Genomic DNA, 50,773 nt, shown 5'->3' on the forward strand with positions numbered 1-50,773 from the left:
GCCACGCCCGGCGGTGACGCCGCCGGCGCTCGGCGCGGCCGCCCTACCAGGCGGAGCGCAGCGGCCACACCGTGAGCCGCTCGACGTGCATCCCGCCCTCCTCGGCGAAGGTGCCCAGGCCCGTGTCGGCCGGGTCGGGGAAGATCTGGTCGGTCAGACACACCGCGCCGTCGCCCGCGTACACCTCCACCGACGAGCGGTCCACGATCAGCCGCAGCCGCAGCACGCCGTCGGTGAGCGCGAAGGGGGCACGGTGCACGGCGGGGAACTCCGGCGCGAAGCCGACATCGCCGGACGCCGTGCGGTCCACGTACAGCTCGCCGTCTCCGGAGTCGTAGCCGATACGCGTCCGGTGCCCGCCCCCGGTCCGCACCTCCAGGCCGCACCGCCGCGCCCCGTCCGGCCGCAGCACCGCTTCGATCTCGTACGTCTGGCCTGCGTCCCGCAGCAGCCGGGTGGCGCCCGCCCGCACCCGGCGGCCGGCGATCCGCAGCGCCGGGCTGCGGCGCAGCGTGGCCAGCTCGGCGACCGGCTGCTGGACGAGTTCGGCGCCGCCGTCCGGCGCGGCCCGCAGGCCCAGTTCGCGGGGGAAGCCCATCGCGCTGCGCCACGGGCTGGTCGGGATCTTCTCGCCGTACAGCCAGTTGTTCATCCAGGCGACCAGGACGCGGCGGCCGCCCGGTGCGTCGTTGTACGTGACGCCCGCGTACGCGTCGGCGCCGTGGTCCAGCCAGCGCGGCGCGTCGTGCGGGTCGGCGGTGAAGCGGGTGCCGTCGAAGTCGCCGGTGAAGTACTGCCCGGCCGAACCGCCCGCCGGGCCACCGGGGTTGAGGTTGACGATCAGCACCCACTTGCGGCGTGCCGGGTCGTCGCCCACGGGCAGCTCGAAGAGGTCAGGGCACTCCCACACGCCGCCGGTCGCCGCGCTCGGCCCGAAGTCGCTGCGGTGCGTCCAGGACTTGAGGTCGGGTGAGGTGTAGACGCTGATGCGGTGCTCGGCGGAGAGCGCGAGGACCATCACCCAGCGGGCGGTCGGCGCGTGCCAGAAGACCTTGGGATCACGGAAGTTGTCCGAGCCGATGTCGAGGACGGGATTGCCCGCGTACCGCTTCCAGGTTGCCCCGTCGTCGATGCTGTAGGCGAGCGACTGCCGCTGCCCGCCGGTCGCCTTGACCATGCTGGTGTAGATCGCGACGAGCGGCGGATTCGCCGCGGTGCCCAGGCCGCTGGTGTTGTCGCGGTCGAAGACGGCGCTGCCGGAGAACACCATCTCCTCGTCCGTCTGCGGGATGGCGACCGGCTGCTCCTCCCAGTGCAGGAGGTCGGTGCTGACGGCGTGGCCCCAGGACATGTTGCCCCAGGTCGCGCCCGAGGGGTTGTACTGGAAGAAGAGGTGGTACTTGCCGTTGTGGTGGATCAGCCCGTTGGGGTCGTTCATCCAGTTCTCGGCGGGGGAGAAGTGCACCTGCGGGCGGTAGGTCTCGTCGTACGCGCGCGGCGCGGCGGCCGTCGCCGGGGCGGTGGACCAGGCGCTCAGCGCGCCGGTGCCGGCGAGGGCGAGCGCACCGGCGAGGACGGTGCGGCGGGCGGGGTGGCGGTGCGGGGTGTCGGGCATGGGAGTGCCTCCGGTAGGGCAGCGCGGCCAACTGGCCTGCATGCGGGGCAGGGAATGGCGGGTGAGTCCCGCGCGTCCACGGCTCCCGACGAACCGGACGGCTGGGGTGACACGTTCGTACGCGGCCGCCGCCGACATGGCGACCGCGGCAGACTGTAGAAGGCGCGCCCGCGGTTGTCCAGGGGGCTTGGGGGGTCTTAAGGGGCTTGGGGGCCTCTGACGATCAGCGGGGCGGGTCGGCGGGGCACCCGCACGACGTGCGATGCACCAGCGTCGGCTCCAGCAGCACGGTCCGCTTCGCGCCGCCCGGGTCCGCGATCCGGTCGATGAGCATCCGTACGGACTTGGCGCCGATCTCCTCGACCGGCTGGGCGATGGCCGTCAGCTGCGGCTGCAGCAGATCGGCCCACTCGAAGTCGTCGAAGACGCTCAGGGCGATGTCCTGCGGCGCCTTCAGGCCCAGCCGGGACAGCGCCCGCAGCACGCCGAGCGTCATGTGGTTGTTGCCCACCACCAGCGCGGTCGGCGCGTCCTTGCCGCGCAGCAGCCGCTCGGTGACCTGCTGCGCCATGTACGCGTGGCTGTGCCCGGCCACCACCAGCTCCTTGGCCGGGTCCAGGCCCTGCCGCTTCATGCCGCGCTGCCAGCCGCGCACCCGCTCCGAGCTGGTACGGATGCCGCGCCGCCCGGCGACCATGCCGATCCGGGTGTGGCCGAGGTCGGCGAGGTGGTCGACGAGGCGGGCGGTGGACTCCACGTTCGCCGTGCCGATCTGGTCGAAGGCGGCGGAGGCGCAGCGGTCGATCAGGACGGTGGGCAGGCCGGTGTCGGTGAGGTACCGCAGCGCGGCACTGCGGGGGCCGGCCGCGGTCGCCAGCAGCAGCCCGTCGACGCGGCGCTGGTGGAGGTTCTGCACGACCCGCAGCTCCTCAGCCGGGTCGTCGTGGGTGTCGGCTATCAGCAGCGTGTAGCCCGCGGCGCGGGCGGTGGCGTCGATCGCCGAGACCATGTCCGCGAAGTGGAAATTGGTGACCGCCGACACCGCGAGGCCGAGCGTCTTGGTGCTGGAGGTCACCAGCGAGCGGGCGATGGTGTTGGGGATGTAGCCCGTGCTGCGCATGGCGGCGTGGACCTGGTCGCGGGTCTCCTCCTTGACGAACCGGGTCCCGTTGATCACGTGGGACACGGTCGAGACCGAGACCCCGGCCCGACGTGCCACGTCGGCCATGGTCGCCATGCGTGCCTCCTCCGGTCTGCCGTCCCCGTGATCGTACGTGAAGCGGTCTCCGAGAAAAGCGCTTGCGCAAACGCTTGCGCGAAATCGTTCGAGCGGTCACGATGCCGTACCGGGCGGTCGCATCCCGACCGGACGCCCCGGCACCCAGCGTCGCGTGCCGAGGTTTCCGTGGCCGCCCCCTCCGGCTGCCGTGCGACGCGGCACCGGCTCCCGCCGCCCGTCCCGCCGACGGACGCCAGGCGGCGGGAGCACCGCACGCCCCGGTCCGCCGGACGACCGGACCGGGACGTGCGGGCGCAACCGGTACCAGCTGACCCCGCGTCAGCCCACCTGAAGGAGAGCTGCCTTGGCCCGCACCGACACCGTCCTCCCACCCGAACCGGGCGCACCGCCGCGCAAGCGCGGACGGGCCGCGGTCATCGGCGCGTCCGCCGTCGCCGCGCTCGGCGGCTTCCTCTTCGGCTACGACACCGGGATCATCTCCTCGGCCCTGCTGTACATCGCCCCGGAATTCCACCTCAGCTCCGGCATGCAGCAGGTCACCGTGGCCTCCCTGCTGCTCGGCGCGATCGTCGGCGTACTGGTCAGCGGCGCGGTCACCGACGCCGTCGGCCGTCGCCGCACGCTGCTCAGCGCCGCCGGCATCTTCACCGTCGGCGCCCTGGGCTGCGCCGCCGCACCCAACGACGCCGTACTGATCGGCGCCCGCTTCGTCCTCGGCCTCGCCATCGGCACCGCCTCGCTCGCCGTGCCCGCCTACATCGCCGAGATCGCGCCCAAGGAGAGCCGCGGCAAGCTGGTCTCGCTCAACCAGCTGATGATCACCGTCGGCATCTTCGTCTCCTACCTCGTCGGCTACGCCTTCGACGACTCGCACGGCTGGCGCTGGATGCTCGGCCTCGGCGCCGTGCCGTCCCTGCTGATGTTCGCCGGCGTACTGCGGCTCTCCGAGAGCCCGCGCTGGCTGCTCACCCACGGACGCCCCGACGAGGCCCGCGCCGTGCTGTGCCGCACCCGTACCGCCGAGGAGGCCGAGCGCGAGGTCCGCGAGATCGAGGCGCTGGCCGCCCAGGAGTCGAAGATCGGCTACCGCGACCTGCTGCGCCCCGCCATGCGCCCGGCCGTCATGCTCGGCGTCGTCGTCGCCGCCACGAACCAGCTCGTCGGCGTCAACGCGGTGATCTACTACGCGCCCACCATGCTCAAGCAGGCCGGTTTCGCCAGCTCCGCCGCGATCCTCTCCTCGCTCGGCATCGGCCTGGTCAACATGGTCCTCACCGGCATCGCGCTGCTCCTCGTCGACCGGGTCGGCCGCCGCCCGCTGCTGCTCGGCGGCACCGGCGTCGTCGTCCTCGCCCTCGCGCTGCTCGGCGCGCTCTACCTCTTCGGCGGCGGACAGCCCGCGAACAGCGGCCTGCTGGTCGCCGGACTCTGTCTCTACATCGGCGCCTTCGCGCCCAGCCTGGGCCTGGCGATCTGGCTCATCAACAGCGAGATCTTCCCCACCGCGGCCCGCGGCAAGGCGTCCTCCTTCGGCAACGTCACGCACTGGGGCCTGGACTTCGCCATCTCGCTCACCGTGCTCACCACCATCCAGGCCCTCACCCCGACCGGCCTCTTCTGGCTCTACGCGGTCTTCGGCCTCCTCGGCGTCGGCTACCTGTACCGGAAGCTGCCCGAGACCAAGGGCCGCAGCCTGGAGGACATCTCGGCCTCCCTGCGCGGCGAGCGCGCAGCGGCCTGATCACACCGCCGCGCGCGGCGACTGCGGGCACTCCGCCCACAAGTCGCCGCGCGCGGCGAACACGTTGGTCGTTGACCCTTCCCACTCCTTACCCACAAGGTGAGTAGGAGCCTGTGGCCGATCCGCGGCCAGGGGCGGGGCCATGTGGCCCCACCGTCCATCCGCACCGCTTCCGTGGGAGAGCTGTCGTATGAGCCACCTTTCCGAGCATCTGCGCCAGGCCACACCCGTCGTCGCCGAGCGCGGCGAGGGCGTCCACCTTTTCGGTACGGACGGCCGCCGCTATCTGGACTTCACCGCCGGCATCGGCGTCACCAGCACCGGCCACTGCCACCCCCGCGTGGTCGCCGCCGCCCAGGAACAGGTGGCCACCCTGATCCACGGCCAGTACACGACCGTCATGCACCAGCCGCTCCAGAAGCTGGTCGCACGGCTCGGCGACGTACTGCCCCAAGGGCTCGACAGCCTCTTCTTCGCCAACTCCGGGAGCGAGGCCGTGGAAGCCGCGATGCGGCTCGCCCGGCAGGCCACGGGGCGGCCCAACATCGTCGTCTGTCAGGGCGGTTTCCACGGCCGCACGGTCGCCGCCGCCTCCCTCACCACCTCCGGCACGAAGGTCCGCACGGGCTTCGGCCCGCTGATGAGCGGCGTGCACGTCGCGCCCTTCCCGAACGCGTACTACTACGGCCGCCACTACGGCTGGGACGAGGAGGCCACCACCCGTTTCGCGCTGCGCGAGTTCGACCACCTCCTGCAGACCGTCACCGACCCCTCCGACACCGCCGCGATCATGGTGGAGCCGGTGCTCGGCGAGGGCGGCTACGTCCCCGCCAACAGCGCCTACCTGCAGGGCCTGCGGGAGCGCGCCGACCGGCACGGCATCCTGCTGATCCTGGACGAGGTGCAGACCGGCGTCGGGCGCACCGGCCGCTTCTGGGGCCACGACCACTTCGGCGTACGGCCCGACATCGTCATCACCGCCAAGGGCCTGGCCAGCGGCTTCCCGCTGTCCGGCATCGCCGCCCCCGAGGCGGTGATGGCCAAGGCCCGGCCCGGCTCGCAGGGTGGCACGTACGGCGGCAACGCGGTCGCCTGCGCCGCGGCCCTCGCCACCCTCGACGTGGTCGAGGACGAGGGGCTGGTCGGCAACGCCGCCACGATGGGCGCCCGGCTGCGCAGCGGCCTGGAGGACGTCGCCGCCAAGCACCCCGCCATCGGCGACGTACGGGGGCTCGGCCTGATGCTCGCGAACGAGTTCACCACCGAGGACGGCGAACCGGACCCGAAGACCGCGACCCGCGTCCAGCAGGCCGCCGTCGAGGAGGGGCTGCTGCTCCTGACGTGCGGCCCCTGGGGCAACGTCGTCCGGCTGATCCCGCCGCTGATCGTGACCGAGCAGCAGATCGACGAGGGGCTGCGGGCCTGGTCCGCCGCCGTCCAGGCGGGCTGCGCCGACCGCTGAGGCGCCGCCCGGACCGGCCGGCCCCGCACGGCAGGGGGCCGGCCGCCCGTACCCGTTCCGCGTACCGATCCGCCGGGAGGCACCGCTCATGACCACGACCACCAGCACCCAGCCGTCGGGCTCCCCGGACGCACCGCGCTCCGGCATCCGCGTCGTCGACGCCGTCCCCAAGCAGCTCTTCATCGACGGCCGGTGGCAGGACGCGGCCGGCGGCCGCACGCTCCCCGTGGACGACCCCGCCACCGGCCGCGAGCTGTGCCAGGTCGCCGACGCCGCGGCCGGGGACGGCCGGCGCGCCCTGGACGCCGCGGTCGCCGCGCAGAAGGACTGGGCGGCCACGGCCCCGCGCGCCCGCAGCGAGATCCTGCGCCGCGCCTACGAGCTCCTCATCGAGCGCAAGGAGGACCTCGCCCTCCTGATGACCCTGGAGATGGGCAAGCCGCTGGCCGAGGCGCGCGGCGAGGTCGGCTACGCGGCGGAGTTCTTCCGCTGGTTCTCCGAGGAGGCCGTCCGCATCGACGGCGGCATGTCGCGCACGCCAGACGGCGCCAACCGCGTCCTGGTGATGCGCCAGCCGGTCGGCCCGTGTCTGCTCATCACCCCCTGGAACTTCCCGCTGGCGATGGGCACCCGCAAGATCGGCCCGGCGGTCGCGGCCGGCTGCACGATGATCCTCAAGCCGGCCCCGCAGACCCCGCTCTCCAGCCTGGCGCTGGCCGCGATCCTCACCGAGGCGGGCCTGCCGCCCGGCGTCCTGAACGTCGTCACCACCACCGACGCGGCTGGTGTCGTCGAGCCCCTGCTGCGCAGCGGCGACATCCGCAAGCTGTCCTTCACGGGCTCCACCCAGGTCGGCCGCATCCTCCTGGCCCAGTGCGCGGACACCGTCGTGCGGACCTCCATGGAGCTGGGCGGGAACGCGCCGTTCCTCGTCTTCGCCGACGCCGACCTGGACAAGGCGGTGGACGGCGCGATGGTCGCCAAGATGCGCAACATGGGCGAGGCGTGCACCGCGGCCAACCGCTTCTTCGTGCACCGCTCGGTGGCCGACGCCTTCGCCACCCGGCTGGCCGAGCGGATGGGCGCCCTCACCGTCGGCCCCGGTACGCAGGACGGCACCGATGTCGGCCCGCTGATCGACGCGGCCGGCCGGAACAAGGCCGCCGACCTCGTCCAGGACGCCGTACAGCGCGGCGCCAAGGCCCTGATCGGCGGTGAGGCACCGGACGGCGCGGGCTATTTCTACCCGCCCACCGTCCTCACCGACGTGCACCCCGACTCGGCGCTGATGTCCACCGAGATCTTCGGCCCGGTCGCCGCGATCCTCACCTTCGACGACGAGGACGAGGCGGTCGGCGCCGCCAACGACACAGAATGGGGACTGGTCGGCTATCTCTTCACGGAGAACCTGGACCGCGCGCTGCGGGTCGGTGAACGCCTGGAGACCGGCATGGTCGGCGTCAACACCGGGCTGGTCTCCAACCCGGCCGCGCCCTTCGGCGGCATCAAGCAGTCGGGGCTGGGCCGCGAGGGCGGCCGGGCCGGCATCGAGGAGTTCCTGGAGATCAAATACCTGGCCATTCCGGCCGGCCCGGGCTGACCGGCCACCGCTGCTCCGTTCGGTCTGATGTGCTACTGCAATCAGGCGGTCCCGGTTTCGGCAGGGTGGCGAACGGGTCGTGGCCGGTGATTCTCCCAGAGAACAAGCCACCTCCTCATGGGAGAAAACATGTCCATCCGTACCGCCCTCGTGGCGACCGCCCTGGCCGCCGCGACGGTCCTCGGCGGCGCCGCCACCGCCGTGGCCGACTCCGAAGCGGAAGGCTCGGCCTACGGCAGCCCGGGCGTCCTCTCGGGCAACGTCATCCAGGTGCCGGTGCACGTTCCGATCAACGTGTGCGGGAACAGCATCAACGTCATCGCACTGCTGAACCCCGCGTCGGCCACCTGCGTGAACGACGGCCACGGCCATCACCACCACGACAACCACCACTGGAACCACTGAGCGGTCGCCGAACCGCGCCGCACCCGCCGCCGGGCCCCTGGGTCCGGCGGCGGGTGCCGTGGTGAACGAGGCGTCTCGGTGGTGTGTCGGTCAGGGCAGGATCTCGACGTACCCCTCGGTTCCGTGCACGCGGATCCGCTGCCCGTCCCGGATCAGCCGGGTCGCTTGCTCCACGCCCACGACAGCCGGCAAGCCGTACTCCCGGGCGATCACCGCGCCATGGGTCATCAGACCGCCCACCTCCGTCACCAGGCCCGCGATCCCGACGAACAGCGGCGACCAGCTGGGGTCCGTGAAGGTCGTGACCAGGATGTCGCCCGCCTCGAGATCGGCCTTCGCCATGTCGAGAATGACGCGGGCCCTTCCCTCGACGGTCCCGGCGGAGACCGGCAGGCCGATCAGGGCGCCGGCCGGCGCGTCGTCGCGCCGGTACGCCCCGGTGACGGCCTCGCCGTCCGAGGTGAGCACCCGGGGCGGGGTGAGCGCCTGGTACGACCGGAAGGCGTCCTTGCGCTGCTGGATGAGCCGGCCGTCCACCTGGTTCGCGCGCACGGCGTCGTGGCACTCCTGGAACGTGAGGTAGAAGATGTCCTCCTGCTCGGGAAGCACGCCTGTCTGCACGAGGCGCTCGGCCTCCGCCAGCAGGGCCTGCTTGTAGACGAAGTAGCGGCTGACGATGTTGTACTTCGGGTACTCCCGGTAGCCGATGAAGGTCCGGACCCGGTCGATCATCCGCTTGGTCTCGTCGGCCTTCCGGTCCCCGTCCGGCAGGGCCCGCAAGCGTGCCAGCACGTCCTGTTCCTTCTGCCGCGCCTTCTGCCGCCCCTGCTCGAAGCGCCGCTCGGCGGCGCCCGGCTCGGAGTTCCTGACATTGTCGAGGATCACGGGCACGAGCGTGGTGGGGCGCTCGCGCCACCGCGGCCTCGTGATGTCGATCTCGCCGGCACAGCGCATGCCGTACCGGTCGAGGTAGCCCTCGATGGCGTCGCGGGCTTCGGTCCCGCCCGGGAGCTTCGCCAGCTCGTCCAGGAAGGCGTTCTCCTCGGCGTACTCGGCGTCCTCGACGCCCCGCAGGAACGCCACCACCTCCGGATGCGGGCGGATCACATCCGCGACGTCGAGCAGCGCCAGCCCCATCTCCGAGGTGACATTGCCGGGGGCGGACAGCGTGAGCGTGTCAGCCGCGTTCTTCTCGCCCAGCCACTCCCGCAGCTTGTCGTTGAGCCACCACGTGGCCTCCATCCCCGCCATGATCGCCTGCATGCTCAGCGGATCACTGAGGATCCGCTTGTGCTCCTCGAAGGCCTCCAGCAGGAAGTCGAACAGCGCCGGCCCGGTCTTCGTCCGGATGTCGCGCTCCAGGGCGGCGAGGGAGGCCCGGCTGCGCTCGATCAGCTCGGTGACGAGGGCCGGATCGGTCTCGACCGGGGCGGACGCGCCGCCGGTGGGGGCACCTCCCCGGCCCCCCGGGCCCGGGGGAGGCCCGCCGGGAGCCGCGTCCGGGAGCGACGGGACGAAATCGTCGCGGGCGAGGACAGTTTCCAGCGCGTCCCTGACCAGCGGGTCGCCTTTCCCCATGATGTCCAGCAGGGCGGTGCGGCTCGCGGGCGATGCCAGGCGCCGGGTGACGTCGACGAACAGCCTCCCGCCGGCCTCGTGCATCGGCACCATGGCCGTCAGCTGCCACATGGAGAACCCCAGAGGCCGCATGGGGTCGGTCATCATCTGCTGGTGACCGACGGAGACGTAGACGTGATTCTCCTGGCCGTCGGCCTCGGGAATGGGGAACAGCGTCGTGATCGGCCGGCTCTGGACGATCTGGAAGTCGTCGTCGACCAGGCACCATTCGATGTCCTGCGGGCGGCCGAAGTGCGCTTCGATCCGCCGCCCGAGCCGCACGAGCCGCACGACCTGCGCATCCGTCAGCGCCGGCTGCTCCTGCCGCCGCGCGTCGATCGCCACTTCCTGCGTACCGCCGGCCGGCAGGGCGCGGACGGCACGCTGCTTGGCGGCGATCGTCCTGGCGACGACCTGGCCGTCGCGCACCGTGAAGACGTCCGGGTTCACCAGGCCGGAGACCAGAGCCTCACCGAGGCCGAAGCCGGCGTCCACGGTGGCGACCTTCCGGTTGCCCGTGACGGGGTCTGCCGTGAACAAAATGCCGGCCGCATGGGGGAGGACCATCCGCTGCACGACCACGGCCATGTGGACCGTACGGTGGTCGATGCCGTTCCGCCCGCGGTAGGTCACGGCCCGCTCGGTGAACAGCGAGGCCCAGCACCGGCTGACGTGCTGGAGGATCGCCGCCGGCCCCACGACGTTGAGGTACGTGTCCTGCTGGCCGGCGAAGGAGGCCGTCGGCAGGTCCTCCGCCGTCGCGCTGGACCGGACGGCGTAGGCGGCTTGCTCGCCGTGTCGGGCGAGCGCGCGGGTGATCGCCGCCGCGAGATCCTCCGGGATGGCGATTTCCTCGATGGTCCGGCGAATCTGCGCGCTGAGCGTGCGGATCGCCTCCCGGTCGCCCTCGTCCCCCTCGCCGGCAAAGCGAGTCACGCGCGACAGCTGATCGAGCCGATCGCCGATCGACGGCGCCTCCGCCATGATCCGCCGGAAGGCGTCCGTCGTCACACAGAAGCCGTCCGGCACGCGGATGCCGTCGATCCGCGACAGCCCGCCCAGGTGCGCGCCCTTGCCGCCGACGACCGCGACCTGCGTCTCGTCGACGTCCTGAAGATCCAGTACGTACTGCTCCAGCACTGCTCATGCCCCGTTTCCGCAGGTTGTGGCCTCGGCCGACGATTCTGCGGCACGCCCCGGGTCTTGCCGCAAGCCCCCCAGTGCGCTATAGCTTAAGAGTGGCAAGGAGAGCGCTCTCCTTGCCTTTTGCTCTACCGCCCTCGAACGCGGTGGCTCGCCACACCGAACCATGCGGCCGAGCCCCGAACGGTCAGCAGGACGAAGACCGCGACGCATCCGACGACGGCGAGAGCCGACGTCAGGTAGACGGCGGTGTACGCCCACTGGGGATACAGCTCGTCGACCCCCGGGAACATGTCCCGGTACCGTCCCCCGCCGCCCATGCTCTCCCTGAGCCGTTCCGAGCTGGCTGCGAGCTGTTCCAGCGTGGCTTGTGTCGTCATGGTCACGAAGGCCCGGGCAGTGGCCAGCGGCGCGAGCAGCCCGACGACGACGAGCGTGACGACGCGGGCGCGCGGCCGGGGCAGCCGGAGCGCGAGCGCCAGGCCGGCCAGCGTCGCGGCCATGGCCCCCAGCGCCACGACCACGATGGCGGTCGGCCCCACGGCGCTCCTGGGAAGGCTGGGGAATGCCACTCCGACGCCGTACTTGGCGGTCTGCTCCCGAACGGTCCGCATGTAGTCGTCGAGGTGTCCCAGGATCGCCTGGTACGTCAGGACCTCCACGACGGCACCCACGACCGCGAGGACGGCCAGACACATCAGTACGGCCATGGCCGCCGTGACGGCGGCCGGCCGGCGGACGCGCGGGAGCGGTGACTGAGGCTGGGGCTGTTGGGGCTGATAACCGTACGGCGAGGACGGATAGCCGTACGGCGAAGGCGGGTAGCTGGGCGGCTGGGGCAAGTGACCGGACGGGGGCGGCACCTGGCCGACCGCCGGGGGAGGCGGTGGCTGCACGGGCGCGGGCACGGGCAGGGGCTGCGGATGCTGCCGGGCCGGACGGGATTCGCGGAAGTACCCGTGGGAGGCGGGCAGCGCCAGCAGGGTGAGCGAGGCGACCGTCAGCACCAGCATCCCGCTGGTCACGACGCGGGTCATGCCGCCGTACCACGGCACGGAGTCAGTGGCGCTCACCGCCAGGAGCGCGATGTCGAAGCAGCCGGACAGTCCGCCGACCACCCACGTCAGTACCCGGGCCGGTTGCCTGCCCCGCCCGTCGAGGAACGCCAGCAGCGCGCAGCCGGCCCCGAACACGATGGTGAGCAGGGCGAACGTGACCAGCCCCGCCGCGGCGAGCGTGCCCGCCGACTCGTCGCCCGCCCGCTCGCTCCGGTAGTGGCTGAACTCGGGAGCGGCGAAGAGCGTGCCGATCGCGGACACCAGGGCCAGCGCCGCCACCCCGGCGAACAGATAGCTCGCCGCGAACACGGTGCCCGGAGGCGTCGGCCGCGGTCCCTGTCTCATTGTGGTCACCGGTCAGGCCCCCGTCGGATCGCTCGCCCGACGGCGGCGCAGCAGCACGGCGCCCGCCACGAGCCATGCCGCGAGGGGCAGGGCCGCGAGCGCGTAGAACAGCGGCTTCGACGTCGCCGGTGTGGGTTCGGCGTAGGCCTCGGGCAAGGGTCTGGAGGTGGTCAGGCCGCCGAGCCACACCTCGCGTTTCGTCCCGCTCGGTGCGTACAGCGCGTCGCGCGCCGAAGTCGCCAGCCGGGGGTGGTCCTTGGCGAACGCGGCGGCGCTCAGCTTGTTCTGCGCGATGCGGGTGAAGTCCACGCCGCCGTAGACGTAGGTCCGGGTGTAGACGGTGTTGCCTTTGGTGGTGGTGTGCTTGACCTTGAACTCGCCGTTCTTGTACGAGCGGACGTAGCGGTCGAAGACCTCGCGGGGCGTCCAGTTCTTCCGGGAGGCCCAGCGGCTGATGTCGCCCTTGCCGATCACGTCGGAGTACGCGGTGTGCTTGGTGGCGCCGCGCTTGCGGAACCACTCCGCGGCGACCCGGCTGGCGTAGACCCGGCGCAGGTCGGCGTACTCGGGCGCGTGGTTCACCGCGTGCTGGACCCGCGGCAGGATCGTCGTGCGGTACAGGTCCTCGTTGTGCCGGGTGGCCGCGTCGTCCCGCTGGACGCACGTCGCGGCGCCCTGGGCCTTGACGACGTCCGACTCCATCTTCACCCGCAGGGGCGCGTCCAGGATGTACAGCTCGTTGCCGTTGTCGCGGACGGTGGCCCTGCCGGGGACGATCCACTGCCGCATGGACAGGCAACTGGCGTCACCCCGCAGGGAGTTCCAGAACTTCCGGCCGCCGGCGGTGTCGGGATGGATGAACTTCGCGACCGACTTCTTCATCGCGAGGTCGGCCTCCAGCAGCACCCGTCCGGCGTCCGTCTTCCCGAACTCGGCGTCGATGATCCGGTCGGGTTCGTCGGGATTGAGGTTCACGGTGAAGGCGGACGGTGGCAGCGCCAGCCAGACGAAGAACGCGTCGGAGGCGAGCCGGGCCGCGCGCCGGCCGCCGAAGGACCGCTCGTCGGTGGTCAGCTTGTCGGCCTTGAAGCCGTACTGCACGCCGGAGCCGTTGTGGTACGTGTCGGACACGTAGCGCAGCTCCAGTGTGGAGAAGTCGACGCCGCCGAGATCGCGTCGGCCCATCGCCGGGGCGTCACCGTTCTCGGCGAGATCCTCGGCGTGCCAGTCCTCGGTCAGCCCGGCCCGGATCGCGTCCTCCAGCGAGTCGGCCGAACCCTCCAGCGCCTCGGTCATCGAACTGTCGGCCGGCAGCTGTCCGGGGGCGGCCAGCACGTCCGGCGCGGCCGCGTCACCGGCCGGCCCGCCGCGTGGCCCGCCGGACGGGCCTTGCGGGGTCGGGACGCCGCCTCCGCCCTGGGCGGGGGGTGGCGTGCCGCCGGCGCCGGGGGTGGGTTGCGGGGTGCCACCCGAGGACCCAGGCGTCACCCGCTGTCCGAGCGCGGGGAAGTACCGGACGTCCGACCGAACACCGAACCGCGCCGCCAGCTCCTTGATCATCTCGACCGACTCCGCGGTGGGCCGCTCGCCGAACACGGTGATCAGGCGGCAGCCGGTCGCCTTGGCGATCTTCATCAGATCCTCGAACTGCTTCCGGCCCTCGTCGGTGAAGACATCCGCGCCGGACTTCATCTCCACGATGACCTTGAGCTTCTCGAAATCCGCGGCGTCGAGCGGGCGGTCGTCCTTGTGCAGCCCCAGGCCCCTGAGCTTCGGCAGCAGCTTTCTGGGCACCCTCTTGCCGTACTTCCAGGCGCCCCGCTGGTCCAGCCCTTCCTTCTGGAGGTACTCCCGCTTGACCAGCGGCTCGAACCCATCGCCCTTGTGCTTGCTGTTGAACGCATTGATGTAGCCGGCGCGCCACTGCTTCCAGTCCGGAACCGCGGTGCCCTCTTTCTGCACCTTCCAGTGGGCGAACATGAACTTCTTGGTGCCCCAGACGTACTTGCCGGGGGCGTCGAGGCTGTTCAGTACCCGGTCGGACGGCTCATCGATGTCGCTCAGTACGCCGGGCTCCCGGAAGACCTCCTTCTCGAAGATCTTCCGGAACTTCTGCCACGTCATGCCGCCCTTGTTGTACATCTTCCACCGGGCGAACATGTGCTGCCAGGTGCCCCAGTCGTAGTCGTCCTTGCCCCCGATCGGGCGCAGGTCCGCCTCTTTGGGCTCGGGGATCGCCTTGAGGTCGTCGGCGTTCGTGTACTGATAGACGCCCCTCACGTACGTGTCGGCATTCCACTCCACGCCCGGGAGCGGGATGTCCGGAGCGGCGACGGCCGGCGTGGACGGGGCCACGAGAGCGATCAGGCTCAACGCGGTGGCCGGCGTGAAGGTACGGATTCTGAGGAGCGCTAAAGGCGTCGACACCCCGTTATTGTCTGGACTCGGTCAATAAGGGTCAAGGAGTCGCCCCGGGTGCGGAAAAGGGCGGGCGGAAGCTCGTACACCGGCGGAAATGCGGGCGTTTGCCGTACGGCGGGTGGTGGTACCCCTGTGGCGCACGCCCGGCGGCCCGCCGGGCCCGGACGCCCGGCGCCCCCGCCGGGCCGGCAGAAGACCGTCGAAGGAGACAGTGCCGTGGCCTCGAAAGCCGACTCGCAGCTCACCTATACGGTCCCGGGCATGAGTACCTCCGAGGGTTCGGAGGTCATCCAGCTGCTGCGGATGCGGCTGCACGCGCTCAACGACCTCGCCCTCACGCTCAAGCACGTCCACTGGAACGTGGTCGGCCCGCACTTCATCGCCGTGCACGAAATGCTCGACCCGCAGGTCGACGCCGTACGCGACATGATCGACACCACCGCCGAGCGCATCTCGACGCTGGGCGGCGAGCCCGCCGGTACGCCCGGCGTCATGGTCGCCGAGCGCACCTGGGAGGACTACGCCATCGGGCGGGCCGAGTCGATCGAGCACCTGGGCGCGCTGGACGTGGTGTACACGGGCATCATCGAGGACCACCGCGAGGCGGTGCGCGCCACCGACGAGCCCGACCCGATCACCCAGGACATGCTCATCGAGCAGCTGCGCAGCCTGGAGCTGTTCCAGTGGTTCATCCGGGCGCACCTGGAGAACTCCGGCGGCAAGCTGAGCACGGCCCGGCAGACCAGCGAGACGGACGCGGCGCGGGCGGCGGGCCGACAGGCTCGCCAGCAGCCCTGACGCTCCGCGAACCGGACGGGAGAGAGACCGTCTGAATCGTTTTTGCGCCGCGCCCGGCGAAGTGTTGCCGGGCGCGGCGCTTTGTGTGGACGCCCCCTTGACGCTTTCTGCTTCGGCGGCCTAACTTGGGCGCACTGAAACGATTCAAAAAGTTTCGCCACCGTACACCGCCGAGGTGATCCATGCGCACGCCCGACCCGTCCGCCGTGAAAGCCGCCCTGAAGGCCCAGGTGATCGAGACCCCGTCCTGGGGTTACGGCAACTCCGGCACCCGCTTCAAGGTGTTCGCGCAGCCCGGCGTCCCCCGCGACCCCTACGAGAAGCTGGACGACGCCGCGCGGGTGCACGAGTTCACCGGCGTCGCCCCCGTGGTCTCGCTGCACATCCCGTGGGACACCGTCGAGGACTACGGGAAGCTCGCCGAGTACGCGGCCGAGCGCGGCCTGACGCTCGGCGCGGTCAACTCCAACACCTTCCAGGACGAGGACTACAAGCTCGGGTCCGTCACCCACCCCGACCCGGCCGTCCGCCGCAAGGCCACCGACCACCTCCTCGCCTGCGTCGACATCATGGACGCGACCGGGTCCCGGGACCTGAAGCTGTGGTTCGCCGACGGCACCAACTACCCGGGCCAGGACGACATCGCCGCCCGCCAGGACCGGCTGGCCGAGGCGCTGGCCGAGGTGTACGGGCGGCTCGGCGACGACCAGCGGATGCTGCTGGAGTACAAGTTCTTCGAGCCGGCCTTCTACACCACCGACGTGCCCGACTGGGGCACCTCGTACGCGCACTGCCTGAAGCTCGGCCCGAAGGCGAAGGTCGTCGTCGACACCGGGCACCACGCGCCGGGCACCAACATCGAGTTCATCGTCGCCTTCCTGCTGCGCGAGAAGAAGCTCGGCGCCTTTGACTTCAACTCCCGCTTCTACGCGGACGACGACCTCATGGTGGGCGCGGCCGACCCGTTCCAGCTCTTCCGGATCATGCACGAAGTGATCAAGAACGGCGGGCTGGAGGCCGCGAACGAGGTCAACTTCATGCTCGACCAGTGCCACAACATCGAGGCGAAGATCCCGGCCGTCATCCGCTCCGTCATGAACGTGCAGGAGGCCACCGCCAAGGCGCTGCTCGTGGACACGGGGGCGCTGCAGGCAGCGCAGCGTTCCGGCGACGTGCTCGCCGCGAATGGCGTCCTGATGGACGCGTACAACACGGATGTGCGGCCGTTGCTCGCGGAGGTGCGGGAGGAGATGGGGCTGCGCCCGGACCCGGTCGCCGCGTATCGCGCCTGCGGGTGGCAGGAGCGGATTGCCGCGGAGCGGGTGGGCGGCACGCAGGCCGGGTGGGGCGCCTGAGAGGCTGCCGCGCTCTGTTCAACGGCGACTGCCGGTCGGCTGTGGCTGGTCGCGCAGTTCCCCGCGCCCCTGACGGGGCGCCACCTCAGACTCCCATCGTGAAGGACTGAAACACTCATGGCATCCCACCCCGAAGTCGACGCCCTGCTGGAGCGCGCTCACCGCCTCGGTGCCGATCCGCGTAATACCAACTACGCGGGCGGCAACGCCTCCGCCAAGGGGGTCGCCACCGACCCCGTCACCGGTCGGCCCACCGAGCTGATGTGGGTCAAGGGCTCCGGGGGCGACCTCGGCACGCTCAAGGAATCCGGTCTGGCCGTGCTCCGCCTGGACCGGCTGCGCGCGTTGACCGAGGTGTACCCGGGCGTGGAGCGCGAGGACGAGATGGTCGCCGCGTTCGACTACTGCCTGCACGGCAAGGGCGGCGCGGCGCCGTCGATCGACACCGCGATGCACGGTCTGGTCGACGCCGCGCACGTCGACCACCTGCACCCCGACTCCGGCATCGCGCTGGCCTGCGCCGCCGACGGCGAGAAGCTGACCGCCGCGTGCTTCGGCGAGCAGGTCGCCTGGGTGCCGTGGCGGCGCCCCGGCTTCCAGCTCGGCCTGGACATCGCCGCGATCAAGGAGGCCAACCCGCAGGCCGTCGGCGTCGTCCTCGGCGGCCACGGCATCACCGCCTGGGGCGCCACCTCCGAGGAGTGCGAGCGCAACGCCCTGTGGATGATCCGTACGGCCGAGACGTTCCTCGCCGAGCAGGGCAAGGCGGAGCCCTTCGGGCCGGTCGTCGAGGGGTACCAGGCGCTGCCCGAGGACGCGCGCAAGGAGCGGGCCGCCGCCCTTGCCCCGGTGATCCGCGGCCTGGCTTCGGCCGACAAGCCGCAGGTCGGCCACTTCACCGACACCGAACCGGTACTGGACTTCCTCGCCCGCGCCGAACACCCCCGGCTCGCCGCCCTCGGCACCTCCTGCCCCGACCACTTCCTGCGTACCAAGGTCCGCCCGCTCGTCCTGGACCTGCCGCCCGCCGCCCCGCTGGACGAGGCGATCGCGCGGCTGAAGGAGCTGCACGAGGAGTACCGGGCGGAGTACCGCGCCTATTACGAGCGGCACGCCACCCCCGACTCCCCGCCGCTGCGCGGCGCCGACCCGGCGATCGTGCTGGTCCCCGGCGTCGGCATGTTCAGCTACGGCAAGGACAAGCAGACCGCGCGGGTGGCGGGCGAGTTCTACCTCAACGCGATCAATGTGATGCGCGGCGCCGAGGCGGTGTCGACGTATGCGCCGATCGCGGAGGCGGAGAAGTTCCGGATCGAGTACTGGGAACTGGAGGAGGCCAAGCTCCGGCGGATGCCGGCGCCCAAGCCGCTGGCCACTCGGGTCGCGCTGGTCACCGGCGCCGGTTCGGGCATCGGAAAGGCCATCGCGCACCGGCTGGCCGCCGAGGGCGCGTGCGTCGTGGTCGCCGACCTGAATGAGGAGAGCGCGGCCGCGGTGGCCGAGGAGCTGGGCGGCGCCGACAAGGCCGTCGCGGTGACGGTCGATGTCACGGACGAGGATCAGATTGCCGCCGCCTTCAAGGCCGCCGCGCTCGCCTTCGGGGGCGTCGACCTGGTCGTCAACAACGCGGGCATCTCCATCTCCAAGCCGCTGCTGGAGACCACCGCGAAGGACTGGGACCTGCAGCACGACATCATGGCCCGCGGCTCCTTCCTCGTCTCCCGCGAGGCGGCCCGCGTGATGACCGCGCAGGACATGGGCGGCGACATCGTCTACATCGCCTCCAAGAACGCCGTCTTCGCGGGCCCGAACAACATCGCGTACTCCGCCACCAAGGCCGACCAGGCGCACCAGGTCCGGCTGCTCGCCGCCGAGCTGGGCGGGCACGGCATCCGCGTCAACGGCGTCAACCCCGACGGGGTGGTGCGCGGCTCCGGGATCTTCGCGGGCGGCTGGGGCGCGCAGCGCGCGGCGACGTACGGGATCGAGGAGGAGCAGCTCGGCGAGTTCTACGCCCAGCGGACCCTGCTCAAGCGCGAGGTGCTGCCGGAACACGTCGCGAACGCGGTGTTCGCGCTCACCGGCGGCGACCTCACCCACACCACCGGCCTGCACATCCCCGTCGACGCCGGCGTGGCCGCCGCGTTCCTGCGCTGACGCGGGGGCGACGTGACCGGCACACTCTCCTTCGCCGCCGTGGATCTCGGCGCCACCAGCGGGCGCGTGATCCTCGGCCGGGTCGGCCCGGACAGCCTCGATCTCACCGAGGCGCACCGGTTCGCCAACACCCCGGTGCGGCTGCCCGACGGGCTGCACTGGGACACGCTCGCGCTCTACCAGGGCGTACTGGACGGACTGCGCGCGGCGGCGCGCGCAGGCGGCGCGGCGTCCGTCGGCGTCGACACCTGGGCGGTGGACTACGGGCTGCTGGACGCCGACGGCGCGCTGCTCGGCCAGCCGTACCACTACCGGGACGGGCGTACGGAGGGCGCCGCCGAGCGGGTGTGGGCCGCGGTGGGGCCCGAGGAGCTGCACGCGGTCACCGGGCTGCAGCACCTGCCGTTCAATACCGTGTACCAGCTCGAAGCGGCCCGGGGCAGCGCGCCGCTGGCCGCCGCGCACACCCTGCTGCTGATCCCGGACCTGCTCGTCCACTGGCTGACCGGCACGGTCGGCGCGGAGGAGACCAACGCCTCCACCACCGGGCTGTTCGACGCCCGTACCGGCGCCTGGTCCGCCGCGCTGCTCGACCGGCTCGGCATCGACCCGGCGCTGCTGCCGCCGCTGCGCCGCCCGGGGGAGCCGGCCGGCACGCTGCTGCCGCACGTCGCCGAGTACACCGGCCTGGCCGCGGCGACCCCGGTGACCACCGTCGCCTCCCACGACACCGCCTCCGCGGTCGCCGCCGTGCCGGCCACCGGGCCCGATTTCGCGTACATCTCCTGCGGCACCTGGTCGCTGGCCGGGCTGGAGCTGGCCGCGCCCGTCCTCACCGAGGAGTCCCGGGCCGCCAACTTCACCAACGAACGCGGCATCGACGGCACGGTGCGCTACCTGCGCAACATCATGGGCATGTGGCTGCTGGAGGAGTGCCGCCGCACGTGGGAGGCGGAGGGCTCGCCCGCCGCCCTGTCCGACCTGCTCGCCGAGGCCGCGCGGGAGGAGCCGTTCGGCGCGCTCGTCGACCCGGACGCGCCCGAGTTCCTGCCGCCGGGCGACATGCCCGCGCGGATCCGGAGCTTCTGCCGCCGTACGGGTCAGCGCGCCCCGGAGAGCCGGGGCGCCGTCGTCCGCTGCATCCTGGAGAGCCTGGCCCTGGCCCACCGGCGCACCCTGCGGCAGGCCGCCGAGCTTGCCGGGCGGGAGATCCGCGTCGTCCACCTGGTCGGCGGCGGCAGCCGCAACGAGCTGCTCTGCCGGCTGACCGCCGACGCCACCGGGCTGCCCGTCGTCGCGGGCCCCGCCGAGGCCACGGCGCTCGGCAACGTCCTCGTACAGGCCCGCGCACACGGCCTCGTCCCCGACCGCGCCGCGATGCGCCGCCTGGTCGCCGCGACCCAGCCGCTGCGCCATTACGCGCCGCACGGCGACCGCGCCGCCTGGGACGCCGCCGCTGCCCGCATCGGGGTGGCCTGAGCGGCGCGCATTGGTCCGAGTGAGGTGCGGAGCGGCCCGGTCCGTTTTCACCGCTCGCCTTCAGGGGCACTCGTGACTCCATGAGAAGCACGGAGGGTACGGGCGACGCGGACACCACCACCGCGCTCACCCTGTACATCAATGGCGAACGCCGGGCACACGTCGTCGACAACCGCACCACGCTGCTCGACCTGCTCCGCGAGGAAGTACGGCTGACCGGCGCCAAGAAGGGCTGCGACCACGGCCAGTGCGGGGCCTGCACGGTCCTGCTGGACGGCCGCCGGGTCAACTCCTGCCTGCTGCTCGCGGTGGCCGCCGACGGCGCGCGGGTGACGACCGTCGAGGGCCTGGCCGAAGGGGACGCGCTCCACCCGCTCCAGGAGGCGTTCATCGCGCACGACGGCTTCCAGTGCGGCTTCTGCACGCCCGGCCAGATCTGCTCCGGCGTCGGCGCGATCGCCGAGGCACAGGCCGGCTGGCCCAGCGCGGTGACGCCCGACGGCGCCCCGGACGGCCCTGTGGAGCTGACCGGCGGCGAGGTACGGGAGCGGATGAGCGGCAACATCTGCCGCTGCGGCGCGTACGTCAACATCATCGACGCGGTCCAGGAGGCGGCCCGGTGAAACCCTTCCGCTACGAGACGGCCACCGACCCCGCGACCGCCGTCGACCTGCTCTCCCGCGCACCCCGCGCGGCCTTCCTCGGCGGCGGCACCAACCTGGTCGACCTGATGAAGCTCGGGGTCGAGGTCCCCGAGATGCTGGTCGACGTGAGCCGGCTGCCGTTCGACGAGATCGAGGAGACCGACGGCGGGGGACTACGGGTGGGCGCCACCGTGCGCAACAGCACCCTCGCCGTGCACACCGCCGTCCGCGCCCGCTATCCGGCGCTCTCCCAGGCCCTGCTGGCCGGCGCCTCGCCCCAGCTGCGCAATCTCGCCACGATCGGCGGCAACCTGCTGCAGCGCACCCGCTGCACGTACTTCCAGGACATCGGCAAGCCCTGCAACAAGCGGCGGCCCGGCTCCGGCTGTCCCGCGCGCAGCGGCATCCACCGCGACCTCGCGGTCCTCGGCGCCTCCCAGCACTGCGTGGCCACCCACCCCTCGGACATGGCGGTGGCCCTGACGGCCCTCGACGCGCAGGTGCACTGCGTCTCCGCCGACGGCGAGCGGACCCTGCCGGTGGCCGACCTGCACCGGCTGCCGGGCGACACCCCCGACCAGGACACCGTCCTGCGGCACGGGGAGCTGATCACCGCCGTGGAGCTGCCCCCGCCGGTGCCCGGCGCCCGCTCGGCGTACCGCAAGGCCCGCGAACGCGCCTCGTACGCCTTCGCGCTCGCCTCGGCCGCCGCCGACCTGCGGGTGAGCGACGGCAAGGTCGAGCACGTACGGCTCGCGTTCGGCGCGCTCGCGGCCAAGCCGTGGCGCGCCCGTGCCGCCGAGGCGGCGCTGCTCGGCCGCCCCGCCACCGAGGAGTCCTTCGGCCGGGCCGTGGACGAGGAACTGGCGGCCGCCGAGCCGCTGCGCGACAACGGCTACAAGATCCCCCTGGCCCGCCGGCTGGCCGTCGCCCTGCTGACGGACCTCGCGGGCACGCACGCGGAGGGTGCGCGATGACGACCTTGCCCCGGACCCTGGGCGCGGACACCGCACGGCTGGAGAGCCGCGAGAAGGTGACCGGCACGGCGCGGTACGCCGCCGATCACGCACACCCCGACGGCCTCTTCGCCTGGGCGGTGCCCGCCACGATCGCCCGCGGCGAGATCACCGCCGTCGACACCGACGCCGCGCTCGCCGACCCCGCCGTCCTCACCGTGCTCACCCACGAGAACGCGCCCCGGCTCGCCGAAGGCGACGACCCCACCCTCGCCGTCCTGCAGTCCCGGCACGTCGCGCACCGCGGCCAGATCGTCGCGCTCGCGGTCGCCACCTCCCTCGAAGCGGCCCGCGCCGCCGCGACCGCGGTACGCCTGGACTACACCTCCGAGCCGCACGACGTCCTCCTCACCCCCGACCACCCGGGCATCTACGCGCCCGAGACCGCCAACGGCGGCCACCCCGCCGACCGGATCCGCGGCGACTTCGACACCGCCTACGCCGAGGCCGCCGTACAGCACGACGCCGTCTACGAGACCCCGCCGCTGCACAACCACCCCATGGAGCCGCACGCCGCCACGGCCTGGTGGGAGGGCGAGCGGAAGCTGTGCCTGCACGATTCCAGCCAGGGCTCGTCGACCGTTCAGCAGATGCTGGCCCAGCTCTTCGCACTGGGCCCCGAGCAGGTGCTCGTCACCAGCGAGCACGTCGGCGGCGGCTTCGGCTCCAAGGGCACCCCGCGCCCGCACGCGGTACTCGCCGCCATGGCGGCCCGCGTCACCGGCCGCCCGGTCACCCTCGCCTTCGCGCGCCAGCAGATGCCCGCCGTCACCGGCCACCGCGCCCCGACCATCCAGCACATCCGCATCGGTGCCGACCGCGACGGCCGCATCCAGGCCCTCGCGCACGAGATCACCACCCAGTCCTCCACGGTCCAGGAGTTCGTCGAGCAGGCCGCGGCGCCCAGCCGGACGATGTACGTCTCGCCGGCCAGCCGCACCACCCACCGGGTGGCCCGGCTGGACGTGCCCACCCCGTCCTGGATGCGCGCGCCCGGCGAGTGCCCCGGCATGTACGCGCTCGAAGCGGCCATGGACGAACTCGCCCTCGCCTGCGACCTGGACCCCATCGAACTGCGGGTACGCAACGAGCCCGACCGCGAGCCGGACTCCGGCCGCCCCTACAGCAGCCGCCACCTCGTGGAGTGCCTGCGCGAGGGCGCCCGCCGCTTCGGGTGGCAGGACCGCGACCCGCGCCCCGCGGCGCGCCGCGACGGCCGGCTGCTGCTCGGCACCGGCGTGGCCGCCTCGACGTACCCGGTGATGGTCGCCCCGTGCCACGCCGAGGCGCACGCCCGCGCCGACGGGCTGATCGACGTCCGCGTGAACGCCACCGACATCGGCACCGGCGCCCGTACTGTCCTCGCGCAGATCGCCGCCGACGCGCTGCGGCTGCCCCTGGACCGGGTCCGTGTCCACGTGGGCTGCAGCGAGCTGCCCGAGGCCCCGGTGGCCGGCGGCTCCTCCGGTACCTCCTCGTGGGGAGCGGCGGTGCACAAGGCGTGCGACGGGCTGCGGCGCGCGCTGGAGGAACACAGCGAAGTACCGGCGACGGGCCTGACGGTCGGCGCCGACACCACGGAGGAGAGCAAGGGCGGCAAGGAGTACGCGCGGCACGCGTACGGCGCCCAGTTCGCCGAGGTACAGGTGGACACCGCGACGGGCGAGACCCGGGTACGGCGGCTGCTCGGCGTCTTCGCCGCGGGCCGCATCCTCAATCCGCGCACCGCCCGCTCGCAGTTCCTCGGCGGCATGACGATGGGCCTCGGCATGGCCCTGACGGAACACAGCACGATGGACCGCGAGTTCGGCGACTACGCGGAACGCGACCTGGCCATGTACCACGTGCCGGTCTGCGCCGACGTGCCGGACATCGACGTGCACTGGATCGAGGAGGAGGACCCGCACCTGAACCCGATGGGCTCCAAGGGCATCGGCGAGATCGGCATCGTCGGCACGGCTGCGGCCGTCACCAACGCCGTCCATCACGCCACGGGCGTACGCATCCGTGCGCTCCCTGTCACCCCCGACGCGCTGCTGCCGCACCTGCCCTGAGCGTACGGGCCGGGTACGGCAGCGGAGGTGACGGTGCGTCAGGTCGTTGGCAGGGCGGCGGCGAAGCGCGTCGCGATCGACGCGGGCGCGGTGATCGCGCCGCCCACGACGACGCCCCACGCGCCCGCGTCGATGGCCGCCCGGGCCTGCTCGGGGGTGTGCAGCCGCCCCTCGGCGAAGACGGGAACGGCCACGCGCCCGGCCAGCTCGGCGACCAACTCCAGGTCGGGGCCCGGCTGCTGACGGCTGTACGGGGTGTAGCCGGACAGGGTCGTGGAGACCACGTCGGCGCCGAGCGCGGCCGCCGCCACACCCTCCTCCACCGTGGAGACATCGGCCATCAGCAGCCCGCCGAGGGCATGCACCGCCTCGACCGTCTCGCGCAGCGGGCAGCCGTCCGGGCGCGGCCGTGAGGTCGCGTCGACGGCGACGATCTCCGCGCCGGCCTCGGCGACGGCCCGCGCGTGCGCCGCGGTCGGCGTGATGTAGACCCCCTGGGCACCGTCCTTCCACAGCCCGATGACCGGCAGGCCGACGACGGACCGGATGGCCCGGATGTCGTCCACGCCCTGCACGCGCACCCCCGCCACCGGCGCCCCCGCGGTCACCGAAGCGGCCATCGCGGCCATGTGTTCCGGCGCGCGCAGCGGGTCGCCGGGCGGGGCCTGGCACGACACGACCAGCCGGCCCCGCAGCCCGTCGAGCAGCTCACGGACACGGGCGGCGGGCATGGTGGTCCGGCTGGGGGCGGGTGAGGTCTCGGTCATGCGGTGTCCTTGTCCTTCGCATCGTTGTCGTGGTCTGCCGACGGTCGGCCCTCCAGCAGCAGGGCAGCCGCGCCGATCACCGCGGCGCGGGGCCCGAGCGCGGCGGGCACGGGCCGTACGCCGGCGGGGCCGGGCAGCAGCTCGGCGGCGAACGCCTCGGTCAGCGGCTGCCAGAACGGGGCGCCGATGGAGGCGACGCCACCGCCGATCACCACCCGCTCCGGGTCCACGGTGTTGACCAGCCCGGCCAGCGCGCGGCCCAGCGCACCCGCGCCCTCGGCGAGGGCGGTACGGGCGGCCTCCGCACCGGTACGAGTCGGGGTGTGGCTCTCCGCCAGCGCCGCGACCGTCCGCAGGTCGTGCACGTCCGCGTCCCCGGTCAGCTCGCGGAACCGCGCGGTGATCGCGGGGCCGGAGGCGACGGCCTCCAGATGTCCCGCACGGCCGCAGTTGCACGGCCGCCCCGCGGCTTCGGGCACCGCGATATGGCCGAACTCGCCCGCCGTCCAGTGCGCACCGCGCAGCAGCCGCCCGCCGGTGACCAGCCCGCCGCCGATGCCGGTGCCCACGCTCACGTACAGCACGGAAGCGCGGCCCGCGCCGGCGCCGTAGGTCTGCTCGGCCAGCGCGAAGACGTTGGCGTCGTTGTCGGCGGCCACCGGCAGCCCGAGGCGGGCGCTCAGCTCCTCGCTCAGGCGGGTGCCCGCCCAGCCGGGGAGCAGTGCGTTGGCCGACAGCACCACGCCCCGGTCGCGGTCGATGACCCCGCCCGTACCGATGCCCAGGCCCTCCGCGCCTTCCCACCCGGGCAGTTCGCGGACGGCCGCCGCGATGGCGTCGAGCACCGCGGCGCGGCCCTGCGCCGCGGGCGTGGGCCGGACGAGCGAGGCCAGCAGTGCGCCGTCCGCGGAGACGACACCGGCGGCGATCTTCGTGCCGCCCACGTCGACGCCGAGCAGCGTACGCGGCGGGGCCCCATGAGCCCGTACGTGTGCCTCCCGCGCGGCCGTCACGGCTGCGCCCTGCGGACGGTGAAGCGGATGTCGTAGCGGTCGGCGCGGTAGATCGTGGTCGTCGCCTCGACCGGGGTGTCACGGCGGTCCAGACCGACCCGCTGCACCCGCAGCCCCGAGCTGCCCAGCGGGACGCCGAGCAGGGCCGACTCGGTGTCGTCGAGGTCGACGGCCCGGATGATCTGGTCGGCGGAGCGGATGTCCAGCCCGTACCGCTCGTTGAGCAGCGCGTAGAGCGAACCCGTCAGGTCCTCCTCGACGAGCCCGGGGACGCGGTCCGCCGGAAAGTGGACGTTCTCCAGGCACATGGGAGAGCCGTCGGCGAGCCGCAGCCGGGAGACGCGGACGACGTCGGAGTCCGGCGCCACGCCGAGCCGCTCGGCGAGCTGCCGGCCGGCCCGTACCGTCCCGGCCGCCAGCAGCCGCGAGGCCGGTTCGAGGTTCCGCTCGGCCATGTCCTCGGAGAACGAGGTGAGGGTGAGCGACTTGGAGACGACGGGGGGAGCGACGAACGTGCCCGCGCCCTGCACCCGGTAGACACTGCCCGCCGCCTCCAGCGCGTCCAGCGCCTGCCGGACGGTGTTGCGCGAGACGCCGTGGCGTGTGGCGATCTCCCGCTCCGTGGGCAGCGGTGTGTGCGGGGGAGCCCCGGCCATCTCGGCCAGCAGCGCCAGCCGCAGTTCCTCGTGCTTGGCCTGTCGGGCCACGCTTCACCATCCCCACTCGGAGTCCGATAGGTACCCATCATAGGTACCAACCAATAGAGAAAATAACACGGCGTCTCTTGTGCTGCGCCCTTGTCACTGTCAAATTGGTACCGTCCAATCGCAACGGAAAAACGGAAAAGGGGTACGTGATGGCGGCAGCCGCTACCACCGTGGTGCCGAGAGACGCCGGTCTGCGGCCGGTGATCGGCGTGGCCCTGGTCGCCGCGCTCGGCGGCCTGCTGTTCGGCTACGACACCGGCGTCATATCCGGTGCCCTGCTCACGATCGAGTCGGACTTCCAGCTCTCCGCCTTCGGCTCCGGCGTCGTGGTGAGCGCGATCCTGGTCGGCGCCATGGCCGGTGCGGCGGCCGCGGGCAACCTCGCCGACCGGTACGGCCGCCGCCCGGTCCTCGTCGCCGCGGCGGGCGTCTTCACGCTCGGCGCCGCCATGGCAGCGCTCGCGCCGTCCGCCGCGCTGCTGACCGCCGCCCGCCTCGTCCTCGGCCTGGGCATCGGTACGGCCTCCAACCTCGTCCCGGTCTTCATCGCCGAGGTCGCGCCGCCCCGGTACCGCGGCCGGCTGGTCGGCCTGAACCAGCTGATGATCACCCTCGGCATCGTCCTCGCCTACCTGGCCAACTACGGCCTGGAGCACGCCACCCACAGCTGGCGCTGGATGTTCGGACTCGCCGCCGTGCCCGCGCTGCTCTTCGGCGCCGGGATGCTGCTGATGCCCGAATCCCCGCGCTGGCTGGCGCTGGGCGGCCGTACCGAGCGGGCCCGGGCCGTCCTCGTACGGCTCCGCGGTCCGGGCGACCCGGCGGCGGTGGACGCGGAGCTCGCCGAGATGGCCGCGCGGCCGGAGGGCCGGACGGAGGCGGCGCCCCGCAGGGGACGGTGGCGGGCGCTGGCCGGCCGCTCCGTACGCCCGGCCATCGTCGCGGGCGTCGGCCTGCAGATCCTCGGCCAGGCGTCCGGCGTCAACACCGTCATCTACTACGCGCCGAAGATCTTCGAGAGCAGCGGCCTCGGCTCGTCCTCGGCCATCCTCGCCACCGTCGGCGTGGGCCTGGTCAATCTGCTGATGACGCCGGTCGGGATGTTCGCCGTGGACCGCATCGGCCGCAAGAAGCTGCTGGCGACCGGCGCCTCCGTCATGACCGTCGCCCTTGCCGGACTGGCGGTCACGCTCGCGGCCGGCGGCCAGGGCTCCTCGTCCGGCGGCCAGGGCTCCCCGTTCGCCTGGCTCGCCGTCGCGTTCGTGGTCCTCTTCATCGCCGCGGTGGCCACCACGCTCAACGTGGTCGTCTTCATCATCCCGTCGGAGCTCTACCCGCAGCGCATCCGCGGCACGGCCATGAGCGCCACCATGTTCTCGAACTGGACCATGAACTTCCTGGTCTCGCTCACCTTCCTCACCATGCTCGACGCCCTCGGCGGCGCCGCCACGTTCACGGCGTACGCGGTGGTGTGCGCGCTGCTGACGCTGTTCACCGTGCGCTGCATCCCCGAGACCCGCGGCAAGTCCCTGGAGCAGATCGAACGCGAACTCACCCGCGCGTAGCGGCTCGCTCGGCCTCCACCTGCTCCAGCGGCTTGCCCGCCGTGTTCGGCATGAACATCCCGAGGACGCCGCAGATGAGGAGCGCTCCGGTGAGGAAGGCGGCGACCGGGGTGATGCCGGTCTTGGCGAGCGCGGGGACGAAGAAGGACCAGACGCCGAGGACGACCCGCGCCATGCCGAAGGAGATGCCCTGCGCGGTGCCGCGCAGCATCGTCGGGAAGACCTCCTGGCTGATGGTCTTGTAGACGCTCTCGCCCGCCATGGCCTGGCCGACGCCGAAGAGCACCACATTGAAGACGATCACGGGCAGCGTGAAGGGCAGGACCAGGAACACCCCGTACGCGCAGATCTGCATCACCGATCCGACGGCCCACATGATCTTGCGGTGCCGGTGGCCGCGGTCGGCGTAGCGCATGTAGACCGCGACCGTACCGACGATCACCAGCGCGAAGCTGGCGCACGAGAGTGCCACGCTGGTGGCCTGACTGCCCGCGCCCAGGGTCTGGACCATGTACGGGGTGAAGATGCCGTTCGTGCCGGCCGCCAGGTTCCAGAAGAGGTAGATGCCGCCGGTGAACAGCAGCGCCCGCAGATGGGCGCCGCGCAGCAGTTCGCGGACCTTGGGACGGGCCGCGGCACCGGCCTTCGCCGCGGTCCGCCAGACCGCCGACTCGACCATGCCGCGGCGCAGCGCGTACGTCACCAGCGACACCACGAACAGGTGCAGGAAGACGATGCGGATGCCGAGCAGACCGAGGTCAGACAGGGCCCAGGCCACCAGCAGTACGACCACCGGGCCGAGACTCCAGGTCACCTGGGTCAGCCCGAGCAGCTTGCCGCGCGCCTTGGCCGGGGAGAACTCGCCGACCAGCGCGAGCGAGGTGGGCACGTCCGCGCCGACGGCCAGGCCTACGAAGAACGTGCCGGCGAACAGCATCAGCGGGTTGACCGCGAAGGCGATGAGCAGAATGGCCGCCGCGTACACGAGCAGGTCGTACTGGTAGATTCGCTTGCGGCCGAGTTTGTCGCCCAGCCGCCCGCCGATGAAGGCGCCGATCGCCGCGCCGATGGCGTTGGGGCCGATGGCCGTCAGCGCGCCGAGGCCGCTCTCGGAGAGTCCGAAGCGGTCCTGGAAGAGGGCGAGGCCGGAACTGAGCGCGACGATCGACCCGGCGTCGAGATAGGACGCCATGCCGGCCAGCCCGGTCCACTTCCACTGCTGCCGCGAGACGGCGCCGTCCTCGGCCGCCCCGTCAGCGGCGGACTGCGTGCTCTGCACGGATGTCACCTGGACTCCTTCGCCCTCGCATGTGCATTGAAACGACTCAAACAATGAATGTGAGAGCTCGACGGGTCAATAGGTGGTGCAGATTTTCTGCTTTGAAACCTTTCATTCACCGCGTCCGATCGACGCGTCCGGTCGACCACCCGGGGCGGGCGACCCGGTGCGCCTCCGGGGTGCTCGTCGGGGCGTGCTTCGAGTTGCGCTTCGAGGTGCGCTTCGGAGGTGTCCGGCATGTCGAACGCGGCGCCATCGGGCGCGGCCTCGCGAACTGCTCGTCCCGAGGGGCGCATTGCGCCGCTGACCTGCGAAAAAGAGGTCCTCGTAGGGGTGTTGGGGGCGGCCGGAATCGACTAAAATAGAAGCAGTGTTCGAGGGAGCTCACGGGGGGTCCGGGGCTCTCGACCACGACAGGAGGGACCCTGTGACGGCTGCCGTAATGTCTTCGACGCGCCCGCTGTTCGACCTGCCGTACGCCCCGCTCGCGAAGAGGCCGCTGCCGCCAGGCCGGCCGCGCGAGTGGTACATCGCTCACAACCGCCGGCTCAAGGCCATGCGTCTGGCCATCGCCCTGCTCGACTCCGGTGTGCACACGCCGGACCGGGCGCCTAACCGACTCATCCGTGACACCGCCGCGCTCGTCGGCATCCACCGCCCGTCCGACACCACCTGCCACATGGTCCGCACTCTGATGCGTTACACCCGCTGACGCGACCGCCGATGCGGAGGGGCGGGCCGGTCTTCCGGCCCGCCCCGTCGTCGTATCGGGGGCCGTATCGGGGGCGGGTCAATTGGGGTGGGGGAGAAGGCCCAGTTCGCGGGCGCGGCGGACCGCGGCGGTGCGGCGGCTCACAGAGAGCTTGCGGTAGACGCTCTTCAGGTGCGTTTTGACGGTGTTGACCGACAGCTGGAGTTCGGCGGCGATCTCGTCCGTGGCCATCGTGCGCGCCAGTTGGGCCAGTACGTCGAGTTCGCGCCTGCTGAGCGCCACGGCCGGCTGCCGGGCGGTGCCGTCGTCGCCTGCCGGGGACGCACCATTGCGCGTCGGGGACGCCCCGTTGTGGGCCGGGGACGGGGGCGCACCGTTGTGGGCCGGGCCGGTCCAGGCGCGGACCATCTGGAGCGCGGCGTGCGAGGGTTCCGTGGGCGAGCAGGCGGGCAGCGGGGGCCGCTGCGCGATCGCGGCGAGTTCGGCGGCGGCGCGGAACCGCCCGCGTAACGCTTCCAGGAGGGCGAGTTCGACGAGGCAGTCCCGGCGCAGCGCCCCGTTTCCCGCGGCACCGGCCGCCCTGAGCCCTGCCGTCAGCGCGCTCTCCGCCGCCGACAGCCGCCCGCGCCGCAGCTCGGCACCGCCGCGGACCAGCTGGATCAGCGCGCGCAGTTCGGGGCGGTCCGCCAGGGCCTCGCGGGGGAGGAGGGCGAAGAGGCGCTGTGCCTCGGCCGCCGCGTCCGGCGCCGCCGCCGGGTCCCGGGTGCGCTCCAATTGCGTACGGATCACCGCGTGCGTGAGGCGGAGCCGGGTCCGGACGGCGTGGTCGGCGGACGTCGCCGGTCCGGCGAGCAGGCGCTCCGCTTGCGTCAGGGCCGTGGCGCAGGCCGTCGCGTCACCGTGCGACAGCGCGCTCGCCGCGGCGACGAGTGCCGTTTCGGGGCTGCCGTCGGCCGGGGCGGCGGCTGCGGTGGTGAGTGCGGCTGCGGCGTGCGGCAGCCGGGTCGCCGTCAGGCCCAGTACCTGGCCTATCGCCAGCTGGTGGACGATCAGCCGGTGCGCGTACGGCCGGTCGTCCGCGGCGAGTGCGTGGCGTACCGCCTCGGAGAGCGGGCCGTTGTCGCTCAGCCAGGCCGCTGCCCGGCGGTGCAGTTCGGCGACCTGCCCCGGGCGTTCCTCGAGCAGCCGGCGGCGCAGCGCCTCGCCGGTCATGCGGTGGTACCGGTACCAGCCGTGCCCACACGCTTCGAGGGACGCGTGCGCGCCGGCCACGGTGGCGAAGTGCCGGCCCGCCCGGTCGCCCGCCACCGCGGCGGCCAGCGCCGCGTTCACCCGGTCCAGAATGCTCGTCGCCAGGAGCAGGCCGCGCACTTCGGACGGCTGCCCGTCCAGTAACTCCTCGACGAGGTAGCCGACGACCGCGTCGTCCGTGCCGCTGAACCCTGTCGCGTACCGCTCCGGATCGGGCTGCCGCGCCAGGGCCAGGGCGGCGAGCCGCAGCCCCGCCGCCCAGCCCTCCGTGCGCTTGCGCAGCGACGCCACGGCGGGGCGGGGGAGTGCGACGCCGTGGAGCGCGAGCAGCGCCGCCGTCTCCCGGTCGTCGAAGGCCAGCGCGCCGGTGCGGAGTTCGGCGAGGTCGCCGGCGAGGCGGTGCCGGTGGAGGTGCAGCGGCGGGTCCCCGCGCGCCGCCACCACCAGCCGCAGCGCCCGGCCGGAGTGCGTGAGCAGGTACGACACCCCGGCGGCGCACGGCGAACCGGCACCCGGCCGGAAACCGTCCAGCACCAGCACCACCGGCTCGCGCCGGGCCCTGAGCGCCTCGGCGAGCCGGGCGGCCGTCGCGAGGCCGCCGCACGCGGAACCGGGCCGTGCGGGAGCGGGCCGTGCGGGGCCGGACGGACGCCACGCCGAACCAGGCCACGGACTTCCGTCCGGTACCGCGTCCCCGTCCCGTACCGCAACGCCCGCCGCCCCCAACGCCCCTGTCACCCGCGCCCAGAAGAGGCCCGGCGGCTCCGGGGCGTCATCACACGTCACGCGGGCCACGGGGCCCGGTGCGGTGCCCGCGTGCGCCCACTGCGTCAGAAGGGCCGACTTGCCGGCTCCCGGCGGGCCGATCAGCACGGTCAGTGGTCCGAGTACACCGGCGGAGAGCCGTTCCACCAGCCGGGGCCGGGGGACGAGCCGGGTGTCCGGGGACTCGCCCATCGCCGGCCCCTCGCTTCGCGGTGTCGCTCTCGGAGCGGATGCGTCCGACGAGTGCCGACGAGTGTGCCGTCCTTTCCTGCGCGTGGCAGCCCGCGCCGACGCATCTCACTCCGGGAGCCGTACCGCCTTCCTCAACCGGCCGGGTGCCGCCCGGTCACTTTGGTGAGTCGGTCAGGTCCCCTGGAGGGCGGAGATCAGTTCCTCCTCACGGTCCTTGGTGAGCGAGGTACGGATGACGGTGGGGTTGAACGGGCGCAGCGCCTCCCGCACCCGGTCCGGCGTGGACCGCCGTACGAGGGCGAACACCGCGGCGCGCCCGGGTTCCAGCGTCCCGGCCACGTCCTTGATGAACTTGTCGTTCACGCCGACGTCGGTGAGCTTGCCGATGGCCGCGCCCGAGGCGGCGCCGACGGCCGCGCCGAAGACGGGCATCAGGAACAGCATCCCGAACAGCGTTCCCCACAGGGCGCCGCTGGCCGCCCCGGCGGCGGTGGTGTGGTACGTCTGCTCCACATGGATCTTGCCGTCCTGCGTCCGCCACGCCAGCGCGGCGTCCTCCAGGTCGAGCAGCTCCTGGCGGGAGAGTTCCTTGCCGAGCCGCATGACGGCCTCGGCCTTCTCCTTGTCGGAAAAACCGAGTACGACGAGATCGGTCATCGCAGCCTCCTACGGAACGGATCCGGCGTCCCATTGAGCCGCCGCGCGCGCCGGTCCGCGTCACCCGGAACGGGTGAAGTACGCCCGGGCCGGCCCGCCCGGTGCCGTCACGGAAGGTGTTGGTCCGGCAGGTGCCGGTCCGGCGGTCCGCGCTGCCCGTGCCAGTCGTGGACGACGACGCTGGCCACCACGAGGTCCTGGAGCGACCTGCCGTGCCGGCTGACCGGTATCCAGAGCAGGCCCCACGGGAAGGCGACGCACAGCGCCGCCCGCAGCAGGGCGCGGCCGGCGCCGAGCGGCCGTCCCGACCGCGCGGCCACCCGCAGCCCCATCAGCCGGGCCCCGGCCGTACGGCCGGCCGTCAGCCAGCTTCCCGCGAGATAGCCGACCGCGAGGGCGGCACCGCACGCGGTACTGGCCCGGGGCGGCAGGTCGGGGATCGCGAACGGCGGTCCCGTGACCATGAAGCGCACGGCCCCCGCGGCCAGCAGCGCGGCGAGCCCGATGCCGAGTACGGCGAACGTGTCGACGAGCGCGGCGGCGGTACGGGACACAAGTCCCGCCGCCCGCCCCTGCATCCGGAACGGGTCGTACTGCCGCCCGGACTCGGTCACGGCGGCGCGTCGCCCTTCGCGGGCGGGCCCGGCCCTGGGAGCTCCGGTGGGGTGCCGTCGCCGCCCCTGCGCAGCAGCCGGCCGGCGGCGCGGTTCACCAAGCGGTCGGCACGGATGGCCTGGACGCGGAACGCGTCGACGGTCTCCTCGGCCATCCCGCCGCCGGTCTCCCGCACGACCCGGCCCACGTCGATCTCCTGGAGCACCTGCTCGGTGAGTGCTACCAGGTCGATCTCCCGGAGCACCTGCTGGGTGAGTCCGACCAGGTCGATCCGCGCCACTATCGCGTCGATGTCGACCCGGTCGGCGATCCTGCGGACATCGACCCGGTCCGCCACGGCATCGGGATCCACCCGGGCCACGACGGCGTCGACATCCACCCGGGCCACCACCGCGTCGAGGTCCACCCGAGCTACCACCGCGTCCAGGTCCAGCTGCTCGAGCACGGGGCTCAGCACCGTACGGACCACTGCCCGGACCGTCGTACGGAGCGTCACCCGGACCGTCGTACGGGCCAACTCCTGGACACTTTCCGCCACTTGTGCCACACCCGCCGGTACGAGCCACCGTGCCGCGGCCCGGCCCCAGGTGACGGCCCAGCCGCCGGTGTGTTCCTTCACACCGGCATCGCAGCACACCCGGCAGGGCCCGGCCTCCTCCGTAACGGGTGAACGGACCCGGGGCCGGAAACCGCGCTCTCAGTTCCGGTACACGTCCACGATCCGGTCGATCACCGCGGCGGTCGTGCGCAGTTCGTCCTCCGAGAAGCCGTCCAGCGCGTCGGCGAGCCACTGCCGCCCCGTCGCCTCGGCGCGCAGTACGACGTCCCGGCCCTGTTCGGTGATCCCGGCCCGGCGCACCCGCTGGTCGCCGGGCTCGGGCGCGGTCGTGACGAGGCCCTGGTCCTCCAGGCGCCGGACCTCCCGGGTGACGTGAGGGGCCTTGACCATCAGGGCCTCCGCCAGCTCGCCCAGGCGCAAGGGGGAGGGGGCCGTCGCGAGCGCGCGCAGGAGGGCGAGGGATCCGCGGTCGACGGCCACACCCGACTCCGAACGGAGCCGCTTGTGCGTGCGGTTTCCGGCCATTACGTAGGCGAGTCCGGAGAGGGACGCGTACAGGTCGCTCATCGGGGCCCGGTCGGGGGATTCGGTGTGGTCCACGCCCCGATCATGTCGTACGGACGGGATGGATGGACCCGGCGGGACGCCCGGGGGCGGGTTGGCGGAAAACGTGCCCATTGCATGGACCGGGTGGAAGTACGGGATTCCCGCGCGGTGATCTCGGTGTTACCGTCGGCAGCACGTAGTTACTTTTGTTAAGTAAGGCGCGGGCGAGGGCTGCCTGAAGGAGGTCGGTACCTGCCCAGGAAAGCGTCAAGCGCCAACCCCGTTCCGCCGTTTCCCAAGGGAGAAGCCGTGCGCATCACCATCGACGAGGACAAGTGCTGCGGTGCCGGACAGTGTGTGCTGGTCGCGCCCGAGGTGTTCGACCAGCGTGACGAGGACGGCGTGGTGGTCCTGCTGGACGCCGAGCCGCCGGAGCGGCAGCGCGCGGCCGTCACGGAGGCGGCGCAGATCTGCCCCGCGGCGGCCATCACCCTCGCCTGATCCACCGTCAGCAGCGACCGCCGACCTCTCGTCCCCATCGGCTCCTGAACCGACCCGTCGTCACCATCCGCTCCTGCCCCGCCCCACCGTGGAAGGACAACGATGACCCAGGCCCCCGAAGCGCCCGCCTTCACCACGCAACGCGCCACCGGCTGCCCCTTCGACCCGCCGCCCGCGTCCCAAGAGCTGCGCGCGCAGGCCCCGGTGACCCGTGTGTCGCTGTGGAACGGGTCGACGGCATGGCTGGTGACCCGGCACGAGGACCAGGTCGCGGTGTTGCGCGACCCCCGTATCAGCGCGGACAACGAGCGCCCCGGCTACCCCAGCCTCAGCGCCGCCGCAGCGGCCACCCGCGCCGACAACCGCACGTTCATCACGATGGACGAGCCCGAACACAACGCCCAGCGGCGCCGGTTCACCGGCGACTTCACCATCAAGCGCACGCAGGCACTGCGCCCCCGCATCGAGCGCATCATCACCGACCTGCTCGACGCCATGGAACAGGCGGGCCCGCCGGCCGACCTGGTCACCGCGTTCGCGCTGCCGCTGCCGTCGCTGGTGATCTGCGAACTGCTCGGCGTGCCGTACGAGGACCACGGCTTCTTCCAGCGCGCCAGCGCCGTACTCATCGACACCCGCAGCGACCCCGAGGCCGCCCTCGCCGCGTCCCGGGAACTGACCGACTACCTCGGGAAGCTCGTCGAGTCCAAGGCCGCGAATCCCGGCGACGACCTCCTCAGCCGCCTGGCCACCCAGTACCTGAACACCGGCGAGAGCACGGTCGACGAGTGTGCCAAGCAGGCCCGGCTGCTGTTGGTCGCGGGGCACGAGACGACCGCCAACATGATCGCGCTCGGTACGTGTGCCCTGCTCCAGCACCCCGACCAGCTGGCCGCGGTCCGGGACGGCGACCCGCGGCGCGTGGCGAACGCCGTCGAGGAGCTGCTGCGGTACCTGACGATCACGCACATGGGGCGGCGCCGCGTCGCCGTCGCGGACATCGAGGTCGGCGGGCAGCTCATCCGGGCGGGCGAGGCGTTGATCTGCGCGGGCGACCTGGCCAACCGGGACCCGGAGGTCTTCGCCGACCCCGACCGCCTGGACGTGGACCGGTCGGCCCGCGCGCACCTGGCGTTCGGCTCGGGCCCGCACCAGTGCCTGGGCCAGAACCTCGCCCGTATCGAGCTGCAGCTCGCCTATCCGGCGCTGCTGCGGCGGTTCCCGGGCCTCCGGCTGGACCGGCCGCTGGAAGAGGTGCCGTTCCGTACGGACATGGCCGTCTACGGCGTGCACGAGCTGCCCGTCAGCTGGTGAAACGGCGCTGCCGGTCAGCCGGTGAACGGCTGACCGGTCCCGCGCCATACGGCCTCGTGCTCAGCCGACCGGCAGCCGGCTGCTGATCTTGTGCGTCTTGCGGGCCGTGCGGGCGCGCAGCGCCGCCTCGCGGCGGGCCTGTTGTGCCGCGTGCCGGCCCTGCCAGGCGAGGGACGGCTTGCCGTGGGTGTCCGCCGAGGCGATGAGCAGCCCGCCGAGCATGGAGAGGTTCTTGAGGAACTGGATGCGCTCCTGGGTGCGCGTCTGTTCGTCCTCCGCCTCCCAGAACCGGTGCCCGGCGAGGGTCGTGGGCACCAGCGTGGCCGCGATGGCCAGCGCGGACGCCCGTGGGAAGCGGCCGATCGCCAGCAGGGAGCCGGCCACCAGCTGGACGCCGCCGCTGATCCGGACGAGCTGCTCGGTCTGTTCCGGCAGGCCGGGGATGCGCTGGGCGATCGGCTGGGCAACCGGCTCGGCGGCCGGGACCAGGGGCTCGGGGTTACGCAGGGTCTGGAAGCCCTGGATGACGTAGGTCGAGGCCAGCATGGGCCGGGCGAGAAGTCGCAGTACAAGCATGGCCCACGAGTGCCCCTTCGGGCCGGACCTCATCCCTCGCTTTCGCCCGCGCCCCTCGGATGGGGCAACCACCGCTCCGGCCGCCCTTCACTCTCCGCCCGGCACCGTCTTTACTTCAGTCGTGACCTACGAGATCCGCGCCCTCCCCGCCGACGACGCCGGCCCGCCCACCGGACCGTCCCCGGAGGACCGGGCCCCCCGCCTGATCGACAAGCTGCTGCCCGCCCCCGTGATCACGGCCGAGGCCTTCCACGACGCCCCCGTGTCGGAGATGTTCCCCGAGGAACGGGCCCTGGTGGCCGACGCGGTACCGAAGCGGCAGCAGGAATTCGGTACGGTGCGCGGCTGCGCCCGCGACGCGCTCGCCCGCCTGGGCTTCGCCCCCGCGCCCCTGCTGCCGGGGCCCGACCGCGCGCCGCGCTGGCCGGCCGGCGTCGTCGGGGCGCTCACCCACTGCACCGGCTACCGCGCTGCCGCGGTCGCTCGCGCCACGGACGTGCTGACCCTGGGCCTGGACGCGGAGCCGCACGAGCCGGTGGCCGATCCGGGCGTACTGGAGCTGGTCACCCTCCCCGAGGAGCGGGCCCAACTGGCCGGGCTGGCCGAGCTGATGCCCGAGGTCTGCTGGGACCGGCTGATCTTCAGCGCGAAGGAGAGCGTCTACAAAGCCTGGTACCCGCTCGCCCGCCGCTGGCTCGGTTTCGAGGACGCGCACCTCACCCTCGACCCGACGGACGCCACCTTCACCGCCCGCCTCCTCGTCCCCGGGCCGGTCGTCCGGGGCCGGGAGCTCACCGGCTTCAGCGGCCGGTGGCTGATCGGATCGGGGCTGGTGACGACGGCCGTCGTGCTGCCTGCCTGACGCCGTACGGCAGCGGATGCGGGGCGGCGTGCGTGGGCGCAGCCTGGTAGGGGACCCAAAAGGGAGCATACGGGTCACGAAGTCACGGAACCGCAGGTCACAGGAGTGACTATCGGTACGTTTGCGTTTCGATCGGAGCGGGGCGTACGCTCGAAAGAGCCTAAGAGTACGAAACAGTTTCGATCCGTTGTTCGGGGTGGGCATGTCCGTCACCACGCCGCCGTCCGCCGCCCCCGCGCCGCGTCACGGCGAAGGGGCAGCGCGGCGGACGCGGCTCTCGCCGGAGCGCGAGAGCGAGTTGTACGCCGCGGTCCTGGACCTGGTGCGCGAGGTCGGGTACGAGAACCTCACCCTGGACGCCGTCGCCGCCCGCTCCCGGTGCAGCAAGGCCACGCTGTACCGCCGCTGGCACGGGAAACCCCGGCTGGTGTGCGCCGCGCTGCGCCATCTGCGGCCGTTCTCGCTGGAGGACCTGGACACCGGTTCGCTCCGCGGTGACGTGCACGAGCTCGCCCGGCGGATCGGGGACGCCAAGAAGGACATCGACCTGATGCGCGGCATCACGCACGCCGTGCACAGGGATCCGGAGCTGGCCGAGGCCATGCACACGGCCCTGATCGAACCCGAACTGGAGGTGATGCAGGCGATGCTCGACCGGGCGGTCGCCCGCGGCGAGGTCGACCCCGGCTGCCCGGCGATCCCCTTCTTCCCGCACGCACTGTCCGGCGCCGTCTTCGCGCGCCCGATGATCGAGCAACGCCCCGCGGACGCCGCGTACCTCACGCGCTACCTGGACGCCGTGCTGCTTCCCGCCCTGCTGCGGACCTGAGAGCCCGTGACACAGGCTCTGCCGCCCGCGCGCGACGCCGGGCGGCACGCACGAGAACCATCCCCGAGGACCCCGGAAGAGGAGCACCGGGCCCCGGAAGATCCGAAGGACTCCGTATGACCTCCACCCGTGTCGATGCAGGCGCCGACGCCGGGCAGCCGGCCGAGGCGCCGTCCGGCGGCCGGGCGACGGGGCACACCCCCCACCGCTGGTGGGTGCTGGCCGTCATCGGCCTCGCCCAGCTGATGGTGGTGCTGGACGCCACCATCGTGAACATCGCCCTCCCGTCCGCCCAGCGCGACCTGGGCTTCAACAACGACGGCCGGCAGTGGGTCGTCACCGCCTACTCCCTCGCCTTCGGCTCCCTGCTGCTGCTCGGCGGGCGGCTCGCCGACCTCTTCGGACGGAAGACGACGCTGCTGATCGGTCTGGTCGGCTTCGCCGGGTCCTCGGCACTGGCCGGTGCGGCCAACGGCTTCTCGATGCTGGTCGTCGGCCGGGCGCTGCAAGGCCTGTTCGGCGCGCTGCTGGCGCCGTCCGCGCTGTCCCTGCTCACGACGACGTTCACCGACGCCAAGGAGCGCGCCAAGGCGTTCGGCATCTTCGGTGCGATCGCCGGTTCCGGCGGCGCCATCGGACTGCTGCTCGGCGGCGTACTGACCGAGCACCTGGACTGGCGCTGGACCCTGTACGTCAACCTCGCCATCGCCGTCGTGGCGGTCATCGGCGCGCTGATCTTCGTCCGCCGCCCCGCGCCCAGCGCACGGCCCCGGCTCGACCTCTTCGGCACGCTGCTCGTGGCGGCCGGGCTCTTCGGCATCGTCTTCGGCTTCTCCAACGCCGAGACGCACGCCTGGAGCCACTGGATGTGCTGGGCCTTCCTCGCGGCCGGGGGCGTGCTGCTCCTCGCCTTCTTCCTGTGGGAGACGCGCGCCGGGCACCCGCTGCTGCCGCTGCGCGTGCTGCGTGACCGCAACCGCGCTGCGTCCTTCATATCCGTGTTCGTCTCCGGCTCCGGCATGTTCGGGGTCTTCCTCTTCCTGACGTACTACCTGCAGCAGACCCTGGAGTACACGCCGGTCAAGACCGGCCTCGCCTTCCTGCCCATGGTCGGCATGCTGATGGTGATGGCACAGCTGTCGATGAACATCCTCGTGCCCAAGATCGGCCCCAAGCCGATCGTGCCGCTGGGCATGTTGTTCGCCGGGGCCGGCATGGTCTGGCTGACCCGGCTGGACCTGGACAGCACGTATGCCGCGCACGTCCTGCCGCCGCTGCTGGTGATGGGCTTCGGCCTCGGCATGGTCATGCCGCCCGCGATGAGCCTGGCCACGCTGGGCGTCGCGCCCAGCGACCAGGGCGTCGCCTCGGCGACGGTCAACACGATGCAGCAGGTCGGCGGCTCGATCGGCACCGCGCTGTTCAACACGATGGCCGCCAGCGCCGTCACCGACTACCTCGCGGACCGCAAGCCGACCAGGCTGAACCAGGCCGAAGCCGCCCTGCACAGCTATGACGTCGCGTACTGGTGGGCCGCCGCCTTCTTCGCCGCCGGCCTGGTCATCACGGCGCTGCTGTACCGCAGGGGCAAGGCCGTCGCCGACCACGGCCCCGCCGTGCCGGTGGAGCCGGAGCACCACGAACACCACGGTCATGGCCACGGCCGGCACGGCGCCGCGCACGACACGGCCGAGCTTCCCGTGGCCGACGCGGCCACGGCGACGCCCGAGGCGGAGCCGACCCCCGTGACCGCCGCGGTCGCGACGCCGGACGGTCCCTCCGTGCACGGCCGGGTGCTGGACGCGGTCGGCGCGCCCGTGCCGGCGGCCGCCGTCACGCTGATCGACTCCCACGGCAGCCAGCTCGGCCGCGCCACGGCAGCGGCGGACGGCCGGTACGCCATGGCCACCCCGGCCGCCGGCAGCTACGTACTCGTCGGTGCGGCCGCCGGGCACCAGCCGCGCGTGGCCACCCTGGCCATCGGCGCCGAGCCGGTCGCCTTCGACCTGATGCTCGCCGGGACCGGCGGCCTGGAGGGCACGGTGCGGACCGGCTCGACGCCGGTGCCCAGCGCCCTGGTCGTGGCCACCGACGAGCGCGGTGACGTGATCGAATCGTCCTCCTCCGGCGAGGACGGCGGCTACCGCCTGGCCTCGCTCGTGCCGGGCGTGTACACCCTGACGGCGAGCGCGGCGGGTTTCCAGCCGTACGCGAGCATCGTCGAGGTCTCCGGCGGCGTGCCGACCCGTCAGGACGCGGTACTGCAGCCCGCGGCCACCCTCAGCGGCACGGTGCACAACGGCGCCGGTACGCCGCTGGGCGAGGCCCGCGTCTCGCTGCTGGACCCGGCGGGCAACGTGGTGGCGGTCCGCACGACGGGCCCGGACGGCGCGTACGCCTTCACGGACCTGGTGGGCGGCGAGTACACGGTCGTGGCCAGCGGCTATCCGCCGGCGGCCACCCCGCTGACGGTGACCGAGCAGGGCGAGGACGGCTTCGACATCATCCTCTCCCACGGGGACTGACCCCCAGGGACTGACCACAGGGTCCTTCGGAACTGCCTTCGACGGGCACAGACGGGCACAGGGGAGGGCATCGGCGCGCTGCCGGTGTCCTCCCCTTCGCCGTACGGGCGTTGGGCGTTGGACGCTGGACGCGGTCCGGCTACCGGGTTAGGTTGCCGTAGGCAACTATTAACTCCATGGCGTGTCCGGTGAGAGGCGAGGAATCGTGACAGCAGTCGTGCAGGGCATCTGTGCCCCCGGTTTCGAGAACGTCCGCGAGGAGTTCGCGCGCAACTTCGCCGAGCGCGGCGAGGTCGGCGCCGCGCTCGCGGTGACCGTCGACGGAGAGTTCGTCGTGGACCTGTGGGGCGGGCACGCCGACGCCGCCCACAGCCGCCCGTGGGAGCGGGACAGCCTGGTCAACGTCTACTCCACCGGCAAGGGCATGACCGCGCTCTGCGCCCATCTGCTCGTCGACCGCGGGGAGTTGGACCTCGACGCGCCCGTCTCCCGTTACTGGCCGGAGTTCGCCCAGGAGGGCAAGGGCGACATACCGGTGCGCTGGCTGCTCTCCCACCGCGCCGGCCTCATCGCGCCGCGCGAGCGTCTGGCCCCGGGGGACGTCTACGACTGGGAGAAGACCTGCGCCGTGCTGGCCGCCACCGAACCGTGGTGGGAGCCCGGCACCGCCCAGGGCTATCACGCCGTCAGCTTCGGTTTCCTGGTCGGCGAGCTCGTCCGCCGTATCACCGGCACCTCGCTCGGCACCTTCCTGCGCACCGAGATCACCGAACCGCTCGGCGCCGACCTGTACATCGGCACTCCCGAAGCCGAGCACGCCCGCTGCGCCGAGATGATCGGGCCCGAGGGGGGCGGCACCCTGCGTGCGATGTTCCCCGGGATGCCCGAGGGGCCGATCCGGTCGCTGGACGCGCATCCTCTGGCGGGCCTGGCCGTGGCCATGGGGCATCTGCCCCTCGGGGACGTGAACAGCGCCCCGTGCCGCAGTGCCGAGATCCCCGCGGCCAACGGCAACGCCACCGCGCGCGGCCTGGCCACGGTCTACCGCGCCCTCGCCAACGGCGAGCTGGTCGGCGCCGGCACGCTGGCGGCGATGCGCGCGCGGCAGAGCCGCGGCGACGAGATCGACCTGGTGCTCAGCGCGGCGGCCCCGGAGCGGCTGCCGTTCGCCTGGGCGGCCGGGTACATGCTCAACGGCTTCGGCTTCCTCGGCCCCAACCCCGGCACGTTCGGCCACGGCGGCGCGGGCGGCTCGCTGGCCTTCGCCGACCCCGAGAACCGGCTGTCCTACGCGTACACGATGAACAAGTTCGGCGGCAGCACGACCGGCGGCGATGTCCGCAACCTCAAGCTGGTCGAAGCGGTGTACGCGGCCCCGGCGCTCGGCGAGCGCGGGGAGTGACCCCTACGGCCGACGGGTCTGCGGCGCGGCGCGGCGCGACGCCCGCAGGCCGCGCAGCGTGACACCGGCGATCAGGGCGACCGCCACCAGGCAGGCGCAGTACCCGGTCACGCCGCCCCACGCCCCGGAGGAGTACGCGAGGCCGCCCGCCGAGCCGCCGATGGCGCTGCCGATGTAGTAGAAGAACAGGTACACCGCGGCGCCCTGGGCGCCCAGCACGGTGGACCGGCTGCCCACCCAGCCGCTGGCCACCGCGTGCGCGGCGAAGAATCCCGCGGTGAAGACCACCAGGCCGGGGAAGATCGCGCCGAGGCTCGGCACGAGCATCAGGGCCAGCCCGGCCAGCGTCACCACGAGGGCGGCGCACAGCACCACCGGCCGGCCGCGCCGGTCCACGAGACGGCCGGCTGCGGCGGAGGAGAACGAGCCCGCGATGTACGCGATGAAGAGCAGCCCCGCGGTGCCCTGGGACAGGCTGAAGGGCGGCGCGACCAGCCGGAAGCCCAGGTAGTTGTAGACCGTGACGAAGCCGGCCATGGCCAGGAAGCCGATCAGGTAGAGGCGCAGCAGGCCGCTGTCCGGGAACGCGCGGCCGATGCCCGACGCCAGCGCGCGGACGCGCGGCTCACGGGGCACGAAGCGGACCGAGGCCGGGATCGTCCGGCGGAAGACGAGCGTGCACAGGGCGGCGGCGACGCCCACCGCGCCGATGGCCCAGCGCCAGCTGCCCGTCACCTCCAGCACGCCGTCGGCGAGCAGCCGGCCGATCATGCCGCCGATGCCGTTGCCCGCCACGTACAGGCCCATGGCCTGGCCCAGCGACTCGGGGTGCACCTCCTCCGAGAGGTACGACATCGCCGTGGCCTGCAGTCCGGCCAGCGCCAGCCCCTCCAGGACGCGGATCGCCAGCAGTACGCCGAAGCCGGGCGCGAACGCGGCGGCGATGCCGAGCACGGCGGCCGCGGTGAGCGAGAGCGTCATCATGCCCGTCCGGCTCCAGGCGTCGGACAGGGCGGTCAGCGGGACCACCGCGATCGCCATCGCGGCGGTGGACACCGAGACGGTCAGCGACGAGGCGGCGGGGGAGAGGTGCAGGTCGGCGGAGAGCGCCGGCAGCAGCGCCTGGACGCAGTACAGCGTCATGAAGGTGGTCAGCCCGGCGGCGAAGAGCGCCAGGGTGGCCCGCCGGAAACCGGGGGTGCCGCGGGAATGGGCGGCGGCCGGAGGATCACCGTGCGGGGGAGTGGCGGAGGCTTCGGAGACGGTACTGCGTTCGATCACGCCTTCGACCGTAGGTACCGGAGTTCTGTTGCATCAAATGCATCGGAGTGGAGAATACGATCCACATATGGAACGAAGCGTGGAACACGGTGCCCCGGGCGACCCTCTCGCGCAGCTCTGCCCCGACCTGACGCGCTTCGCGGCCGTCGGCCGGCTGGAACACCTCTCGGCGGCGGCCGACGAGCTGCGCACCCCGCAGTCGACCGTCAGCCGCAGCGTCGTACGGGTCGAGGAGGCCGTCGGCGTCCGGCTCTTCGGCCGCGAGGGCCGCGGCATGCGGCTGACCCGCCAGGGCCGCGCCTTCCTGGCCCGCGTCGAGCGCGGCCTGGAGGAGATCGGCGCGGGCTACGAAGAGCTGCGCGCCGACACGGACGCGCCCGGCATGGTGGCGCTCGGCTTCCTGCCCGCGCTCGGCACGGCCCCGGTGCCGCTGCTGGTCCGCTGGTTCCGCGCGCTCCATCCGGGCGTCCGCTTCCGGCTGGTCCAGGACCACCCCGAGGGCCTGCTGGAGCGGCTGCGGGCCGGCGAGGTCGACCTGTGCCTGACCTCACCACTGATCGAGGAGCCGGGCGTCAGCCACCGGGCCGTCACCCACGAACCGCTGCGGCTGGTCGTCCCGGCGGGCCACCGCCTCGCGACCCGGCGGCGGGTGGACATCGCGGAGGCGGCGGGGGAGGACTTCGTGATGGCGGCGTACGGGTACGGGCTGCGCCGGCTCGTCAACGACCTCTGCGGCGCCGCCGGTTTCACCCCACGGGTGGCGTTCGAGGGAGCCGAGGTGGCGACCATCCGCGGCCTGGTGGCCGCCGGCCTCGGCGTCTCCGTCCTGCCGTCCTCGCCCGCGGTGCTCCCCGGCGTGGTCCAACTGCCGCTCACGGACGCGGACGCGTACCGGACGGTCGGCCTCACCTGGATCACCGACCGCCCCCGCACCCCGCTCGTCACGGCCTTCACCGACCTGGTGACCGGCCGCGCCCAGGAAGCCTTCGGCACGACGTTCGACGACTGAGCCGAGTGCGGTGTCCGCCGCCGGGCGCCCTCACATCTCGTGGGCCGGGTTCCCGCCCCAGCGTGCGTGCGCGGGCACCTCCTCGCCCTTCATGAGGAAGGAGTCGGGGGCGAGCGTCGCACCGTCGCCCAGCGTCACGCCGTAATGGACCAGGGTGCCGGTCCCCAGGGTGCAGCCGTTCCCGAGCGTGCTGTGGTCGGACTTGAAGGTGCCGTCCTCCTGGGAGTGGCACTGGATGACGCTGCTCACGTTGAGCGTGCAGTCGTCGCCGATCGTGACGAGCGTCCGCTCCGGCATCCGGGCGCCGTCATCGAAGAGCCGCCGCCCCAGGCGGACGCCCAGCAGCCGCCAGAACAGGCCCTTGAACGGCGTGCCGTTGAGCAGCCGCAGCTCCATCGCCTGGTGCTTCCAGAAGCGTTCGTGCTGCCAGAAGTGCGGGTGGTAGATCGAGCAGAGGCGCGGGACCTGCCGCCGGAACCGGGTACTGGCGCGCTCCAGGAGCCCGGTGTACAGGACGCTGAACACCAGGGTCAGCAGGGTGGCCAGCGCGATCGCCGCCGCGCCCCACGAGGAGTACAGCTCGACGGCGCTCCAGCCGACCGCGAGCACGCCGAAGGTGTAGATCCACCGCGCGAGCAGGAACGAGCCGAGGGTGACGAGGTTGTGCCGGTTCTTGGCCCGCAGCCGGCGGCGGAACGCGTCACCGTCCCTGAGGTGGTCGAAGGACGTGTCGCGCTCGACGGTCCGCGGGATCTCGAAGCTGGGCGAGCCCAGCAGCCCGACGCCCTCCCGGACGGGCCCGTCGACGGGGACCATCACCTTCGTGGCGAGCAGGCAGTTGTCCCCCGTCCGCCCCCGCGAGGGGTAAGTGACTTGATTGCCGAGGAAGTTGTGCGGACCGATCGTCACCCGGGTCACGCGGAAGGACGTGCTGGAGTAGTCCGCGTTCATGAGCGAGAGGCCGTCGGCGACCATGGTGCCGGTGCCGATGGAACTCAGGTACGGGCTCTCGTGCTTCACGTCCGTGCCGAAGTTCGACCCCGTCTGCTCGACCTCGGACAGGTCGTACGAGAGGCCGCGCAGGTAGTGGACGATGTACGAGCTGTCCCCGAAGAGGCGCAGGAAGAACTTGTTGTTGCTCAGCCGCGCGATCGCCCGGTGGACGGAGTAGTGGAACCCGTACAGCGGATAGACCCGGTCCGGCTTCACCAGAAGGTGGAGCAGGCGGGGCACGGTGCACACGAGGAGCAGGCCGAGCAGCAGCGAGCCGAAGAACAGCACGAACGACGCGGCCAGCGCGTCACGGTAGAACGCCCAGCTCGTGACGGGCGGCGGCTGTTCGGACAGGAACGCGGTGAGCTGCGGTGCCTCGGCGAGCAGCAGGTCGACGCCGCCGATCACCAGCGGCACGTACACGATCAGCACGGTCAGCAGCTGTGTGACGCTGTAGACCACCTTGCGCCGCGTGGGGAGGTCGGCGGGGCCGACGGTGCGGAAGTCCGTCCCGGTGGGCTGCCCGGGCGTCCCGTGCCACCGCTCGCCGGCGGGCACCGCCTGCCCGGCGTGCAGCGACGAGGCATGGCCGAGCTGCGCCCCGTCGCCGAGCGAGGTCTCGATGTCGAGCACCGTGGCCTCGCTGATGTACACGTCCTTGCCGAGGGTGACGGGGCCGGTCCGGATCCAGCCCGCCTCGGCCCGGTAGCAGCTGAGGTACGCGTCCTTGCGGATGACCGTGCCGTCGCCGACGGAGAGCAGGTCGGTGCAGACGGGCACGTGCTTGGAGAGCACCGTGACGTCGCGCCCGATCTTCGCGCCCAGCGCCTTCAGGTAGAGCACGTAGAGCGGCGAACCGGCGAACAGGACCAGCGGGTTCGTCTGGACCAGCGTCCTGACGAGCCAGAACCGGAGGTACGCCGGGCTCCAGATGCGGATCCGCTGTGCCGTCCACCGGCCGATGAGCAGCCACTTGGCCAGGATCGGCAGGACGCACACGGCGACGAAGACCGCGCCGCCGAACGCGACCGCCCGCAGGTACCCGTCGAGCAGGCCCGCTCCGGCGGCGATCCAGTCGTAGCCGCGGGCGATGACGAGTGCGGTGAGGTAGGTGTAGCCGAGGAAGATCAGCAGCTGGAGCGCCCCGCACAGGACGTACTGCGGCGTGCCGGCCCGGGCCGGTGCCACGGCCTCGGACGGGGGCGTCGGTGAGGGCACTGGTGGCCCGCCGGTCACCGGCGCGGGTGCGGGCTCCGCGAGCGCCGACGCCAGGCTGCGGATCGTCGGGTACCGGTAGATGTCCTTCATCGACACCGACGGCAGGTCGGGACGCTTCCTGACCCGGGCGCAGAACTGGGCCATCAGCAGCGAGTCGGCGCTGAGGTCGTCGAAGAAGTGGCTGTCGAGCGGCACGTGATCGACGTGTACGACGCCCGCCAGCACCTCGGCCAGCTGGCCCTCGGTGCCGGCCGACGGCGCGGCGTACACGCGTGGGACGGTTGCGGGTGCGTCCAGGTCGGCTGTCGAGACCTGGACATTCTTTCCCACCACTGGAACTCCTTGAGAGTGACGATCGAGCGGGCGGGCAGGGCGAGGTGGCGCCTTCCGCAGTCTTCGGAGAAAACGGGACAGAACCGATCCCCCAGGTTTCCGGAGCCGCCCCGCCGACCGGCCGGTGCCGCCCCGCCGACCGGCTGAGCGCAGCCCGCCGACCGGCCGGAGTGCCCCCGCCGCATGGCGGGAACCGGCCGCGGGCACCCGGAAGCAGGCAGTCGGCGTGGTACACATCGGGCGGTGGCCTGAGGGTGAGCGGAGCACGCGTGATCCGGGTACTGGTGGTGGACGACGAGGCCCTGATCCGTACGGGCTTCCAGCACATCCTGGGCGCGGCGGACGACATCGAGGTCGTGGCGGCGGTCCCCGGCGGCCAAGCGGTGCGGACCGTACGGGAGTTACGGCCGGACGTCGTACTGCTCGACATCCGCATGCCGGACGTGGACGGGCTCACCGTCCTGACCGAGCTGCGCCGGCTGCGGCAGCCGCCGGTGGTGGCCATGCTCACCACGTTCGACACCGACGAGTACGTGGCGGCGGCGCTGCGCTCCGGAGCCGACGGCTTCCTGCTGAAGGACACCGACCCCGAACAACTCCCGCACCTCGTCCGCACGTTGGCCGCCGGTGGTGTCGTGCTGTCCGCCACGGTCACCCGGACGGTCGTCAACGGCTACCTGGACAGCGGCCCCGACGCGCCCGCCGTGCGCGGCGTGGCCCGGCTGACCGCCCGCGAGCGCGCCGTACTCCTCCTCATCGCCGAAGGGCTCTCCAATGTCGAGATCGGTACGCAGATGCACCTGAGCACCGGCACGGTCAAGGACCACGTGAGCGCCATCCTCACCAAGCTGGGGGTGAGCAGCCGCGTCCAGGCGGCGCTGCTCGCCGAGCGCGCGGGGCTGCTGCGGCCGCCGCGGAGCGGGGAGGGCGCATGAACGCCTGCCGCCTGCCGGCATCGCTGAAGTCCCGCCGCCCGCCGGTGCTGTTGCTGGACATCGCCCTCATCGCCGCCATCCTGCTGGACGCCTGGGCCCACTACGAGCCGGACGAGCCGTGGGGCGCCGCGTTCTCCCTGCTCGCCGCCTTCTCGCTCGCCCTGCGCCACCGCCTGCCGCTCACGACCTTCGTGCTCACCCTGCCGGCCCTCGTGATCGCCGACGCGAAGTACGCCTCGCTGGCGGCGCTGTACACCTTCGCCTCGCTCACCCACCGCCGCCTGCTCCTGGCCGCCTGCGCCCTGACGGTCGTGGCGGGCCACGTCGTGCCGTGGCCGTACCCGGAGTACGACGACTACCAGGACACCTCCACCCTGATCCACGTCGGCTACAAGCTGGCGATGGCCGCAGCGCCCGTCTTCCTCGGCCAGCTCGTCCAGGCCCGCCGCGACCTGTCGCTGCGGCTCGCCGAGATCTCCGAGGCGCGCGACCACGAGCGGCTGCTGATCGCGCAGACCGTGCTGGCGAAGGAACGCGCCCAGCTCGCCCGGGAGATGCACGACGTGGTCTCCCACCAGGTCAGCCTGATCGCCGTTCGGGCCGGGGCGCTCCAGGTCGGCACCCGCGACCCCGCCGTGAAGGAAGCGGCGGCCACGATCCGGCGGCTCAGCGTGCAGACCCTGGACGAGTTGCGGCACATGGTCAGCGTGCTGCGTGCCTCCGGAAGCCGCCCCACGGAGCTGACTCCCCAGCCCTCCCTCGCCGATCTGCAACGCCTGGTGGGCTGCAGCGGCATCGAGGCCGAGCTGAGGACCGACCTGCCCGACGGCCTCCCGCCGCCCGTCCAGCGCGCCGTCTACCGCACCGTCCAGGAAGCCCTCACCAACGTACGCAAGCACGCCCCGGGCGCCACCGCGACGGTCCGCATCCACCACGACGACGGCACCCTGCACGCCACCGTCACCAACACCGCGCCCACCCGCCCGGCCCTGCCGCTGCCCAGCGCCTCCCACGGCCTGATCGGCCTGCGCCAGCGCGCGGAACTCCTCGGCGGCACCGTCACCGCGGCCCCCACGGCCGCCGGCGGCTTCCGGCTGCATCTGACCCTCCCGGTCGGGCCGTAGGGGTACGCGGCCGGGGGCGCCGCACCCGACCGCAACGGGCACAGGATGTCGGGTCCGGCACAGTGGTCCCTTCCTAACGTGGTGGTCGAAGGGAAGGAGGCAGGAGTGCTGGAGCGGCTGAACCAGTCCCTGGAACACATCGAGGCGCATCTCGATCAGCGGATCGAGGTGTCCGAGCTGGCACGGATCTCGATGACGTCCGAATATCACTTCCGTCGGATGTTCTCCGCGCTGGCCGGGGTCTCGCTCTCGGAGTACATCCGGCGCAGGCGGCTGACCGTCGCGGGTGCCGAGGTACTCGCCGGGCAGCGGACACTGCTGGAGATCGCGGTGCGCTACGGCTACACCTCGGGCGAGGCGTTCGCGCGTGCGTTCCGCGCCGTGCACGGCGTGGGGCCCGGCGAGGCCAGACGGACCGGTGCGGCGCTGCACTCCCAGCCACGGATGTCCTTCCGCCTCATCATCGAAGGGAACAGCAGCATGCGATACCGGGTCGTGGACAGGGAGCAGTTCCGGGTGGCCGGCAAGAAAGCCCGAGTCCCGCTCGTCCATGAAGGGATGAATCCGTCGATCGCCGACTTCATCCGGAGCATCGACCAGGAGACGATACGGCGGATCACCGCACTGTCCGACCAGCAGCCGGAGGGGATCGTCGCCGTGAGCGACGACCTCGACCCGAGCCGGGCCGAGGGCACCGAACTGGACTACTACCACGGCGTGGTGACCCGATCCGAAGTGCCCGAGGACCTGGACGCGCTCACCGTTCCGGCGGGGACGTGGGCCGTCTTCGAGAACTCCGGCCCGTTCCCGCAGGCGCTCCAGTACCTGTGGCGGGACGTGTTCACGCAGTGGTTCCCGTCCAATCCGTACCGGAGCCGACCGGGACCGGAGATCCTGCGCACCCGGCTGTCGCCGGACCGGGCGCAGGCGGACGCGGAACTGTGGATCCCCGTGGAGCGCACGGAGGTCTGAGTGGGCGGCGTCGTGAGGTGAACCCGCCGTCGGCTATGAGGCGGGCGGCCGGGCGCCGGAGCGCAGCATGGCGCGGGCGCGGTCGACCAGGGCGCGGGCGGCCGGGCTGGTCGGCCCGGCC

At 72.5% G+C, this 50,773-nt stretch carries 40 protein-coding genes; 23 read left to right on the forward strand and 17 right to left on the reverse strand.

Annotated features, from left to right (window positions below; genetic code table 11):
* Positions 1–43: 43 nt before the first annotated feature.
* Together ABT381_RS13440 and ABT381_RS13445 are read right to left on the reverse strand one after the other, a co-directional pair.
* Positions 44–1,615 (reverse strand): glycoside hydrolase family 32 protein, encoded by a 1,572-nt coding sequence (locus tag ABT381_RS13440; protein ID WP_351592399.1) that lies wholly within the window; start codon positions 1,613–1,615, stop codon positions 44–46.
* A 223-nt stretch (positions 1,616–1,838) separates the two neighbouring features.
* Positions 1,839–2,852, reverse strand: a complete 1,014-nt coding sequence (locus tag ABT381_RS13445; protein WP_351592402.1) for a LacI family DNA-binding transcriptional regulator — start codon at positions 2,850–2,852, stop codon at positions 1,839–1,841.
* Between the two features lie 346 nt (positions 2,853–3,198).
* On the opposite strand from ABT381_RS13445, the gene ABT381_RS13450 reads away from it, so the two are divergent.
* The 4 genes from ABT381_RS13450 to ABT381_RS13465 all read left to right on the forward strand — a co-directional run bounded on the left by ABT381_RS13450 (position 3,199) and on the right by ABT381_RS13465 (position 8,063).
* Positions 3,199–4,596: a sugar porter family MFS transporter gene (locus ABT381_RS13450; protein ID WP_351592405.1), complete on the forward strand. Its 1,398-nt coding sequence runs from the start codon at positions 3,199–3,201 to the stop codon at positions 4,594–4,596.
* Between the two features lie 190 nt (positions 4,597–4,786).
* Entirely contained in the window at positions 4,787–6,058 is a 1,272-nt protein-coding gene (locus tag ABT381_RS13455; protein WP_351592408.1) for an aspartate aminotransferase family protein, read from the forward strand.
* Positions 6,059–6,146: 88 nt separating this feature from the next.
* A complete protein-coding gene (locus tag ABT381_RS13460) occupies positions 6,147–7,658 on the forward strand; it encodes an NAD-dependent succinate-semialdehyde dehydrogenase (protein WP_351592411.1) in 1,512 nt (503 codons plus the stop codon).
* A 129-nt stretch (positions 7,659–7,787) separates the two neighbouring features.
* Entirely contained in the window at positions 7,788–8,063 is a 276-nt protein-coding gene (locus tag ABT381_RS13465; protein ID WP_351592414.1) for a chaplin, read from the forward strand.
* A gap of 90 nt (positions 8,064–8,153) precedes the next feature.
* On the opposite strand, the gene rph is transcribed toward ABT381_RS13465, so the two are convergent.
* From rph to ABT381_RS13480, 3 genes are all read right to left on the reverse strand, one after another.
* On the reverse strand, positions 8,154–10,820 hold the full coding sequence (gene rph / locus ABT381_RS13470) for a rifamycin-inactivating phosphotransferase (RefSeq protein WP_351592417.1): 2,667 nt from the start codon (positions 10,818–10,820) through the stop codon (positions 8,154–8,156).
* 131 nt (positions 10,821–10,951) lie between these two features.
* Positions 10,952–12,226 carry a hypothetical protein gene (locus ABT381_RS13475; protein WP_351592419.1) on the reverse strand — a complete coding sequence of 425 codons (1,275 nt, stop codon included), beginning with the start codon at positions 12,224–12,226 and terminating at the stop codon, positions 10,952–10,954.
* Between the two features lie 12 nt (positions 12,227–12,238).
* Complete coding sequence (locus ABT381_RS13480) at positions 12,239–14,653, reverse strand: hypothetical protein (protein ID WP_351592420.1); 2,415 nt, start codon at positions 14,651–14,653, stop codon at positions 12,239–12,241.
* 255 nt (positions 14,654–14,908) lie between these two features.
* On the opposite strand from ABT381_RS13480, the gene ABT381_RS13485 reads away from it, so the two are divergent.
* The 7 genes from ABT381_RS13485 (at position 14,909) to ABT381_RS13515 (ending at position 24,150) form a co-directional block, all read left to right on the forward strand.
* Entirely contained in the window at positions 14,909–15,445 is a 537-nt protein-coding gene (locus tag ABT381_RS13485; RefSeq protein ID WP_051831244.1) for a Dps family protein, read from the forward strand.
* A gap of 182 nt (positions 15,446–15,627) precedes the next feature.
* Positions 15,628–16,800: an L-rhamnose isomerase gene (gene rhaI / locus ABT381_RS13490; RefSeq protein WP_351592423.1), complete on the forward strand. Its 1,173-nt coding sequence runs from the start codon at positions 15,628–15,630 to the stop codon at positions 16,798–16,800.
* Between the two features lie 117 nt (positions 16,801–16,917).
* The gene (locus ABT381_RS13495; protein WP_351592426.1) at positions 16,918–18,957 is read left to right on the forward strand and encodes a bifunctional aldolase/short-chain dehydrogenase; all 2,040 of its coding nucleotides are present in this window, start codon (positions 16,918–16,920) and stop codon (positions 18,955–18,957) included.
* 12 nt (positions 18,958–18,969) lie between these two features.
* On the forward strand, positions 18,970–20,436 hold the full coding sequence (locus ABT381_RS13500) for a rhamnulokinase (protein WP_351592428.1): 1,467 nt from the start codon (positions 18,970–18,972) through the stop codon (positions 20,434–20,436).
* Between the two features lie 80 nt (positions 20,437–20,516).
* Positions 20,517–21,059 carry a 2Fe-2S iron-sulfur cluster-binding protein gene (locus ABT381_RS13505; RefSeq protein ID WP_351592430.1) on the forward strand — a complete coding sequence of 181 codons (543 nt, stop codon included), beginning with the start codon at positions 20,517–20,519 and terminating at the stop codon, positions 21,057–21,059.
* The gene (locus tag ABT381_RS13510) at positions 21,056–22,057 is read left to right on the forward strand and encodes an FAD binding domain-containing protein (RefSeq protein ID WP_467754642.1); all 1,002 of its coding nucleotides are present in this window, start codon (positions 21,056–21,058) and stop codon (positions 22,055–22,057) included. The genes ABT381_RS13505 and ABT381_RS13510 overlap by 4 nt, the downstream gene beginning before the upstream one ends.
* The gene (locus ABT381_RS13515) at positions 22,054–24,150 is read left to right on the forward strand and encodes a xanthine dehydrogenase family protein molybdopterin-binding subunit (protein WP_351592432.1); all 2,097 of its coding nucleotides are present in this window, start codon (positions 22,054–22,056) and stop codon (positions 24,148–24,150) included. Before ABT381_RS13510 ends, ABT381_RS13515 begins: the two co-directional genes overlap by 4 nt.
* A gap of 38 nt (positions 24,151–24,188) precedes the next feature.
* Here ABT381_RS13515 and ABT381_RS13520 read toward each other — a convergent pair whose 3' ends face one another.
* From ABT381_RS13520 to ABT381_RS13530, 3 genes are read right to left on the reverse strand one after another with little or no spacing between them, the layout of a single operon-like run.
* Positions 24,189–24,917, reverse strand: coding sequence for an N-acetylmannosamine-6-phosphate 2-epimerase (locus ABT381_RS13520; protein ID WP_351592435.1), 729 nt, complete (start codon positions 24,915–24,917; stop codon positions 24,189–24,191).
* Entirely contained in the window at positions 24,914–25,930 is a 1,017-nt protein-coding gene (locus ABT381_RS13525) for an ROK family protein (RefSeq protein ID WP_351592438.1), read from the reverse strand. Before ABT381_RS13525 ends, ABT381_RS13520 begins: the two co-directional genes overlap by 4 nt.
* A complete protein-coding gene (locus ABT381_RS13530; RefSeq protein WP_351592441.1) occupies positions 25,927–26,637 on the reverse strand; it encodes a GntR family transcriptional regulator in 711 nt (236 codons plus the stop codon). Before ABT381_RS13530 ends, ABT381_RS13525 begins: the two co-directional genes overlap by 4 nt.
* Before the next feature lie 149 nt (positions 26,638–26,786).
* On the opposite strand from ABT381_RS13530, the gene ABT381_RS13535 reads away from it, so the two are divergent.
* Positions 26,787–28,202: a sugar porter family MFS transporter gene (locus ABT381_RS13535; RefSeq protein ID WP_351592444.1), complete on the forward strand. Its 1,416-nt coding sequence runs from the start codon at positions 26,787–26,789 to the stop codon at positions 28,200–28,202.
* On the opposite strand, the gene ABT381_RS13540 is transcribed toward ABT381_RS13535, so the two are convergent.
* Positions 28,189–29,490 (reverse strand): MFS transporter, encoded by a 1,302-nt coding sequence (locus ABT381_RS13540; RefSeq protein ID WP_351592447.1) that lies wholly within the window; start codon positions 29,488–29,490, stop codon positions 28,189–28,191. The genes ABT381_RS13535 and ABT381_RS13540 overlap by 14 nt on opposite strands.
* 433 nt (positions 29,491–29,923) lie before the next feature.
* Between ABT381_RS13540 and ABT381_RS13545 the strand changes: the two genes are divergently transcribed.
* Positions 29,924–30,193 carry a hypothetical protein gene (locus ABT381_RS13545; RefSeq protein ID WP_351592450.1) on the forward strand — a complete coding sequence of 90 codons (270 nt, stop codon included), beginning with the start codon at positions 29,924–29,926 and terminating at the stop codon, positions 30,191–30,193.
* Between the two features lie 78 nt (positions 30,194–30,271).
* On the opposite strand, the gene ABT381_RS13550 is transcribed toward ABT381_RS13545, so the two are convergent.
* From ABT381_RS13550 to ABT381_RS13570, 5 genes are all read right to left on the reverse strand, one after another.
* Positions 30,272–32,401 (reverse strand): winged helix-turn-helix domain-containing protein, encoded by a 2,130-nt coding sequence (locus tag ABT381_RS13550; protein WP_351592453.1) that lies wholly within the window; start codon positions 32,399–32,401, stop codon positions 30,272–30,274.
* Between the two features lie 171 nt (positions 32,402–32,572).
* Positions 32,573–33,058 (reverse strand): DUF1269 domain-containing protein, encoded by a 486-nt coding sequence (locus ABT381_RS13555; protein WP_351592456.1) that lies wholly within the window; start codon positions 33,056–33,058, stop codon positions 32,573–32,575.
* 107 nt (positions 33,059–33,165) lie between these two features.
* Positions 33,166–33,672 carry an RDD family protein gene (locus ABT381_RS13560; RefSeq protein WP_351592459.1) on the reverse strand — a complete coding sequence of 169 codons (507 nt, stop codon included), beginning with the start codon at positions 33,670–33,672 and terminating at the stop codon, positions 33,166–33,168.
* Complete coding sequence (locus ABT381_RS13565) at positions 33,669–34,292, reverse strand: hypothetical protein (RefSeq protein ID WP_351592462.1); 624 nt, start codon at positions 34,290–34,292, stop codon at positions 33,669–33,671. Before ABT381_RS13565 ends, ABT381_RS13560 begins: the two co-directional genes overlap by 4 nt.
* A 78-nt stretch (positions 34,293–34,370) precedes the next feature.
* Positions 34,371–34,832 carry a MarR family winged helix-turn-helix transcriptional regulator gene (locus ABT381_RS13570; RefSeq protein ID WP_351592465.1) on the reverse strand — a complete coding sequence of 154 codons (462 nt, stop codon included), beginning with the start codon at positions 34,830–34,832 and terminating at the stop codon, positions 34,371–34,373.
* 255 nt (positions 34,833–35,087) lie between these two features.
* Here ABT381_RS13570 and ABT381_RS13575 point away from each other — a divergent pair, with 255 nt between their 5' ends.
* Both ABT381_RS13575 and ABT381_RS13580 read left to right on the forward strand, forming a co-directional pair.
* Positions 35,088–35,279 (forward strand): ferredoxin, encoded by a 192-nt coding sequence (locus tag ABT381_RS13575; RefSeq protein WP_351592468.1) that lies wholly within the window; start codon positions 35,088–35,090, stop codon positions 35,277–35,279.
* Positions 35,280–35,381: 102 nt separating this feature from the next.
* Positions 35,382–36,593 carry a cytochrome P450 gene (locus ABT381_RS13580; protein WP_351592471.1) on the forward strand — a complete coding sequence of 404 codons (1,212 nt, stop codon included), beginning with the start codon at positions 35,382–35,384 and terminating at the stop codon, positions 36,591–36,593.
* Between the two features lie 60 nt (positions 36,594–36,653).
* Here the strand turns inward: ABT381_RS13580 and ABT381_RS13585 are convergent, their stop codons facing one another.
* Entirely contained in the window at positions 36,654–37,169 is a 516-nt protein-coding gene (locus tag ABT381_RS13585) for a DoxX family protein (protein ID WP_351592474.1), read from the reverse strand.
* Between the two features lie 202 nt (positions 37,170–37,371).
* Between ABT381_RS13585 and ABT381_RS13590 the strand changes: the two genes are divergently transcribed.
* From ABT381_RS13590 to ABT381_RS13605, 4 genes are all read left to right on the forward strand, one after another.
* Positions 37,372–38,031 carry a 4'-phosphopantetheinyl transferase family protein gene (locus ABT381_RS13590; RefSeq protein WP_351592497.1) on the forward strand — a complete coding sequence of 220 codons (660 nt, stop codon included), beginning with the start codon at positions 37,372–37,374 and terminating at the stop codon, positions 38,029–38,031.
* 202 nt (positions 38,032–38,233) lie between these two features.
* Positions 38,234–38,860, forward strand: a complete 627-nt coding sequence (locus tag ABT381_RS13595; protein ID WP_351592477.1) for a TetR/AcrR family transcriptional regulator — start codon at positions 38,234–38,236, stop codon at positions 38,858–38,860.
* Between the two features lie 116 nt (positions 38,861–38,976).
* On the forward strand, positions 38,977–41,385 hold the full coding sequence (locus ABT381_RS13600) for a DHA2 family efflux MFS transporter permease subunit (RefSeq protein ID WP_351592480.1): 2,409 nt from the start codon (positions 38,977–38,979) through the stop codon (positions 41,383–41,385).
* Between the two features lie 202 nt (positions 41,386–41,587).
* Positions 41,588–42,787 (forward strand): serine hydrolase domain-containing protein, encoded by a 1,200-nt coding sequence (locus ABT381_RS13605; protein ID WP_351592500.1) that lies wholly within the window; start codon positions 41,588–41,590, stop codon positions 42,785–42,787.
* Between the two features lie 3 nt (positions 42,788–42,790).
* On the opposite strand, the gene ABT381_RS13610 is transcribed toward ABT381_RS13605, so the two are convergent.
* Positions 42,791–44,068, reverse strand: a complete 1,278-nt coding sequence (locus ABT381_RS13610; protein WP_351592483.1) for an MFS transporter — start codon at positions 44,066–44,068, stop codon at positions 42,791–42,793.
* A gap of 67 nt (positions 44,069–44,135) precedes the next feature.
* Here ABT381_RS13610 and ABT381_RS13615 point away from each other — a divergent pair, with 67 nt between their 5' ends.
* Positions 44,136–45,077, forward strand: coding sequence for a LysR family transcriptional regulator (locus ABT381_RS13615; RefSeq protein WP_351592486.1), 942 nt, complete (start codon positions 44,136–44,138; stop codon positions 45,075–45,077).
* Positions 45,078–45,107: 30 nt separating this feature from the next.
* Here ABT381_RS13615 and ABT381_RS13620 read toward each other — a convergent pair whose 3' ends face one another.
* Positions 45,108–47,621, reverse strand: a complete 2,514-nt coding sequence (locus ABT381_RS13620; RefSeq protein ID WP_351592489.1) for a Pls/PosA family non-ribosomal peptide synthetase — start codon at positions 47,619–47,621, stop codon at positions 45,108–45,110.
* A 269-nt stretch (positions 47,622–47,890) separates the two neighbouring features.
* Here ABT381_RS13620 and ABT381_RS13625 point away from each other — a divergent pair, with 269 nt between their 5' ends.
* From ABT381_RS13625 to ABT381_RS13635, 3 genes are all read left to right on the forward strand, one after another.
* Positions 47,891–48,556, forward strand: coding sequence for a response regulator (locus tag ABT381_RS13625; protein ID WP_351592503.1), 666 nt, complete (start codon positions 47,891–47,893; stop codon positions 48,554–48,556).
* Positions 48,553–49,680, forward strand: a complete 1,128-nt coding sequence (locus ABT381_RS13630; protein WP_351592492.1) for a sensor histidine kinase — start codon at positions 48,553–48,555, stop codon at positions 49,678–49,680. The genes ABT381_RS13625 and ABT381_RS13630 overlap by 4 nt, the downstream gene beginning before the upstream one ends.
* 105 nt (positions 49,681–49,785) lie before the next feature.
* Positions 49,786–50,652, forward strand: a complete 867-nt coding sequence (locus tag ABT381_RS13635) for an AraC family transcriptional regulator (RefSeq protein ID WP_351592506.1) — start codon at positions 49,786–49,788, stop codon at positions 50,650–50,652.
* The last annotated feature ends 121 nt before the right edge of the window (positions 50,653–50,773 follow it).

This window comes from Streptomyces sp. NPDC000151 (assembly GCF_040301705.1).
In the GTDB taxonomy this organism is placed as follows: Bacteria; Actinomycetota; Actinomycetes; order Streptomycetales; family Streptomycetaceae; genus Streptomyces.

Excerpts from the sequence above, each read along its gene's own strand:
- ABT381_RS13440 (WP_351592399.1), bottom strand. The coding sequence starts at position 1,615 with ATGCCCGACACCCCGCACCGCCACCCCGCCCGCCGCACCGTCCTCGCC.
- ABT381_RS13445 (WP_351592402.1), bottom strand. The coding sequence starts at position 2,852 with ATGGCGACCATGGCCGACGTGGCACGTCGGGCCGGGGTCTCGGTCTCG.
- ABT381_RS13455 (WP_351592408.1), top strand. The coding sequence starts at position 4,787 with ATGAGCCACCTTTCCGAGCATCTGCGCCAGGCCACACCCGTCGTCGCC.
- ABT381_RS13460 (WP_351592411.1), top strand. The coding sequence starts at position 6,147 with ATGACCACGACCACCAGCACCCAGCCGTCGGGCTCCCCGGACGCACCG.
- ABT381_RS13465 (WP_351592414.1), top strand. The coding sequence starts at position 7,788 with ATGTCCATCCGTACCGCCCTCGTGGCGACCGCCCTGGCCGCCGCGACG.
- ABT381_RS13475 (WP_351592419.1), bottom strand. The coding sequence starts at position 12,226 with ATGAGACAGGGACCGCGGCCGACGCCTCCGGGCACCGTGTTCGCGGCG.
- ABT381_RS13485 (WP_051831244.1), top strand. The coding sequence starts at position 14,909 with ATGAGTACCTCCGAGGGTTCGGAGGTCATCCAGCTGCTGCGGATGCGG.
- rhaI (WP_351592423.1), top strand. The coding sequence starts at position 15,628 with ATGCGCACGCCCGACCCGTCCGCCGTGAAAGCCGCCCTGAAGGCCCAG.
- ABT381_RS13495 (WP_351592426.1), top strand. The coding sequence starts at position 16,918 with ATGGCATCCCACCCCGAAGTCGACGCCCTGCTGGAGCGCGCTCACCGC.
- ABT381_RS13505 (WP_351592430.1), top strand. The coding sequence starts at position 20,517 with ATGAGAAGCACGGAGGGTACGGGCGACGCGGACACCACCACCGCGCTC.
- ABT381_RS13515 (WP_351592432.1), top strand. The coding sequence starts at position 22,054 with ATGACGACCTTGCCCCGGACCCTGGGCGCGGACACCGCACGGCTGGAG.
- ABT381_RS13520 (WP_351592435.1), bottom strand. The coding sequence starts at position 24,917 with ATGACCGAGACCTCACCCGCCCCCAGCCGGACCACCATGCCCGCCGCC.
- ABT381_RS13535 (WP_351592444.1), top strand. The coding sequence starts at position 26,787 with ATGGCGGCAGCCGCTACCACCGTGGTGCCGAGAGACGCCGGTCTGCGG.
- ABT381_RS13545 (WP_351592450.1), top strand. The coding sequence starts at position 29,924 with ATGTCTTCGACGCGCCCGCTGTTCGACCTGCCGTACGCCCCGCTCGCG.
- ABT381_RS13550 (WP_351592453.1), bottom strand. The coding sequence starts at position 32,401 with ATGGGCGAGTCCCCGGACACCCGGCTCGTCCCCCGGCCCCGGCTGGTG.
- ABT381_RS13555 (WP_351592456.1), bottom strand. The coding sequence starts at position 33,058 with ATGACCGATCTCGTCGTACTCGGTTTTTCCGACAAGGAGAAGGCCGAG.
- ABT381_RS13580 (WP_351592471.1), top strand. The coding sequence starts at position 35,382 with ATGACCCAGGCCCCCGAAGCGCCCGCCTTCACCACGCAACGCGCCACC.
- ABT381_RS13585 (WP_351592474.1), bottom strand. The coding sequence starts at position 37,169 with ATGCTTGTACTGCGACTTCTCGCCCGGCCCATGCTGGCCTCGACCTAC.
- ABT381_RS13595 (WP_351592477.1), top strand. The coding sequence starts at position 38,234 with ATGTCCGTCACCACGCCGCCGTCCGCCGCCCCCGCGCCGCGTCACGGC.
- ABT381_RS13600 (WP_351592480.1), top strand. The coding sequence starts at position 38,977 with ATGACCTCCACCCGTGTCGATGCAGGCGCCGACGCCGGGCAGCCGGCC.
- ABT381_RS13615 (WP_351592486.1), top strand. The coding sequence starts at position 44,136 with ATGGAACGAAGCGTGGAACACGGTGCCCCGGGCGACCCTCTCGCGCAG.
- ABT381_RS13630 (WP_351592492.1), top strand. The coding sequence starts at position 48,553 with ATGAACGCCTGCCGCCTGCCGGCATCGCTGAAGTCCCGCCGCCCGCCG.